This is a genomic window from Streptomyces saintjeani (assembly GCF_055409605.1).
Genome location: NZ_CP189624.1, coordinates 9,197,574 through 9,254,525 on the forward strand (window position 1 = coordinate 9,197,574; position 56,952 = coordinate 9,254,525).

General features: G+C 71.8%; 48 protein-coding genes (2 of these 48 running past the window's edge). 23 read left to right on the forward strand and 25 right to left on the reverse strand.

Annotated features, from left to right (window positions below):
- The 7 genes from ACQCO7_RS41250 to ACQCO7_RS41280 all read left to right on the forward strand — a co-directional run.
- Positions 1-1,131, forward strand: partial view of a beta-ketoacyl synthase N-terminal-like domain-containing protein gene (locus ACQCO7_RS41250; protein WP_464076638.1) — the 3' portion only. Its footprint begins 819 nt before the window's first position; 1,131 of the gene's 1,950 nt are visible here — the last part of the coding sequence; its start codon lies beyond the left edge, outside the window; the stop codon is at positions 1,129-1,131.
- Positions 1,128-2,645 (forward strand): amino acid adenylation domain-containing protein, encoded by a 1,518-nt coding sequence (locus ACQCO7_RS41255; RefSeq protein ID WP_464076639.1) that lies wholly within the window; start codon positions 1,128-1,130, stop codon positions 2,643-2,645. Before ACQCO7_RS41250 ends, ACQCO7_RS41255 begins: the two co-directional genes overlap by 4 nt.
- Before the next feature lie 72 nt (positions 2,646-2,717).
- Positions 2,718-3,902 carry an FAD-dependent oxidoreductase gene (locus ACQCO7_RS41260; protein WP_464076640.1) on the forward strand — a complete coding sequence of 395 codons (1,185 nt, stop codon included), beginning with the start codon at positions 2,718-2,720 and terminating at the stop codon, positions 3,900-3,902.
- Positions 3,903-4,130: 228 nt separating this feature from the next.
- Positions 4,131-6,476, forward strand: a complete 2,346-nt coding sequence (locus ACQCO7_RS41265) for a sensor histidine kinase (protein ID WP_464076641.1) — start codon at positions 4,131-4,133, stop codon at positions 6,474-6,476.
- A 30-nt stretch (positions 6,477-6,506) separates the two neighbouring features.
- Positions 6,507-6,938 (forward strand): roadblock/LC7 domain-containing protein, encoded by a 432-nt coding sequence (locus ACQCO7_RS41270; protein ID WP_010357337.1) that lies wholly within the window; start codon positions 6,507-6,509, stop codon positions 6,936-6,938.
- Positions 6,931-7,305 carry a DUF742 domain-containing protein gene (locus tag ACQCO7_RS41275; protein WP_464076642.1) on the forward strand — a complete coding sequence of 125 codons (375 nt, stop codon included), beginning with the start codon at positions 6,931-6,933 and terminating at the stop codon, positions 7,303-7,305. The genes ACQCO7_RS41270 and ACQCO7_RS41275 overlap by 8 nt, the downstream gene beginning before the upstream one ends.
- Complete coding sequence (locus tag ACQCO7_RS41280; protein WP_010357339.1) at positions 7,286-7,882, forward strand: GTP-binding protein; 597 nt, start codon at positions 7,286-7,288, stop codon at positions 7,880-7,882. The genes ACQCO7_RS41275 and ACQCO7_RS41280 overlap by 20 nt, the downstream gene beginning before the upstream one ends.
- Positions 7,883-7,967: 85 nt before the next feature.
- On the opposite strand, the gene ACQCO7_RS41285 is transcribed toward ACQCO7_RS41280, so the two are convergent.
- The 3 genes from ACQCO7_RS41285 to ACQCO7_RS41295 are packed head-to-tail and all read right to left on the reverse strand — an operon-like array spanning position 7,968 to position 9,793.
- On the reverse strand, positions 7,968-8,399 hold the full coding sequence (locus ACQCO7_RS41285; RefSeq protein WP_464076643.1) for a hypothetical protein: 432 nt from the start codon (positions 8,397-8,399) through the stop codon (positions 7,968-7,970).
- Between the two features lie 55 nt (positions 8,400-8,454).
- On the reverse strand, positions 8,455-9,201 hold the full coding sequence (locus ACQCO7_RS41290) for a class I SAM-dependent methyltransferase (RefSeq protein WP_464076644.1): 747 nt from the start codon (positions 9,199-9,201) through the stop codon (positions 8,455-8,457).
- A 10-nt stretch (positions 9,202-9,211) separates the two neighbouring features.
- The gene (locus tag ACQCO7_RS41295; protein ID WP_464076645.1) at positions 9,212-9,793 is read right to left on the reverse strand and encodes a CGNR zinc finger domain-containing protein; all 582 of its coding nucleotides are present in this window, start codon (positions 9,791-9,793) and stop codon (positions 9,212-9,214) included.
- Between the two features lie 56 nt (positions 9,794-9,849).
- Between ACQCO7_RS41295 and ACQCO7_RS41300 the strand changes: the two genes are divergently transcribed.
- Together ACQCO7_RS41300 and ACQCO7_RS41305 are read left to right on the forward strand one after the other, a co-directional pair.
- Positions 9,850-11,364, forward strand: coding sequence for an MFS transporter (locus ACQCO7_RS41300; protein WP_464076646.1), 1,515 nt, complete (start codon positions 9,850-9,852; stop codon positions 11,362-11,364).
- An 8-nt stretch (positions 11,365-11,372) separates the two neighbouring features.
- Positions 11,373-12,365, forward strand: a complete 993-nt coding sequence (locus ACQCO7_RS41305) for a helix-turn-helix domain-containing protein (RefSeq protein WP_464076647.1) — start codon at positions 11,373-11,375, stop codon at positions 12,363-12,365.
- Positions 12,366-12,590: 225 nt separating this feature from the next.
- Here ACQCO7_RS41305 and ACQCO7_RS41310 read toward each other — a convergent pair whose 3' ends face one another.
- The gene (locus ACQCO7_RS41310) at positions 12,591-17,687 is read right to left on the reverse strand and encodes a family 43 glycosylhydrolase (RefSeq protein WP_464076648.1); all 5,097 of its coding nucleotides are present in this window, start codon (positions 17,685-17,687) and stop codon (positions 12,591-12,593) included.
- A 331-nt stretch (positions 17,688-18,018) separates the two neighbouring features.
- Between ACQCO7_RS41310 and ACQCO7_RS41315 the strand changes: the two genes are divergently transcribed.
- On the forward strand, positions 18,019-18,828 hold the full coding sequence (locus ACQCO7_RS41315; RefSeq protein WP_464076649.1) for a PP2C family protein-serine/threonine phosphatase: 810 nt from the start codon (positions 18,019-18,021) through the stop codon (positions 18,826-18,828).
- A 38-nt stretch (positions 18,829-18,866) separates the two neighbouring features.
- Complete coding sequence (locus ACQCO7_RS41320; RefSeq protein WP_464076650.1) at positions 18,867-19,868, forward strand: MASE1 domain-containing protein; 1,002 nt, start codon at positions 18,867-18,869, stop codon at positions 19,866-19,868.
- On the opposite strand, the gene ACQCO7_RS41325 is transcribed toward ACQCO7_RS41320, so the two are convergent.
- A complete protein-coding gene (locus ACQCO7_RS41325) occupies positions 19,841-20,488 on the reverse strand; it encodes an HAD family hydrolase (protein ID WP_464076651.1) in 648 nt (215 codons plus the stop codon). The two genes, ACQCO7_RS41320 and ACQCO7_RS41325, sit on opposite strands and share 28 nt — an antisense overlap.
- A gap of 20 nt (positions 20,489-20,508) precedes the next feature.
- Complete coding sequence (locus ACQCO7_RS41330) at positions 20,509-22,131, reverse strand: serine/threonine-protein kinase (RefSeq protein ID WP_464076652.1); 1,623 nt, start codon at positions 22,129-22,131, stop codon at positions 20,509-20,511.
- A 140-nt stretch (positions 22,132-22,271) separates the two neighbouring features.
- Here ACQCO7_RS41330 and ACQCO7_RS41335 point away from each other — a divergent pair, with 140 nt between their 5' ends.
- Positions 22,272-25,646 carry a pyruvate carboxylase gene (locus ACQCO7_RS41335; RefSeq protein ID WP_464076653.1) on the forward strand — a complete coding sequence of 1,125 codons (3,375 nt, stop codon included), beginning with the start codon at positions 22,272-22,274 and terminating at the stop codon, positions 25,644-25,646.
- 3 nt (positions 25,647-25,649) lie between these two features.
- Here the strand turns inward: ACQCO7_RS41335 and ACQCO7_RS41340 are convergent, their stop codons facing one another.
- Complete coding sequence (locus ACQCO7_RS41340; protein ID WP_464076654.1) at positions 25,650-26,588, reverse strand: SDR family oxidoreductase; 939 nt, start codon at positions 26,586-26,588, stop codon at positions 25,650-25,652.
- 87 nt (positions 26,589-26,675) lie between these two features.
- Between ACQCO7_RS41340 and ACQCO7_RS41345 the strand changes: the two genes are divergently transcribed.
- The 5 genes from ACQCO7_RS41345 to ACQCO7_RS41365 all read left to right on the forward strand — a co-directional run bounded on the left by ACQCO7_RS41345 (position 26,676) and on the right by ACQCO7_RS41365 (position 31,240).
- Positions 26,676-27,242, forward strand: a complete 567-nt coding sequence (locus ACQCO7_RS41345; RefSeq protein ID WP_464076655.1) for a TetR family transcriptional regulator — start codon at positions 26,676-26,678, stop codon at positions 27,240-27,242.
- 90 nt (positions 27,243-27,332) lie between these two features.
- A complete protein-coding gene (gene pgm, locus ACQCO7_RS41350; RefSeq protein WP_464076656.1) occupies positions 27,333-28,973 on the forward strand; it encodes a phosphoglucomutase (alpha-D-glucose-1,6-bisphosphate-dependent) in 1,641 nt (546 codons plus the stop codon).
- Between the two features lie 178 nt (positions 28,974-29,151).
- Positions 29,152-30,393, forward strand: a complete 1,242-nt coding sequence (locus tag ACQCO7_RS41355) for a cation:proton antiporter (protein WP_464076657.1) — start codon at positions 29,152-29,154, stop codon at positions 30,391-30,393.
- A gap of 48 nt (positions 30,394-30,441) precedes the next feature.
- Entirely contained in the window at positions 30,442-30,720 is a 279-nt protein-coding gene (locus ACQCO7_RS41360; RefSeq protein WP_464076658.1) for a DUF3040 domain-containing protein, read from the forward strand.
- A 70-nt stretch (positions 30,721-30,790) separates the two neighbouring features.
- Entirely contained in the window at positions 30,791-31,240 is a 450-nt protein-coding gene (locus tag ACQCO7_RS41365) for a hypothetical protein (protein ID WP_464076659.1), read from the forward strand.
- 37 nt (positions 31,241-31,277) lie between these two features.
- On the opposite strand, the gene ACQCO7_RS41370 is transcribed toward ACQCO7_RS41365, so the two are convergent.
- From ACQCO7_RS41370 to ACQCO7_RS41390, 5 genes are all read right to left on the reverse strand, one after another.
- Positions 31,278-33,314, reverse strand: a complete 2,037-nt coding sequence (locus tag ACQCO7_RS41370; RefSeq protein ID WP_464076660.1) for a glycoside hydrolase — start codon at positions 33,312-33,314, stop codon at positions 31,278-31,280.
- Between the two features lie 122 nt (positions 33,315-33,436).
- Entirely contained in the window at positions 33,437-35,464 is a 2,028-nt protein-coding gene (locus ACQCO7_RS41375; RefSeq protein WP_464076661.1) for a beta-galactosidase, read from the reverse strand.
- Between the two features lie 86 nt (positions 35,465-35,550).
- Entirely contained in the window at positions 35,551-36,891 is a 1,341-nt protein-coding gene (locus ACQCO7_RS41380; protein WP_464076662.1) for an ABC transporter substrate-binding protein, read from the reverse strand.
- Between the two features lie 86 nt (positions 36,892-36,977).
- Positions 36,978-37,904: a carbohydrate ABC transporter permease gene (locus ACQCO7_RS41385; protein ID WP_464076663.1), complete on the reverse strand. Its 927-nt coding sequence runs from the start codon at positions 37,902-37,904 to the stop codon at positions 36,978-36,980.
- 6 nt (positions 37,905-37,910) lie between these two features.
- Entirely contained in the window at positions 37,911-38,837 is a 927-nt protein-coding gene (locus ACQCO7_RS41390) for a carbohydrate ABC transporter permease (protein ID WP_010358820.1), read from the reverse strand.
- 229 nt (positions 38,838-39,066) lie between these two features.
- Here ACQCO7_RS41390 and ACQCO7_RS41395 point away from each other — a divergent pair, with 229 nt between their 5' ends.
- From ACQCO7_RS41395 to ACQCO7_RS41405, 3 genes are all read left to right on the forward strand, one after another.
- A complete protein-coding gene (locus ACQCO7_RS41395) occupies positions 39,067-40,131 on the forward strand; it encodes a LacI family DNA-binding transcriptional regulator (RefSeq protein ID WP_464076664.1) in 1,065 nt (354 codons plus the stop codon).
- Between the two features lie 206 nt (positions 40,132-40,337).
- Entirely contained in the window at positions 40,338-41,147 is an 810-nt protein-coding gene (locus tag ACQCO7_RS41400) for an MHYT domain-containing protein (protein ID WP_464076665.1), read from the forward strand.
- A gap of 340 nt (positions 41,148-41,487) precedes the next feature.
- On the forward strand, positions 41,488-42,402 hold the full coding sequence (locus tag ACQCO7_RS41405; RefSeq protein WP_464076666.1) for a S1 family peptidase: 915 nt from the start codon (positions 41,488-41,490) through the stop codon (positions 42,400-42,402).
- A 7-nt stretch (positions 42,403-42,409) separates the two neighbouring features.
- Here ACQCO7_RS41405 and ACQCO7_RS41410 read toward each other — a convergent pair whose 3' ends face one another.
- Both ACQCO7_RS41410 and ACQCO7_RS41415 read right to left on the reverse strand, forming a co-directional pair.
- A complete protein-coding gene (locus ACQCO7_RS41410; protein ID WP_464076667.1) occupies positions 42,410-42,538 on the reverse strand; it encodes a hypothetical protein in 129 nt (42 codons plus the stop codon).
- A 381-nt stretch (positions 42,539-42,919) separates the two neighbouring features.
- The gene (locus ACQCO7_RS41415) at positions 42,920-43,498 is read right to left on the reverse strand and encodes a DUF6417 family protein (protein WP_464076668.1); all 579 of its coding nucleotides are present in this window, start codon (positions 43,496-43,498) and stop codon (positions 42,920-42,922) included.
- Positions 43,499-43,673: 175 nt separating this feature from the next.
- Between ACQCO7_RS41415 and ACQCO7_RS41420 the strand changes: the two genes are divergently transcribed.
- Positions 43,674-43,916: a hypothetical protein gene (locus tag ACQCO7_RS41420; RefSeq protein ID WP_464076669.1), complete on the forward strand. Its 243-nt coding sequence runs from the start codon at positions 43,674-43,676 to the stop codon at positions 43,914-43,916.
- Positions 43,917-44,018: 102 nt separating this feature from the next.
- Positions 44,019-44,387 (forward strand): hypothetical protein, encoded by a 369-nt coding sequence (locus ACQCO7_RS41425; RefSeq protein WP_464076670.1) that lies wholly within the window; start codon positions 44,019-44,021, stop codon positions 44,385-44,387.
- Between the two features lie 51 nt (positions 44,388-44,438).
- Here ACQCO7_RS41425 and ACQCO7_RS41430 read toward each other — a convergent pair whose 3' ends face one another.
- From ACQCO7_RS41430 to ACQCO7_RS41440, 3 genes are all read right to left on the reverse strand, one after another.
- Positions 44,439-45,863 (reverse strand): oxygenase MpaB family protein, encoded by a 1,425-nt coding sequence (locus ACQCO7_RS41430; RefSeq protein WP_464077424.1) that lies wholly within the window; start codon positions 45,861-45,863, stop codon positions 44,439-44,441.
- Complete coding sequence (uppS, locus tag ACQCO7_RS41435; RefSeq protein ID WP_464076671.1) at positions 45,851-46,618, reverse strand: polyprenyl diphosphate synthase; 768 nt, start codon at positions 46,616-46,618, stop codon at positions 45,851-45,853. The genes ACQCO7_RS41430 and uppS overlap by 13 nt, the downstream gene beginning before the upstream one ends.
- Before the next feature lie 139 nt (positions 46,619-46,757).
- A complete protein-coding gene (locus ACQCO7_RS41440; RefSeq protein WP_464076672.1) occupies positions 46,758-47,051 on the reverse strand; it encodes a putative quinol monooxygenase in 294 nt (97 codons plus the stop codon).
- Positions 47,052-47,077: 26 nt separating this feature from the next.
- Here ACQCO7_RS41440 and ACQCO7_RS41445 point away from each other — a divergent pair, with 26 nt between their 5' ends.
- On the forward strand, positions 47,078-47,659 hold the full coding sequence (locus tag ACQCO7_RS41445; protein WP_464076673.1) for a ribonuclease FAU-1 family protein: 582 nt from the start codon (positions 47,078-47,080) through the stop codon (positions 47,657-47,659).
- Here ACQCO7_RS41445 and ACQCO7_RS41450 read toward each other — a convergent pair.
- The 8 genes from ACQCO7_RS41450 to ACQCO7_RS41485 all read right to left on the reverse strand — a co-directional run.
- Positions 47,656-48,765, reverse strand: a complete 1,110-nt coding sequence (locus ACQCO7_RS41450; RefSeq protein ID WP_464076674.1) for an iron-containing alcohol dehydrogenase — start codon at positions 48,763-48,765, stop codon at positions 47,656-47,658. The two genes, ACQCO7_RS41445 and ACQCO7_RS41450, sit on opposite strands and share 4 nt — an antisense overlap.
- A gap of 3 nt (positions 48,766-48,768) precedes the next feature.
- Positions 48,769-49,950 carry a phosphoglycerate kinase gene (gene pgk / locus ACQCO7_RS41455; RefSeq protein ID WP_464076675.1) on the reverse strand — a complete coding sequence of 394 codons (1,182 nt, stop codon included), beginning with the start codon at positions 49,948-49,950 and terminating at the stop codon, positions 48,769-48,771.
- Positions 49,940-51,019, reverse strand: a complete 1,080-nt coding sequence (argC, locus tag ACQCO7_RS41460) for an N-acetyl-gamma-glutamyl-phosphate reductase (RefSeq protein WP_464076676.1) — start codon at positions 51,017-51,019, stop codon at positions 49,940-49,942. Before argC ends, pgk begins: the two co-directional genes overlap by 11 nt.
- Positions 51,016-51,990, reverse strand: coding sequence for an NAD(P)-dependent oxidoreductase (locus tag ACQCO7_RS41465; RefSeq protein WP_464076677.1), 975 nt, complete (start codon positions 51,988-51,990; stop codon positions 51,016-51,018). Before ACQCO7_RS41465 ends, argC begins: the two co-directional genes overlap by 4 nt.
- Positions 51,991-52,075: 85 nt before the next feature.
- Positions 52,076-54,268, reverse strand: a complete 2,193-nt coding sequence (locus ACQCO7_RS41470) for an FAD/NAD(P)-binding protein (RefSeq protein WP_464076678.1) — start codon at positions 54,266-54,268, stop codon at positions 52,076-52,078.
- Between the two features lie 108 nt (positions 54,269-54,376).
- Entirely contained in the window at positions 54,377-55,486 is a 1,110-nt protein-coding gene (locus tag ACQCO7_RS41475; RefSeq protein WP_464076679.1) for a pyridoxal-phosphate-dependent aminotransferase family protein, read from the reverse strand.
- Between the two features lie 112 nt (positions 55,487-55,598).
- The gene (locus tag ACQCO7_RS41480; RefSeq protein ID WP_464076680.1) at positions 55,599-56,888 is read right to left on the reverse strand and encodes an amino acid kinase family protein; all 1,290 of its coding nucleotides are present in this window, start codon (positions 56,886-56,888) and stop codon (positions 55,599-55,601) included.
- Positions 56,885-56,952 carry the 3' end of a dTMP kinase gene (locus tag ACQCO7_RS41485; RefSeq protein ID WP_464076681.1) on the reverse strand. The gene runs 580 nt beyond the window's last position, so 68 of the gene's 648 nt are visible here — the last part of the coding sequence; its start codon lies off the right edge, out of view — the gene reads right to left on this strand; it ends in the stop codon at positions 56,885-56,887. Before ACQCO7_RS41485 ends, ACQCO7_RS41480 begins: the two co-directional genes overlap by 4 nt.

Here is a 56,952-nt window from a genome sequence, read left to right on the forward strand (position 1 = left end):
AACGACGGCCGCACCAGCGACACCGTCCTCAACCCCTCCCTCCAGGGCCAGCTCGACGTCCTGCGCTGGGCCTACGAGGACGCCGGCGTGAACCCGGCCGACGTCGACTACGTCGAGGCCCACGGCTCCGGCTCCCCGTCCCTGGACCCCCTCGAACTCACCGCCCTCGGCGAGGTCCTGGGCGCCGGGCGCCGGGCCGACCGGCCGCTGCTCGTCGGCTCGGTGAAGACGAACGTCGGTCACGGCGAGGCCGCCGGCGGCATGGCCGGGATCATCAAGGCGGTGCTCTGCCTGGAGCACGGCCGCATACCCGCGAGCCTCCACCTCAGCACCCCGCGCCCCGACCTCGACTGGGACACCCTCCCCGTCCGCGTCCCCGGCGAAGCCCTCGACCTGCCCGAACGCGACGGCCGCCCCGCCTACGCCGGAGTCTCCGGCCAGGGTTCCGCCGCGCTCAACGCGCACGTCGTCCTCAGCGAGGCCGCCCCGCCCGCCCCCGCCGAGGACCCCGAGGGCAACGACACCCCCTACCTGCTGGCGCTCTCCGCGCGTAGCGCCGAGGCGCTCACCGACCTCGTCGCCGCCTACGTCCGCTACCTCGCCCCCGACGGCGCCGGAGCCGCGTACCCGGTCCGGGACATCTGCCACACCGCCGCCCTGCGCCGCGACCACCACGAAGGGCACCGGCTGGCCGTCGTCGGCACCGGCCACAAGGACCTGCGCGACGCGCTCATCAGCGGCGCGGCCCACGCCGAGGGCCCCCTCGCCGAACTCGCCGCGCGCTACACGGTCGGCGAGGACGTCGACTGGGAGACCGCCGTCGGCAAGGAGGGCCGGTACGTCCCCGTACCCGGCTATCCCTGGCAGACCAAGCGGTACTGGACCGGCGAGCGCGCCGGGTCCGAGGGCGACGACCTCGCCTCCTGGGTGCTGAGCGAGCACGCCCGCACCGGCTTCGGCGAGGACTCCACCCTCACCGACATCGGCATCGACTCCCTCGCCAAGCTCCGCATCGTCGTCGACCTCGCCAAACGCACCGGCCAGGACGTCGACCCCGAGGAACTCGGCCAGGTCCGCACCGTCGGCGAACTGCGCACGTGGACGCGGACCCTCCTGGCGGCCACCCGATGAGCCGACCGTACGACCTGTACGGCCGGTTCGCCGAGGCCGCCGAGAAGTACCCGGACGAAACGGCCCTGGAAGTCGCCGGGACCGAGCTGACGTACCGTCAGCTCCGTCGCGCCGCCGAAGAGCTGGCCGAAAAAATCGGCCAGGTGCAGCGGGTCGGCCTGCTCGCGTCGCGCACCCTCCCCGCGTACGTCGGCTGGCTCGCCGTCCTGCGGGCGGGCGCGGCCGTCGTCCCCCTCAACCCCGAGCACCCCGACGCCCGCATCGCGGAGATCGGCCGCTCGGCCGGGCTCGACCTGATCCTCGCCGACGCGGCCGAGGAGGGCATCGGCTCCGTCGGCGTCCCCGTCGTCACCGTCGCCGCCGAAGAGGCCGTCGCCTGGGCCGAGTCGGACACCCCCGCCCGGCCGTACGAACCGGCCGCCCCCGGCAGCCCCGCCTACCTGATCTTCACCTCCGGCTCCACCGGCCGCCCCAAGGGCGTGCCCGTCGCGCACCGCAACATCTGCGCCTACCTCGACGACCTCGCCGGCCGCTACGGCATCGGACCCGGCAGCCGGCTCTCCCAGTGCTTCGAGCTGACCTTCGACGGCTCGGTGCACGACCTGTTCGTCACCTGGGCCGCCGGCGGTACGCTCGTGGTGCCCCGCCGGGCCCAGCTCATGTCACCCGTCAGGACCGTCAACACCCTGCGGCTGACCCACTGGTTCTCCGTCCCCTCCCTCATCTCCTTCGCCTCCCGCCTCGGCACGCTCACCCCAGGGGCGATGCCGACGCTGGAGTGGAGCGTCTTCGGCGGCGAGCCCCTCCCCCTCCAGGCCGCGCGGGAATGGCGCGAGGCCGCACCACGCAGCCGGATCGACGTCCTGTACGGCCCCACCGAGGCGACCATCTCCTGCACCGGCCACCTCCTGCCCGACGACCCCGCGAACTGGCCCGACACCCCGAACGGCACCGCCCCCATCGGAACTCCCCACCCGGGCGTGGAAGCGGTACTGCTCGACGAGGACGGCGGCCCCGGCGACACCGGCGAACTGTGCGTGCGCGGCGCACTGCGCTTCTCCGGCTACCTCGACCCCGCCGAGAACACCGGACGCTTCCTCGACGAGGAGCTGCGCCCCGCCACCGGACCGCCCACCGACGGCCACTGGTACCGCACCGGGGACCGGGTCGCCCGTCAGGGCGGCATCCTCGTCCACCTCGGCCGCACCGACCACCAGGTCAAGATCCGCGGCCACCGCGTGGAACTGGGCGAGATCGAGGCCGCCCTGCGCCGCCGAGGCGGCGTGCGCGACGCCGCCGTGGTCGCCGCGACCGCCGCCGACGGCGAACCGGAGCTGCTGGCCGCCGTCAGCGGGACCGACCGCACCCCGGACGCCCTGTACGAGGCGATCGGCGGCGAACTGCCGCCGTACATGATGCCCCGGCGCATCGCCGTCCTCGGCGAACTGCCGCTCAACGCCAACGGGAAGATCGACCGGCGGGCCCTGCTCGCCTCACTGGGACAAGGCTTGTGACACCCGAGGAGCACACCGCTCCTCCCACCCCCCACACCTCATCCCCTAGTTGCCGACATGTAAGGCTCCGACATGTTCGACGCCATCGTGGTGGGGGCGCGCTGCGCCGGTGCACCCACCGCCATGCTGCTCTCCCGAGCCGGGTTCCGGGTCCTCATAGTGGACAAGGCGGCCTACGGCACGGACACGCTCTCCACCCATCTGCTGCATCAGCCGGGCGTCGCCGCCCTGGCACGCTGGGGCCTGCTGGACACCCTGCGTGAGACCGGCTGCCCGCCCATCGAGCGGGTCCGCTACGAGGTCGACGACATCAGGCTCGACGGCTGCGCCCGGGGCGTGGACGGCCAGCGCGCGGCGTACTCCCCGCGCCGCAACATCCTCGACCCGCTCATGATCGACGCGGCCGTGGAGGACGGCGTCGAATACCGCGAACGGTACGAAGTGAACGGGCTGCTGCACGACGACACGGGGCGTGTCGTGGGGGTACGGGGAAGATCCGGGGGAAAGACCTTCACCGAAACCGCCCGCCTCGTGATCGGCGCGGACGGTATGCGCTCCACCGTCGGCGCCCTCGTGGGAGCGCCGTACACCGTCGAGCACCCCCGTCTGACCTGCGCGTACTACGCGTACTACCCGAAGGTGACGGACGCCCTCGAACTCTACGAGAAACCCCGCAGCTGGGTGGCCGCCGTCCCCACCCACGGCGACGCGACCCTGGTCCTCGTCTACTTCCCGCAGGACCGCTACCAGGAGGTCCGCGCCGACGCCCAGGCCGCCTACCTGAAGCAGGTCGAGGACACCGCGCCCGAGCTGTACGGCCGGATCGAGGGCCTCGAACCGCTGGAGAAACTGCGCGGCACCGGCCGCCAGCAGAACTTCTTCCGCAAGGCCAACGGCCCCGGCTGGGTCCTCGTCGGGGACGCCGGACACCACAAGGACTCCATCACCGCGCGCGGCATCAGCGACGGCTACCAGCAGGTCGAACTCCTCACGGGACGCCTCGCGGACGCCCTCGGCGACGACCCCGCCGTCCTCGACACGGCCCTCAAGGACTTCAGCGAGGACCGCGACCAGGCCCTCATGGGCGGCTACGAGGCGACCCTCGGTGTCGCCCGCCTCGACCCCCACGAGCAGAGGCTCTCCCTGCTGAGAGCCGTCCAGCAGGACGAGGAACTCACCTCGATCTATTTCGACACAGTTGCCGGAATCGCCCCGGCGAGCGCGCTCTTCACACCGAAGCTCCTCGCCCTCCTGTGACCCCTTGCCCGAACCTGCCCGCCCTTCGACGGGCTTGTGCCGGTGTCAACTGTGCCGTGACGTGCGGAAGTTGCCTCAGGCGTATGCTGACGCTGCGCCATGATCCTGATACGGTGCAGCTCATCGCCGACATTCGAACACGCCGAGTAAACCGGCCGGACGGAAAGACCCCCCACAGGGACCGACCGTCCGCCGGCCCAGGTGTGTCGCTGCTGTACGAGGAATCAGATGCCAGGCATCCGCGACCGGCGGACCCGTGACCGCTCCGCCCCCCGCAGTCCGCGACTGCGCTCCTCGTTCGTCGTTCCCTTCGTGGTCCCCGCGGTCTGCCTCACCTGCCTGTGGGGTTCGACGGCGGCCCACGCGGCCGACGAGCAGGGCCACGCCGACCGTGTGACCACCCGTACGCTGCCGCACGACGCGTCCTCCCCCCTCGAAGGGCCGGACGCGCCCGCGGCCCTCCCCGGTTCCGCGACCGGCGGACTTTCCGGGCGCACCACCGCGCCCGAGGAGAGCGCGCTGATCGAGGAGTACCGGGCGATACGCGCGGACCTCGCGCAGGCGGCCGAGACATACTTCGTCCCCGCGACCTTCCGGCAGACCACCGGCTTGGCCGACGAGGGCCGAACGCCCGTCGTCCACACGGATCACACCGACCTCGCCGCCGTCATCGGCGTCCGCGCCGACGCCCTCCTGATCGGCGCGCTCACCGGCGCCGTCGCCGCCCTCGCCCCGGTCCTCGCCGCCTGGCTCGTCGCCCGGCGCCGCAAGCGGGCCTCCGCGAACGAACTGCGCGACCTGCACGCCTACGCCGAGGAACTCGCCGGCCGCCGCCTCCCCGAGGTCCTCGCCCGCGTCGAGAAGGGCGAGCGCGTCGACCCCGCCACCGCGCTCGGCCTCGGCACCCGCCGGCGCGGCTCCGAGGAGATCGCCCGCCTCGCCGCCGTCGTCGACCGCGTCGCCCTCGTCTCCGTCGACACCGCGATACGCCAGCACATGGGCCGCGAGGGCACCGAGAAGGTCGTCGCCCAGCTCATCCGGCGCACCCAGATCCTGCTGCACCGCCTCATCGCCCTCCTCGACGACCTGGAGCGCAAGCACGAGGACTCCGACCTCCTGCACGACATCTTCAAGGTCGACCACCTCGCCACCCGCGCCCGCCGGCACGCCGAGAACCTGATGATCCTCAGCGGCACGCCCACCGGCCGCCGCACCAACGCCGCCGTCCCCATCACGGACGTCATGCGCGCCTCCGTCGCCGAGACCGAGGCGTACACCCGGGTCAAGGTCAAGAACGCCCCCGCCGACCGCCGTACGGCCCTTGCCGCGCGCGCCGTCTCGGACGTCACGCACCTGCTCGCCGAGCTGATCGAGAACGGCACCAGCTTCTCCCCGCCCGAGACCCAGGTCGCCGTCAGCGCGATCCGCGTCGCCAAGGGCCTCGCCATCCACGTCGAGGACCACGGCCTCGGCATCCCGCCCGCCCAGCGCCACCAGGCCAACCAGCTCCTCGCGCACCCGCCGCGCCTGGACCTCACCGCCCTCGGAGAGGACCCCCGCCTCGGCCACTTCGTGGTCGCCAGGCTCGCCGAGCGCCACGGCATCAAGGTCGAACTGCGCGAGTCCGTCTACGGCGGCACGCTGAGCATCGTCCTCGTCCCCGTCGACCTCCTCGAAGAGGTCGGCTCCCCGGTCCTCGACCAGCTCCAGGCCGCCGCCGCGGCCACGATGGACGCCGCCCTCACCGCGCCGGAGCGCCAGGGCCTCGCCGCCGGCACCGAGCAGGTGCCGGCCGGCGCCGAACACCTCCTGGTCGGCGCGGGCGCGCACACCTCCACCGGCTTCGACCTGCCCACCCACACCCGGCTCGCCGACTACGACGGCTTCCCCGAGTACGCGGGCGCGGGCCTCCTCCCGCCGGTCGCCGGGCACCCCGAACCCCAGCCGTCGTACGACCACCAGCCGGCCGCGTACGACCCCCTGCCCGCCGAACCCGTCGCGTCGTACGGCACCGTGTCCTACGACAGCACGCCCTACGACAACGTGTCCTCCGCGGCCTACGACAACGTGTCCTCCGCGACCTACGGCAGCGGCCTCACCGCGCCCGAGGCCCCGGCGGAGTACGGGGCGTCCTACGAGCCGTACCCCCCGCAGGCCCCCGGGCCCTACGGCCCCGGGGGTACAGGGCTGTACGCGGAGCAAGCGGTTTCCCCCTCCTACCAGGAACCGCCGCAGAGCCCGCAGTACGGCTACGGCACCGCCGCGACCCCGGCAGCCGAGCAGTACCAGCGGCAGGACCGCCCCACGACACCCCAGGCGGCGGCACCCATGACGGGCAACTCCCCCCTGACCACCCCCGACGTACTGCCACGGCGCACCCGTGGGGCCGCCCTCGCGCAGCAACTGCGCAAGGAGGCCGCCCAGTTCGGCGAGGGCGGGGAGCCCGACGAGAGCGTCATCTCTCCCGACGTGTCGGCCCGCGCGCTGAGCGCCATCCAGAGGGGCCTGAAACGAGCGCAGTCGCCCGAGACGGACCCTCCGCCCCTCGGGCAGTACGACGACGAAGGGCCCTGATGCATACCCAAGGTGAAGGAACGTTACGGAATGAGTGAGCAGGTACACCCCGGTCCGCAGCTGGACTGGCTGCTGGACGACCTGGTGGACCGAATCCCCGAGATTCGTTGTGCTGTCGTGCTGTCGGGGGACGGCCTCCTCATCGGCAAGTCGAAGGACATCCGCCGCGACGACGCCGAGCACCTCTCGGCCGTCGGGTCCGGCGTGCACAGCCTCGCGCGGGGCGCCGCACGCCACTTCCACGGCGGACCCGTCCAGCAGACGGTCATCCAGATGGAGAAGGCGTACCTCTTCATCACGGCGGCCGGGCAGGGCGCGCGCCTCGCGGCGTTCGCCTCGGACACCGTGGACATCGGCATGATGGCCTACGAGATGGGCACCCTGGTCAAGCGCGTCGGCACCTATCTGAGCGCTCCGCCACGGATGCAGGGCCCTCCTGGCGGCCTGGGCCAGGATGTCTGAGCCCCGTTGGTCGGAGGCGTCCGGCGGGGGGCGTTACTTACGCCCCTACGCCATCACGGGCGGCAGGACCCGGCACTCCCAGCACGCCTTCACGCTGATCACCCAGATCGTCTCCCGGTCCGTGGCGGACACGGACCAGGAGGCGGTCGAGCCGGAGGCGGCCAAGATCCTGGAGCTGTGCCGGGACCGGGCGGTGGCGATCGCCGAGATCGCCGCCCTGATGGACCTGCCCGTGAGCGTCGTGAAGATCCTGTGCGGAGATCTCCTCAATACCTCGCTGATCCTAGTCCAGTCGCCGCCCGGCAAGGAAAGCCAGCCGGACGTCGAACTCATCGAAAGGGTGATGGATGCCATCCGTCAACTCTGAACCCGTCCTGCCGACCGCACTGAAGATCCTGGTGGCGGGCGGATTCGGCGTCGGGAAGACCACGATGGTGGGCTCGGTGAGCGAGGTGCCGCCGCTGGAGACCGAGGAGCGCATGACCGAGGTCAGTCGCGGCGTCGACGACCTCTCCGGCGTGGAGAACAAGGTGGCCACCACGGTCGCCATGGACTTCGGCCGGATCACCGTCGCCTCCGACCTCGTCGTGTACCTCTTCGGCACGCCCGGCCAGGACCGCTTCTGGTTCATGTGGGACGACCTCGCGAACGGGGCGCTCGGCGCGATCGTCCTCGCGGACACCCGCCGCCTCGACGCCTCCTTCGCCTCGATCGACTTCTTCGAGTCCCGGGAGATCCCCTTCGCGGTCGGCGTCAACTGCTTCCACGGACGCCGCGAAGCCTCCGTGGAACAGGTCCGCGCGGCCCTCGACCTCGACCCCGGCATACCGGTCGTCCTGTGCGACGTCCGGGACCGCAACTCCAGCCGCGAAGTGCTCCTCTCGGTGCTCCAGGTGGCCCGGATGCGGGCCGCTGCGCGGCTGAGCAGGCTGGGGCACGGCTGAGTTTCCGAGGGGGAGGGAACTGTCGCTGGTCAGGTGCGGCGCCGTCGTGGCCTATTGCGCCCACGCGGCGGAGCCGCAGATCGATTCAGCCCCGCGCCCCTGGTGGGGCTTCCGCTAGTCGGTACGTCGCGGTTCGTGGTGCTTTATCCGGCTTGTCCGCTGTGAACGTGAGCGTCACGCGGGTGTAGTGCCGGACCTTCCCTGTGCTCGGGGTGTCCAGGCGGACCCTCACCGGGTAGCTGTGGAACGTGCCCGCCGCGCAGTACGGGACGCAGTCGTTGACCGCGTTCAGGCCCCGGCCCTCCGCCTCGGCCGAGGTCCAGCGGGACCAGTGCAGCGCGGTCAGGCGGCTGTTGCCGTCGCCGCAGGCCAGGACGTAGTCGGCGGGGCGGGTCCGGGGCTCTCCCGCGCAGTCCAGGAGGACCGTGCGGGAGTGGTGGGTCGGGGTAGTGCCTGCCGCCGCCAGGGACGCCGCCGCGCACAGCGCCAGGGCGGTCCTCTTCATGTACCTGGGCATGTCCGCTCCCTGCACCGGTCGTCGTTCACTGTCGACGCTACGACCCTCGGCGGGGCTACACCACTTCTCGGGCGCGCTCTCGGGCTCGGGCGAAGAACACGAACTCCTTGCCGGGGCGGTCGGGGGCGTCTCTGACCTCCTCGACGGTGAAGCCGTGGGACGTCAGGGCGGCGGTGACCTCGTCGCGCTCGCGGAAGCGGAGGGTGGACAGGGAGCGGAGTTCCTCGCCGGTGGCCTTGAGGACGATCACGGTCCGGAAGGTCACGAGGGGCCAGGAGACGTCGGTGACCTCGTGCCAGGTCTCCACCTCGCCGGTGCCGGGTACGTGTACGAGGCGGCGGGACCGCCCGGGGTTCCACTCCTCCCATGCCCGCCGCGCCGGGTCCCGCGTCTCGAACACGAACCGGCCGCCGGGGCGGAGAGCCTCGCGCACACCGCGCAAGGTCCCTTCCCAGAGCCGTTCGTCCACGACGGCCTGCGCGGCGTTGCCGGTCATGACGGCCAGGTCCACGCCGAGGCCGGGCAGCCCGGTCGCGTCTCCGTGCAGCCAACGCACCTTGTCCGCACCGGACTTGGCGCGCGCGAGGTCCAGTGAGGCGCCCGCCGGGTCAACTCCCGTGACGTCGAAGCCCTGTTCGGCGAGCAGGAGCGCCAGGGTGCCGGTGCCGCAGCCGACGTCCAGAATCCGGCGTGCGCCCAACTCCCTTGCGATGCCCGCGTATACGTCGAGATCTGGGCGGTCGCTGTCGAGCGGGTCGTAGAAGGCGGCCAGCCTCGGATTCGTGTACGCCTCGTCCGTCATGCCGCTCAGGCTAGGGAGGACCGGAACCGTCCGCATCCGCATTCCGTGCCCTGCGGTGTGCCGCCACCCGTTCCCGCGTCGCGCAGCGGGCCGAGCAGTAGCGGCGGGTCGAGCCGCTCGTGCTCGTCACGAAGACGTTCTCGCAGGCCGATGCCGCGCACACGCCGCCCGGCGGGAGCTGGCGGTCCCACAGGAGGACGGCCAGCGTCATGCAGGACGACGCGAGGAACCACTCCGCCCAGGGGGCCTCGTCGTGCCGGTCCAGGTGGAGGTGCCAGGGGGTTCCGCCGCCGTGGGAGGTCAGGCGTACGGGGCCGCAGCCCTCGGCGAGGAGGCGGTTGAGGCGTCCGGCCGCGGTGTCGACGGACCCGGCGGCGAACACCTCGCGCAGGCGCAGGGCCGCTTCCCTCATGCCCTCGACGTCACCGGGGGACAGGTCCAGCGGTTCGGCCTCGCCGTACTCGCGCAGCACCTCGGCGACGGCGTCCGTACGGGGTTCGCCGGACGTGAGGACATTGACGAGGGCGACGGTGCGGTGGGCGGTGCGGGCGGGGGAGTGGCGGGTGAACCAGTCGTCGGGGGAGGGCTCCATGAGGGCGAGTGTAACGGCCTTGGCTGGATATGCGGTTACTTTGTAACGTCGAGTCCATGAGAAGACGTTACGGTCTGGTCCGCTATCTCCTCGGCGCGGGTGCCGCGCGCACGGGCGACGAGATGTCCGGCCCGGCCCTGCTCCTCGCCGGTACGGCGGTCACCGGTTCCGGCCCACCCCTGCTCGCCGCGCTCACGGCATCGGCAGCCCTCGGCGGCCCGGTCCTGGGCGCCCTCCTCGACCGCACGCCCCACCCCGGCCGCCTCCTTTGCGGAGCGCTGGCGGTGTACGCGGCGACCCTGCTGCTGGTCCGGTGGACCCTCGGCACTCTCCCGTTCCCCGCCGTCCTGTCCCTCGCCCTGACGGCCGGCCTCTTCGCACCCGCCCTGGCAGCGGGCTGGACCTCCCGGCTCCCCGCCGTCACCGAACGCCTCCCGCGCGCGGGAGCGCTGGACGCGGCGTCGTACGAGTTCGCGGCACTCGCGGGCCCCGCGCTGGCCGGAGGCGTGGCACTGGCGGCGGGCCCGGACGCGGCCCTGCTGACAGCCGTGGCGCTGATCGCGTGCGCGCTTCCGGCGGCGTGGAGCCTGCCGGGGAGAGGAGCGGGGGTCTCGGAGGAGGCGGCGCGGAGTCTCGGGCGGGGGGCGCGCGGGACCGGGGGTGAGGAGGTGGAGCCGGGCGGGGGCGCCGGCGGGCGGCAGCGGCCGGGGAAAGGGGCGGAGGGGAGACCGGCGGTCGGCGATGGAGTCCCACCGTGCGGTGGTGTGACTGGGGTGTCGGAGCCGGGCGGGGACGTGGCTGGGATGCCGGAGCCGGGCGGAGGCATGGTTGGAGTGTCGGAGTCGCGCGGGAGCATGGCCGGGGTGTCGGAGTCGCGCGGCGGTGTGACGTCCGTGTCGGGTGGGACCCCGGCGGCGGTGGCCGGCCGAGCCTCGATTCCCGGCCCGCGCGAAGCCCCGGCTCCAGCCGCCCGCACCGGCCTGCTCCCCGATCTCCGCGCCGGGTTCGGTGCCCTCCTCCGTATCCGCCCCCTCGCCCGAGCCACCCTCAGCTCGACCCTCTCCCACGCCGGGCTCGGCGCCTTCACGGCCGTCACGCCCTTCCTCGGCGTCCAAGCCTTCGGCGCCGAGAGCGCGGGCGCCTTCCTGCTCGCCGTCCTCGCGTTGGCGTCCCTCCTCGCGAGCCTCGCTCTGGCCCGCCGCCCCGGTGTGCTCAGCCCCGACGCCATGCTTCTCGCGAGCACCGTCCTTCTCGGAGGCGCCTTTCTCGTCGCGGCACTCACCCCCCTCGCCGCGTCCGTCCTCGCCGGACTCGGTGCCGGGCCCCAGCTCGTCGCCGTCTTCGCGATCCGGCACCGGGAAGCTCCCGAACGGCTGCGGGGGCAGGTCTTCAGCACCGGGGCGAGCCTGAAGATCAGCGGGTACGCGGTCGGCGCGGGGGTCGCGGCCGTCTGCCCGCCCGGAGAGGCGCTGGTGGCCGCCGCCGGGTTCCAGGCCCTCGCCGCAGCCGTTTTCCTCCTCCTCTCCCGTACCGGCGATCGGCTGAAATCGGCTGCCGGGACGTGTGGTTGACTACCCGGATGCTCCACGAATCGGTGCTGAGAACGAAGGAACTGCCTGCCGCCGACCGGTTCGAGGCATGGACGGAACGACTCGGCCGTACGCACGCTCCGATGCGGCTGTTCAGCGACTGTGCGGACGACTACCACGGGGTCCAGCGCCTCATCCCGCTCGGCGAGGTGACGATCTGGCCGGCCTCCTTCGACCACCTCGTCTTCCAGCGCACCCCGCGCCTGGTGCGGCAGTCGGACCCGGAGGTGTACCACCTGTCGTTGCTGCTGCGCGGGGAGGGCACGGCGGACTGGGGCGAGCGGCAGGCCGCGTACCGGGTGAAGGATCTGCACGTCAGCCACTCGTCGAGGGCGTTCGAGGTGTCGACGGGCCCCGACCCGGTGTCGATCGTCGGCGTGGAGATACCCCGCAGCGCGGTCGTCCTGCCGGGCCGCCGCGCGGAGGACCGGGTGATCGGCAGGGTCGACGGCCAGGCTGGGCTCGGCGCGCTGCTCACCCAGTTCCTGATCCAGCTCGCGGACGACACGACGCCGTACCGCCCGTCGGACGCGACGCGGCTCGGCACGGTCGTCGTCGACCTCGTGACCGCCCTGTTCGCACACCTCCTGGACGCCGAGCGGGCGATGTCCCCGGAGACGAGGGCGCGCGCACTGACGCTGCGGATCAAGGAGTTCGTACGCCGCAACCTGGCCGACCCGGACCTCAGCCCCGCCACGATCGCCGCCGCCCACCACGTCTCCCGCAGCTACCTGTACCGCCTCTTCCAGGCGGAGGGCCTCACGGTCGCGTCCTACCTGCGCGAGCAGCGCCTGAAGAACGCGCACCGCGACCTCACGGACCCGGCGCTGCACGACCTGCCCATCCACGCGGTCGCCGCCCGCTGGGGCTTCCCGCGCGCCGCCGAGTTCACGCGCGCGTTCCGCTCCGCGTACGGCGACACGCCGAGCGACGTGCGCGCACAGGCGGGACGCGGGGGATTGTCGCCGACCGGGACACCGTAGGCGGGGCAGTGGACGCAATGCGTCATGCCTGTGGACTGTGCGCCAACGACGTGCGCCCGGCCCATGCCCGATGCTGGTGATCGCCGCGCAGGGCACACACGTCCCGAGGTCGGTCCAGGATCACTGGGGAGTCCTGGCACGCACCCGGACGCCCTGCGAAAGAGGCGGGTCCGCACCCAAGGGGTGGAGCCCCCCGGGTACGGACCCGCCTCGCGCGCGCGGACTCTAGCGGCCCACGGTGATCACTCCTCCCGCCATGCTGCCGCCGTCGTACACGACCTTGCCCGTCGACTTCTGCCAGACCTTGATCCGGAAGGCGTCGGGGCCGTCCGTCGCGGTGATCCGGAAGGCGTACCCGGACGCCCTGTCGACGGTGCCGGTGCCCTGGTAGACGGCCTGCTTGCCGGTGACGACCAGCCAGTCCGAGCCGGTGCCGCGCAGCGACACGCCGGGGGCGGTGAACGTGACACGGCCGGTCGGGACGGTCGCCTTCTCGCCGTACGCGGCGGCGAAGGAGAACGCGGCTTGGCCCTTCGGGGACAGCAGCAGGCCCGCGCCCGACGCCTTGCCCGCCCGGTCGTACACGACCAGCTCGGGCAGGGTCGTCGTGGCGGTCCCGCCGCCGTCGTCGTCCTTGACCGTGACGACCGGGCGCCGGATGCCGGCCTTGGTGTAGCGGTGCTCCGCCTTGCAGACGGGGCCGGTGTACGGCTTGCTGCCGTCGGCCCAGTCGATCGTGCAGGTGTGCGTGTCACGGGCGCCCGCGTCGGTGAACGAGGCTGTCACGGACGCCGGTCGGCCGATGGACACCGGGGACGGGCCGGACGCCTTCGTGATGACCGGCGCCGCGTTCGCGACCTTCACCGTCACCGTGTCGCGGCTGCCGCCGCCCGCGATGGCGAGCTGGAACGTGCCGTTGTCCGCGCACGTCACCGTCGTGGCCGCCTTGGCCGGGTCGGCGACCTTGCACGGCGCGCCGCCCTCGACGGACCACTTCGCGCCCGGCGCGCCGGAGGCCGTACCGCTCAGCGCGATCGGCGAGCCCTCGGTGCCGGAGACGTCCGGGCCGGCGTGCACGACGGTCACCGGGTCGATGCTGGTCAGCGTCGGCACGACCTTCTTGATCAGGCCGTTCGCGTCGAACTCCATCTTGTCGATGGTGGTCTCGCGGTGAGTGCCGTCGCCGCCGGGGATCGCGAACCGGTGGTAGGCGATGTACCAGTCGTCGGAGTTCGGGACCTGGACGACCGAGTGGTGTCCCGGACCCTTGATGCCGAGCGAGAGGTCCTTCTCCAGGATCACGCCCCGCTTGGTCCACGGACCGGTCGGGGAGGGCCCGGTGGCGTACGCGACACGGTAGTCGACGTCCCGCGTGTCGTTCTCCGACCACATGAGGTAGTACGTGCCCTCGCGCTTCACGACGAACGTGCCCTCGTTGTAGCCGCTCGGGGTGATGTCCTTGAACGTCGACATGTCCAGCGACGTCATGTCCGCGTTGAGCTTCGCGACGTACGCGTGGCCGTTGCCCCAGTACAGGTACGTCGTCCCGTCGTCGTCCGTGAACGTCGCCGGGTCGATCATCTGGCCCGGCAACTGGCCCGCCTTCAGCAGGGGTTTGCCCAGAGCGTCCTTGAACGGGCCGGTCGGGGAGTCGGAGACGGCGACGCCGATGTTCGCGTCGGCGCAGAAGTAGAAGTAGTACTTGCCGTTCTTCTCCGCGATGGTCGGCGCCCACGCCCTGCTGTCGGCCCACGAGACGTCCGGACCGAGGTCCAGGATGACGCCGTGGTCCGTCCAGTGGACGAGGTCCTTCGACGAGTACGCCTTGAACTGCGTACCGCTCCAGCCCTCGAAGCCGTCCGTCGTCGGGTAGATGTAGAAGGTGTCGCCGAAGCGGACGATGTTCGGGTCGGCGTTGAGACCCGGCAGCACCGGGCTCTTCATCACGACCGCCGACACGGTCCAGGTGCGCTTCTTGCCGTCGCCGCCGGTCACTTGGTACGTCACCGGCTTGCTGAAGTCCCGCACGCTGCCCGAGGCGGGGCTGATCGCGGCGCCCTCGGCGATGGTGAACTCCGGTGCCAGACGCCTGAGATCGGTGCCCTCCTTGACCGGCAGGGTGACCTTGCCGTCGGAGACGATCGCGTCGACCTTCAGCTGCGGCAGGGTGACACGGGCGATCCCCGTCGTGTTGCCGCTGATCTCCATGACCTCGGCGGCCGTCAACGCCCGCCCGTAGATACGGAAGTCGTCGACCTCACCCGTGAACGCCGGGTCCGCCGCGTACAGGGACTTGCCGATGTAGCCCGAGTAGTCCTTGGCCGCGTCGTACAGCTCCGACGGCTTGACGGTGGTCGTCGTACGCGCCACCTCGACGCCGTCCGTGTACAGGACCATCGTGCCGGTGGCCCCGTCCAGGGTGACCGTGACGTGCTGCCACTGGCCCGCCGTGAGCGCCGAGTTGCCGGTCAGCTTCGACTCGGCCGACCAACTCGCCTTCGTGATCGCCGAGTAGAGCGTCGAACCGCCGTTGGAGGGGGTGGCGAACAGGTACTTGTCACTGTCCGGGCCGAGTCCGAACAGCCACTGGAAGTTGGCGCCGCCCTGCCACTTCGCGTACGTCGAGACGGTGACCGAACCCGCGTCCTTGAGAACGCCGCCCGGGATCTTCACGTACGTTCCGCCGGACAGCTTGGCCGAGCCGCCGTGCACGCCCGTGCCGAACTCCGGGGAGCCCACGTACGTGCCGTGGTTGCCGTGACCGCTGGAGTCGACGGCGATGTTCCCCTTCGTCTCGTCGAAGGCGTAGTGGACGAGCAGGTCGGCGGGTACGTCGGGGCCTTCGGCCGAGACGGTCACCGCCGCCTTGAGCGGAGTGCCGTCCACCAGCTTGCCGTTGACCTCGAAGGCGCCGGGCTGCTTGTACGCGTCCGCCGGGACCGCGTCCCACGTGACCGCGACCGGGCGGTCCACACCGTCGGCGTACCGGGCGATGACCGTCGCCGGGAGCACCGGGGCCTGACCGGTCCTCGTCTTCACGGTGACGTCCTGGACGCTCTCCACCACCTGGTCCGGCTGGTAGGCGCGCAGGAGACGGTCGTACTCCGCCTTCGTCACCGGCAGGACCGTGCCGTGGCGGGGGCGGGCCGGGAGTTCGTAGTTCGTGGACGGGGTCCACACGCCCTTGTCGAGGTCGGTCGTCTCGAAGGGGATGTAGCCACGGCCGCCGAACTCGTCGAGGAACGCGTACCACTTGTCCTCGGTGTTCGACTTGAACACCAGCGGGCCCTCGGCCGCGTTCATCGCGCCCTTGCCGATGCCCTCGGCGACCGGCGTCCACGAGGTGTCGAGCAGCGAGTCGCTCTTCTCCTCGAAGATGAACTTGCTGTTGGGCGTCGACGAGGTGTTGTTCCGCTCGTCCTTCGAGAGGCGGTAGTACGTGTCGTCGTGCTTGATTACCGTCGAGTCGATGACCGAGTAGCCCCGGTCCACCCACACCTTCGGCTCGCTGAACGTGTAGAAGTCACGCGTCGTCGCGTACATCATGCGGTTGTACGTGTCGCCGGAGTGCGCCTCGTTGTCGTACAGCTTCGACGCCCAGAACACGACGTACTCGCCGAGCTTCGAGTCGTAGTACGCCTCGGGCGCCCAGGTGTTGCCCGCGCTGTCCGGGGAGATCCGCACCAGGCGCTGGTTCGTCCAGTGGGTCAGGTCGGTGGACTCCCAGACCATGATGGACTTGCTGCCGGTGCGCTGCGATGCGTCCCAGTCGCCGTTGCCGTAGATCCTCAGGTCGGTGGCGATCTGGTAGAACTTGTCGCCCTCGGGGGAGCGGATGATGAACGGGTCGCGCAGGCCCTGTTCGCCGAGCGTCGACGTCAGCACCGGGCGGCCGTTGTTCAGCTCCCGCCAGTGCAGCGGGTCGTTGCCCTTGCTCAGGCCGAAGTAGAGCTGCTCGCCGTCCGAGGTGCCCTCGCCGGTGAAGTAGCTGAAGAGGTAGCCCTCGGGCTTCTGCGCGGCGGGGAGTTCGGGAACCTTCGCCGTCAGGACGCGCGTCGTGCTCTGCGAGCCCTTCGTGACCGTCGCCGTCAGGGCCGCGGTGGTCGCGCCCTCGCCGTGCGCCGGGCGGTGGACGATGCCGTCCGCCGAGACGGCCGCCGGGTTCGCCGACGTCCAGGTGACCGTCGTGCCGTACGCGCCGGTCGCGGGGAGGGCCAGGTTGCCGCGTACGTCGTCCAGGTTGTGGACGGTCAGGGTGTCGGCGGCCTGCCGGACCGCCGTCGCGTCGTCGAACGTGGGCAGGACTGTCACCTCGAAGGACTTCGTGTCGTTCACCGCGCCCTTGCGGAGCGTCGCCGTCAGGGTGGCGTGGCCGTTCGGCTCGCCGGCCGCCGGGCGGGTGACCTTGCCGGCCGCCGAGACGACGTCCGGGTTGTCGCTGGCCCACGTGATGTTCGAGCCGCCCGCCGTACCCGACTTCGGGAGCGTCAGGTCTGCCGTCACCGCGCTCGTGTCGCCCAGCGTCAGGGCCGCCTTGTCCGCCGCGACGCCCTCCGTCGCGACCGGCAGCGACAAGGTCTCCACCTCGGTGCCGGTCAGCGCGCGGTCGTACACGCGGAAGTCGCGGATCTTGCCCTGGAACAGCCTGTCGCCGGGGTACACCGACTTGCCGATGTAGTTCGCGGTCGTCGTGCCGCCGCCGATCGAACCCGGGGTCAGCGTCACCGAGGTGTTGCGGCCCACCTCCGCGCCGTCCTCGTACAGGATGCCCGTCGTGCCCGACTGGGTGTACGTCACGTGCTTCCAGACGTCCCTGGCCAGGTTGTGGCCGTCGTCCGCCCTCGTGTTCTGCTCCGTGGACCAGTTGCCCGACGCGATCGAGGTGCGCAGGGCGTTGCCCGTCGTGAACAGGTAGCCGTTGCCCGCGGTGCCGCTCGTGTTGCCGAAGCCGTACAGGAAGTACGGGGCCTGCTGGGCCGCGTCCATCTTCACGTCGAAGGAGACGCTGATCGCGTCCATGCCCTTCATGACGTCGTTCGGGAGCTTGACGTAGGTGTCCGAGCCGTTGAACGTCAGGCCGTCCGACCAGGTGCCCGTGCCGTTCAGGACGCCGTCGCGGCCGTGGCCCGAGGCGTCCGGGACGGTGGCTGTGCCCGGGGAGGCGTCGAGTTTGTACCAGAGGGCGAGGCCGTCGGTGAGGGTGTCGGCGGCGGCGTGCGCTGTGACGGCCGGAGCGAGGCCGATCACCAGGGCGGCGGCGGTGAGCCCGGCGAGCCGTCTCGCGCGGCTTGGGGTGCCGGGGGGTGCGTTGTGCTGCGGCATGTTCTTGATTCCCTGTCGGAGGACACGAGGGCACGAAGGGATGGGGGAGGGCGTGACACCGCCGCGCGGCCTTTCGTCTGGAAGGCCGCGCGGTTACAGCTGTGTGACGTCGTGTTGCGAGAGTGTCAGTCGGGGTGTGGAGCGGCGTCAAGGGGTCTCGAACAATGTCCGACGGGTCGAACGTGGTGGTGGGGGCGGTTTGTTGGGGTGGGAGAGGTGCGTGGCGGGGTGCGGGTCGTGGTGGGCTGGTCGCGCTCGCGCGGCGGTAGCCGCATACATGGCCGGGTGGCATCCAGGTGCGGGTGGTGGGTTCCTTCGGGAAAATTCAGGGGTGACTACCGACGACGGCGATGAGCTGCTTGTGCGGCTGCGGTCGCTGACCGCTCAGGCTCGGGAGCGGGCCGAGGTGCAGCGGTCTCAGGTGGAGTTGGCCATCGCCTTGCAGCGGGGGATGTTGCCTCGGGATCTGCCTTGTCCGCCGAGGGTGCGGCTCGCTGTGCGGTACGAGCCTGCTTGTTACGGGCTCAATGTCGGTGGGGACTGGTACGACGCCTTTGCCTTGCCGGGTGGGCGGCTTGCCTTGTCCATCGGGGATGTGCAGGGGCACAACATCGAGGCCGCGGCCTTCATGGGGCAGGTTCGAGTGGGGTTGCGGGCGCTCGCGTCCGTGACCAGTGATCCTGGCGAGCTGCTCGCCCGGACCAATGATCTGCTGTTCTCCCTCGGGAGTGACCTCTTCGCCACCTGTACGTTCCTGCGGCTCGACCCTGTCACCGGGGTGCTGGAGAGCGCCCGCGCGGGGCATACGCCGTTCGTCTGGGCCACCGCCGACGGGCGGTCCGGCGTCGCCGAGGACGAGCCCGGGCCGCCTCTCGGGATCCAGCCCGGTGCCGCGTACCCCGTCTCACGGCACCACCTGACCAGCGGAGGCGTCTTCGTGCTGCTGACGGACGGGGTCGTGGAGGGGCCCGCGATGCCGCTGGACGAGGGACTCTCCCAGGTCGTCCGGCTGGCCGGGATCGCGGCTGTCGCCGGGCTGAGCACGGAGTCCCTGGCGGCTGCGGTGATCGAGGGGGCCACGCGGGTGGGGCACGAGGACGACGCGGCGGTGCTGGTGGTGGGGCACGACGAGCCGGGATAGCCGCTCTCGTCTGGCCGACCCGGTGGTCACGGTGTCTGATGGATCATGTGGTGGACACCGACACCGACACCGGGAACCTGCGCCGAGCGGCGGCCTTCGTCGTGCGGACGCTTGCCGTGGCCGCCTGCTACTACGGCGCCGGGCGGCTCGGGCTGCTGCGCAGGCTCACCGTGGAGGGGACGGTGTTCACGCCCGTGTGGCCGCCGACCGGCGTCGCGCTGACCTGTCTGCTCGTCATCGGCCTGCGGGCCTGGGCCGGCATCGCGCTCGGGTGCCTGTTCGTGATCCTGCATCTCACCTCCGGCGAGATGCACCCCCCGATGCTCGCGAACCTCGCCGGAAACGTCGCCGCCCCCGTCTGCGCCTACCTCCTCCTGCGCCGCGTCGGCTTCCGCACCGACCTCACCCGGCTGCGCGACGGTGTCGCCCTCGTCTTCCTCGGGGCGCTCACCGCGATGCTGATCAGCTCCACGACCGGCGTCGGGATCGCGGTCCTCACCGGGGACCTCGGCACGGGCAGCTTCTGGCCGGTGTGGGTCGCGTGGTGGGTCGGCGACGCGATGGGCGTGCTGATCGTGACGCCGCTGCTGCTGATGGCGTACCGGGCGCGGGGCCTGCCGAGCCTCGCCCGCTGGAAGGAGGCGACCGCGCTGGCGGTGACCGCCTGCTGCGTCGTACCCGTCGCCACGCACGACCACGTCAACATGCTGTTCCTGACCTACCCGGTGCTGATCTGGGCGGCCCTGCGGTTCGAGCTGCCCGGCAGCATGCTGTGCGTCCTGCTCGCGTCCGTCCTCGCGACGGTCGCCGCGACCGACGGCGCCGGCCCCTTCGCGGGACTCACGCACGTCGAGGTCATGCTGAAACTCCAGGCGTTCAACGGGGCCACCGCCCTCACCGCGCTCCTGCTGTCCGCCGTGATCACCGAGCAGCGCAACACGCGCCGCTCGGTGGAACGCGCCTGCAAGGAACTCGCCGAGGTCCTGGAACACCTCACCGCCGCCGACCGCGTCTACCCGCCGGACCGCTCCAGCAGGTGACCGACGGCCTCGACGACGTCCGCGACGCTGTGATGCGGTACGTCGAGGCCGTCCGGCCAGGTCCGGCCCCGCACCCAGATCGCCCGCAGCCCCGCGCCCGCCGCCCCCGCGATGTCCTTGACCGGGTCGTCCCCCGTCATCCAGTCCCCGGCGGTCAGCTGCGTCCCGCACCGGGCCGCCGCCAGCTCGAACAGGCGTGGGTCGGGTTTGCGTACGTCGATGTCGCCGGACGCGGCGATGCCGTCCACGAGGTCCGCGAGGCCGGCGGAGCGGATCTTCGCGCGTTGGAGGTCGGACGAGCCGTTCGTCACGACGCCGACGCTCCAGCCGTGCTCCCGCAGCCGCCCGAGGCTCTCCAGCACGTCCGGGCGGCACACCACCGACGCCGCCATCCGGTCCACGTACACCCGCCACAGGTGCTCCGGCGACTCCGCGATGCCGAACGCGTCCGGCAGCCGGCCGAGGACGTCCCGGCCACCGTTCTCCGCCAGCTCGGCCAGCAGCCACTCCCCGACCGCCGGGTCGTACCCGTGGTCCCGGCACAGCCCGGCGACGGTGGCGGAGAGGGCGGCGGCACGGTCGACGAGAGTGCCGTCGAGATCGAAGAGGGCGAGACGCATGAAGTGACCTTAACCGCAGGTCAGTCCGCTGCGGGATAGACCTTGATGATCTTGCCCTGGGAGTCCGCCTTCAGGTATCCCGAGCCGCCGTACTCGTCGGTGAGGTACACGTTGAGGGTGGCCGGTGTCTCGAACACGACGTTCATGGGCGGATTCACCAGCAGATAGCGGGTCTTGGGGTGGGGGACGTTCAGCTTCTCGCGGGCCTCGGCGAGGAGCGCGGGGACCCTGTCCCACGCGAACCCGTCGACGGTGAAGGGCTTGGAACCCGGGAAGATGGTGCTCTTGATGATCCCCTCCTCGGCCCCCTCGCCCGGACGGTACGTGTACGACTCGTACTTGGTGTCGCTGCCGTCCACCATCACGTTCGCCGAGACGTAGTCCGCATACACCGACAGCGACCCGAACCGCTTGCGCCCCGTCTTCTTCTCGATCGCCGCGAGCGCCGTCCGGATGCCGTCCGGTGTCAGCATCCCCGTACCGCTCTCGACGGTCTTGTCGGTCTTGTCGGTCTTGTCGGTCTTGTCGGAGGATCCGCCTGCCGCGGTCGCCGAAGGCACCGAACTCCCCGACGAAGCAGGCGACGTGGACGGGCCCGCCGCCCCGCTCGCACCCCCGGGCAGGAAGTTCCAGCCCAGCACCCCCACCAGGGCGACCCCCACCCCCGGCAGCACCACGGCCGGCCACCTGCGCCGCCGCGCGGGGACGTCGGCGACGGTCGGCGGCGTCTGCGGCCGAGCCGAAGGCGAAGGTGCCGGTGCCTGCAACGGATACGACGTCGTGGCCCCCCGCCCCGCCGGACCCCCCTCCACCACCTCCGTCAGCAGCCGCTCCACCGTCTGCGCGCCGGGCCGCGCCGACGGGTCGCGGTCGAGGAGGCGGACCAGTACGTCCGTGAGGGGGCCCGCGTGGAGCGGCCGGGGTATGTCCTCGCTGAGGACGGCCGCCAGGGTGGCCAGCGTCGTGCCCTTGCGGAGCGGGTGGCGGCCCTCGACCGCCGTGTACAGCATCATGCCGAGGGACCACAGGTCGGAGGACGGGCCGCCGGACTGGCCGGAGACGCGCTCGGGGGCCATGTAGTCCGGCGTGCCGATGATCGAGCCCGTCGCGGTGAGGGCCGTCGCCTCGCGGATCGCGGCGATGCCGAAGTCGGTGAGGACGGGGCGGCCGTCGGGCCGCATCAGGACGTTCGCGGGTTTGACGTCCCGGTGCTGGATGCCGGCGTCGTGCGCGGCGCGCAGCGCGGACAGGACGCCGAGCCCGGTCCGCGCGGCCTCCACCGGGCCCATCGGCCCCTCCGCGAGCCGGTCCGCGAACGAGCCGCCGGGCACCAGCTCCATGACGATCCACGGGTAGGTGCCGTCACCCTCGTCCACGATGTGGTGGATCGTGACGACGCCGGGATGGTCGAGCCGGGCCAGCGCCCGTGCCTCGCGCAGCACCCGCTGCCGCAGCTGGTGGGCGGCCGGCGGGTCGTACTCGGCGAGGTCGGGGTCCGGCGGGCGGACCTCCTTCACGGCCACACTGCGGTGCAGCACGAGGTCCGTGGCCCGCCACACCCTGCCCATCCCGCCCCCGCCGAGCCGCGCCTCCAACTGGAAGCGCCCGTCGACGATGCGTCTGGGGCTGTCCGCGTCGTTCATGCGCGGGAGCATAGTTCCCGCCACGGACACCGCCGATCGTGTGCTCGTTCCCCGGACGGGCGAGGTGGTGGCCCGGGTCACATGGACCTGCGGCGTCCACGCCGACACGATGGGTGCCGACTCCGGCGAAGGGATTCGGGATGTTCCGCAAGGTGCTGGTCGCCAACCGAGGCGAGATCGCGATCAGGGCGTTCCGCGCCGGGTACGAGCTGGGGGCCCGCACGGTCGCGGTGTTCCCGCACGAGGACCGCAACTCGCTGCACCGCCTCAAGGCCGACGAGGCGTACGAGATCGGCGAGCCCGGTCACCCGGTGCGCGCGTACCTCTCGGTCGAGGAGATCGTCGCAGCCGCCCGGCGCGCGGGAGCCGACGCGGTGTACCCGGGGTACGGCTTCCTCTCCGAGAACCCCGAACTGGCCCGCGCCTGCGAGGAGGCCGGGATCACCTTCGTCGGCCCGGACGCCCGCACGCTGGAGCTGACCGGCAACAAGGCGAGCGCGGTCGCGGCGGCCCGTGCGGCCGGGGTCCCGGTGCTGGGCTCGTCCGCACCCTCCGACGACGTCGACGAACTGGTCGCCGCCGCCGAGGAGATCGGTTTCCCGGTGTTTGTGAAGGCCGTCGCGGGCGGCGGCGGACGCGGTATGCGGCGCGTCGAGGACCCGGCCGTCCTGCGCGAGTCCATCGAGGCGGCCTCCCGCGAGGCGGTGTCCGCGTTCGGCGACCCGACCGTCTTCCTGGAGAAGGCGGTCGTCGACCCGCGTCACATCGAGGTGCAGATCCTCGCGGACGGCGACGGGAACGTCATCCACCTCTACGAGCGCGACTGTTCGGTCCAGCGCCGTCACCAGAAGGTCATCGAGCTGGCCCCCGCGCCCAACCTGGACCCGGCGCTGCGGGACCGGATCTGCGCGGACGCCGTCCGGTTCGCCCGCGAGATCGGCTACCGCAACGCCGGCACCGTCGAGTTCCTCCTCGACCGGGACGGCAACCACGTCTTCATCGAGATGAACCCGCGCATCCAGGTCGAGCACACGGTCACCGAGGAGGTCACCGACGTCGACCTCGTCCAGGCCCAACTCCGCATCGCCTCGGGGGAGTCGCTCGCCGACCTCGGCCTCTCCCAGGAGACGGTGAAGCTGCACGGCGCGGCCCTCCAGTGCCGGATCACCACCGAGGACCCGGCCAACGGCTTCCGCCCCGACACCGGCCGCATCAGCGCGTACCGTTCACCGGGTGGTTCAGGCATCCGGCTGGACGGCGGAACGACCCACGCCGGTACGGAGATCAGCGCGCACTTCGACTCCATGCTGGTCAAACTCACCTGCCGGGGACGGGACTTCAAGTCCGCGATCGGCCGCGCCCGGCGCGCGGTCGCCGAGTTCCGCATCCGGGGCGTCGCGACCAACATCCCGTTCCTGCAAGCCGTGCTGGACGACGCCGACTTCCAGGCGGGCCGCGTCACCACCTCGTTCATCGAGCAGCGCCCCCACCTGCTGACGGCACGCACCTCGGCCGACCGGGGCACGAAGCTCCTCACGTACCTCGCCGACGTCACCGTCAACAAGCCGCACGGCGAACGCCCGGACCTCATCGACCCGTTGGCGAAGCTGCCGCGCACGCCCGCCGGGGAACCCCCGGCCGGTTCCCGTCAGCGCCTGATCGAGCTGGGCCCCGAGGGGTTCGCCCGCTGGATGCGCGAGAGCCCGCAACTCGGCGTCACCGACACGACGTTCAGGGACGCGCACCAGTCCCTGCTGGCAACGCGCGTCCGTACCAAGGACCTTCTCGCCTCCGCCCCGCTCGTCGCCCGTACCCTCCCGGACCTGCTCTCCCTGGAGTGCTGGGGCGGCGCGACCTACGACGTGGCCCTGAGGTTCCTCGCCGAGGACCCGTGGGAGCGGCTCGCCGCGCTGCGCGAAGCCGTACCGAACATCTGCCTCCAGATGCTGCTGCGCGGGCGCAACACCGTGGGGTACACGCCCTATCCGACCGAGGTGACCGACGCGTTCGTGCAGGAGGCGGCGGCCACCGGGATCGACATCTTCCGGATCTTCGACGCGCTCAACGACGTCGGCCAGATGCGGCCCGCGATCGACGCGGTACGGCAGACCGGTACGGCGGTCGCCGAGGTCGCGCTCTGCTACACCGCCGACCTGTCGGACCCGGGGGAGCGGCTCTACACGCTCGACTACTACCTGCGGCTCGCGGAGAAGATCGTCGCGGCCGGGGCGCACGTGCTCGCCGTCAAGGACATGGCGGGGCTGCTGCGGGCGCCGGCCGCCGCGACCCTCGTCTCCGCGCTGCGCCGGGAGTTCGGGCTGCCGGTGCACCTGCACACGCACGACACGGCGGGCGGTCAGCTCGCGACGTACCTCGCGGCGATCGGCGCCGGGGTCGACGCGGTCGACGGGGCCGTGGCGTCCATGGCGGGGACGACCTCGCAGCCGTCGCTGTCCGCGATCGTCGCCGCCACCGACCACTCGGAGCGGACGACCGGGCTCGACCTCCAGGCAGTCGGGGACCTGGAGCCGTACTGGGAGAGCGTGCGGCGGGTGTACGCGCCCTTCGAGGCGGGGCTCGCGTCGCCCACCGGGCGGGTCTACCACCACGAGATCCCGGGCGGCCAGCTCTCCAACCTCCGTACCCAGGCGGTCGCGCTGGGGCTCGGGGACCGGTTCGAGGACATCGAGTCCATGTACGCCGCCGCCGACCGGATCCTCGGACGGCTGGTGAAGGTGACGCCCTCGTCGAAGGTCGTCGGGGACCTCGCCCTGCACCTCGTCGGGGCCGGGGTCGCGCCCGGGCACTTCGAGGAGACCCCGGACCGGTTCGACATCCCGGACTCGGTGATCGGGTTCCTGCGCGGGGAGCTGGGCACGCCGCCCGGGGGCTGGCCGGAGCCGTTCCGCACCCGTGCCCTCCAGGGGCGGCCCGCCGCGAAGCCCGTGCGGGAGCTGACGACCGAGGACCGCGAGGGCCTGGAGAAGCACCGCCGGACCACCCTCAACCGGCTCCTCTTCCCCGGCCCGACCCGCGACTTCGAGACCCACCGGCAGGCGTACGGCGACACGAGCGTCCTCGACAGCAAGGACTTCTTCTACGGGCTGCGCCCGGGCCAGGAGTACGCCGTCGACCTGGAGCCCGGCGTACGGCTGCTGATCGAGTTGCAGGCGATCGGGGAGGCCGACGAGCGCGGGATGCGGACGGTGATGGCCGGCCTGAACGGGCAGCTGAGGCCGATCCAGGTCCGCGACCGGGCCGCCGCCTCCGACATCCCGGCCACCGAGAAGGCCGACCGGTCCGACCCCGGGCACGTCGCGGCGCCGTTCGCCGGTGTGGTCACCCTCGCCGTCGCCGAGGGGGACGAGGTGGCCGCCGGGGCGACCGTCGCGACCATCGAGGCGATGAAGATGGAGGCGACGATCACCGCGCCGGGCGCGGGCCGGGTGACACGGCTGGCCATCAACCGCATCCAGCAGGTGGAGGGCGGCGACCTGCTGGTCGAGGTGCGCTGAGCCTCAGCCCACCAGGAACGATCCCGTGCGGCCCTCGGTGAAGTAGTGCCCCGCGTCGAGGTCCGCGATCAGGCCGGGCCCCTCGGGCGTCCACCCCAGCAGCTCCTGGGTGCGGGCGCTCGACGCGGGGGAGTCGAGGCCGAAGAACGGGCCGAGCCAGCCGAAGTACTCCTCCGCCTCCGCCGCCGGGACCGGGGCGGCCGGTACCCCGAGCCCGCGTCCGATCGCCCCGGCGACCTCGCGCAGCTCCACCCCGGTCTCGGCGTTGCCGTGCAGCACCGAACCGGCCGGGGCCTTCTCCAGTGCCAGCCGGAACAGCCGCGCCACGTCGGAGCGGTGGGCGGCGGGCCAGCGGACGGCGCCGTCGCTCACGTACCCGGCCGTCCCGCGCTTGCGGGCGATGTCGACCAGCGTCGCCATGAACCCCGGGTCCCCGTCCCCGTGCACGGTCGGCGGCAGCCGTACCACCGACGAACGCACCCCGCGCCCGGCCAGAGCGACCGTCGCCACCGCGTTGTCGTGCCGGACGCGCGGACCCGTCGCCGGACCGTCGACGGCCTCGTCCGCCTCCGTCGCCATCCGGCCCGGCGTGACCAGCATCAGCCCCGACGCCAGCACGAACGGCCGGTCGGAGCCCGCCAGCGCGTCGCCGAACGCCTCGATGGTCCGCCGGTCCATCCCGGCCGCCTGCTCGAAACCGCCGCTGAACGCGATGTCGTGCGCGAACGCGAGATGCACCACCCCGTCGGCCCCGCCGGCCGCGTCCCGCAGGACGTCGAGGTCGTCCAGCGAACCCCGGACCACCTCGGCCCCGGCCGCCTTGAGAGCCGCCGCCGAGGACTCCGAGCGCGCGAGGCCGACCACCTCGTGTCCGGCGCCCAGGAGTTCGGGCACGAGAGCCGAACCGATCCAACCGGACGCACCTGTCACGAAAACACGCATGGGAAACCCCTCGAACGACTCGATGTCAGTCACTGTCATCGACCGTACACCTGATGTCAGTCACTGTCATAGAGCTAAGATCCCGCCATGAGCCGATGGCAGCCCGACGCGCGAGGGCGACTCGCGAAGGCGGCGCTCGATCTCTACGACGAGCGCGGCTTCGAGCGCACCACGGTCGCCGAGATCGCCCAGCGGGCCGGACTCACCGAGCGCACCTTCTTCCGGCACTACGCCGACAAGCGCGAGGTCCTCTTCGGCGGCACCGTCGACCTGCTGGGCCGGATCACGGCCACCGCCGCGAGCATCCCCGCGGACGCGCTCACCCTCGACGTCGTCGTCGCCGTCCTGGACGGGACCGCCGAGGACTTCCCCGACGTCCGCCGCTCCTACGCGCGCCGCCGCCAGGCCGTCATCGACGCCCACCCCGAACTGCGGGAACGCGAACTGATCAAGCTCGCCGACTTCTCGGCCACCCTCTGCGCCGTCCTGCGCGAGCGCGGCGTGGGGGGATACGAGGCGGCCCTCGCGGCCGAGGCGGGGACCGCCGTCTTCAAGGTCGCCTTCGCGCGCTGGATCGAGGAGGACGACGGCCCGGGGCTCGGCCCGCTGATGCACGAGACCATGGCCGCCCTCAGAGCGGTGACAGGATGCTGACAGTCCCCACCCCAGGTTCCCTGCCACCTTCCTGACAAGGGAAGATGGCCCTCAGAGCCTGTGAACGAACCGATGCGGAGGAACCCACCCATGCGGCACGAGCGAGCGGGCAAGCCGGCCTCAGCCGAGGACCTTGTCGACGTGGCCCGGCTGGTCACCGCGTACTACGCGCTGCACCCGGACCCGGCGGAGATCGGCCAGCGCGTCGCCTTCGGCACCTCGGGCCACCGCGGCTCCGCGCTGAACACGGCCTTCAACGAGGACCACATCGCCGCCACCAGCCAGGCGATCTGCGAGTACCGCGCCGCGCAGGGCACCGACGGACCGCTGTTCCTCGGCGCCGACACCCACGCCCTCTCCGAACCCGCCCGGGTCACCGCCCTGGAGGTGTTCGCCGCGAACGGCGTCACCACCCTCATCGACAGCGCCGACGGCTACACCCCGACCCCGGCCGTCTCGCACGCGATCCTCGCGTACAACAAGGGCCGCACCACGGGCCTCGCGGACGGCGTCGTCGTCACCCCCTCGCACAACCCGCCCGCCGACGGCGGCTTCAAGTACAACCCCCCGTCCGGCGGCCCCGCGGCCTCCGACGCCACCTCCTGGATCCAGGACCGCGCCAACCAGATCATCACGGCCGGGATGAAGGACGTCCGCCGCCTCCCGTACACCCGGGCGCTGTCCGCCGGTACGACCGGACGGTACGACTTCCTCGGCACGTACGTCGCCGACCTGCCGAACGTCCTCGACCTGGACGCGATCCGCTCGGCCGGCGTGCGCATCGGCGCCGACCCGCTCGGCGGTGCCTCCGTCGCCTACTGGGGACGCATCGCCGAGGAGCACCGCCTCGATCTGACGGTCGTCAACCCGCACACCGACCCCACCTGGCGGTTCATGACGCTGGACTGGGACGGCCAGATCCGCATGGACTGCTCCTCCCCGGACGCGATGGCCTCGCTCATCGCGCAGCGCGACCGCTTCGACATCTCCACCGGCAACGACGCGGACTCCGACCGGCACGGCATCGTCACCCCCGACGCGGGTCTGATGAACCCCAACCACTACCTCGCCGTCGCCATCGACTACCTCTACCGGCACCGCGCGAACTGGCCCGCCGACGCCGGGATCGGCAAGACCCTCGTCTCCTCCTCGATGATCGACCGCGTCGCCGCCGACCTCGGCCGCACGCTCGTCGAAGTCCCCGTCGGCTTCAAGTGGTTCGTGGACGGGCTGGTCGGCGGGGACCTCGGCTTCGGCGGCGAGGAGTCGGCGGGCGCGTCCTTCCTGCGCCGGGACGGCTCGGTGTGGACCACCGACAAGGACGGCATCATCCTGGCGCTGCTCGCCTCCGAGATCACCGCCGTCACCGGGAAGACGCCCTCGCAGCTGTACGCCGGGCTCACCGAGAGGTTCGGCGCCCCCGCGTACGCCCGCATCGACGCGCCCGCCTCCCGCGAGGAGAAGGCGCTCCTCGCGAAGCTGTCCCCGGCCCAGGTGACCGCGCGGACCCTCGCCGGGGAGGACGTCACGGGCGTGCTCACCGAGGCGCCCGGGAACGGGGCCTCGCTCGGCGGGATCAAGGTGACGACCGCGAACTCCTGGTTCGCCGCCCGGCCTTCGGGCACCGAGGACGTGTACAAGATCTACGCCGAGTCCTTCAACGGACCCGAGCACCTCGCCCGGGTGCAGGAGGAGGCCCGGACCGTCGTGCTGGACGCGCTGGGCGGCTGACTCGCCATATGGGTGTCGTCCCCGATACCGGGGACTGCCTCCGGAATGACAGGGTGGACGAAGGCCCGGGGAGACCGGACCCCGGGTCGTCCACTCCTGTCGTTCCTGGAGGACAGCCCTATCCACTCCCCACGCGCAGTACGACCCCGCCCCGACGCCCGCCGGCGGGAGGTGACCCATGGGACACGCTGACTCGCTGCTGGCCCTCGGCGGAGCCTTCCTCGCCGCCGCCGTCCTCGCCCGGCTCGGCAACAAGTTCGGGCTCCCCACCATCCCCCTGTTCACCCTCGCCGGAATCCTGCTCGGCCCCCACACGCCGGGGCTCGTACTGGTGCGGGACCCGCACGACTTCGAGATGCTCTCCGCGCTCGGCCTCGTGCTGCTGCTCTTCTACCTCGGCCTCGAATTCCACGTCGACGACCTCAAGAACGGCGGCAGGCGCCTCCTCCTCGCGGGCGGCAGCTACCTCGTCCTGAACGTCGGCGCCGGGCTCGCCTTCGGGTTCGGCCTGGGCTGGGGCGCGCGGGAGGCGCTGGTCCTCGCGGGGGTGCTCGGCATCTCGTCGTCCGCGATCGTCACGAAGATCCTCATCGACCTCGGCCGCATCGGCCGCCCCGGCACGAAGATCGTCCTCGGGGTCATCGTCGTCGAGGACATCTTCCTCGCGCTGTACCTCGCCGTCCTGCAACCCGTCATCAGCGGCGCCGAGGGCGGTCTGGAGATCGCCTGGCAGGTCGCCAAGGCGTTCGGGTTCCTGCTGCTGCTCGCCACCGCCGCGCGCTACGGGACCCGGCTCGTCGCCCGGCTCATCCACGTCCGTGACGACGAACTCCTCGTCATCAGCTTCCTCGGCGCCGCCGTCTTCGTCGCGGGCGTCTCCGAGTACCTCGGGGTCGCCGACGCGATCGGCGCGTTCATGGTCGGCCTCCTCTTCGGCGGCACCCCGTCCGGGCCGCGCATCCGCAGGCTCGTGCACCCGCTGCGGGACGCCTTCGCCGCGATCTTCTTCTTCGCGTTCGGACTCGCCATCGACCCGGGGGACTTCGCGGCCGTCGCCGTACCCGTCGTCATCGCGGTCGTGCTGACGCTCGCGATGAACATCGCCGCCGGGCTCGTCGTGGCACGGCTGTACGGGTACGGGGCGCGCGAGGCGATGCTCATCGCGACGACGCTGCTGGCACGCGGCGAGTTCGCGCTGATCCTCGCCGCGATGGCAGCGAATGCCGGGCTCGACGGCCGGCTCGCGCCGTTCATCGCCGGGTACGTCCTCGTCCTCGCCGTACTCGGGCCGCTCGCGGCGGGGCGCGTGCACGCGGCGGGCGATCGTGCGGAGAAGGCCGCGGCGACGACTGAGAACCCCGCGGAAGCGGAAGAACTCACACGAGAGGCGAGGGACCCCGTCACCACCCCCGACCGGTAACGGACCCTCGGAAGGAAGGGCCCCGCACGGGCCCGGACAGGAGGACCCGTGTCCCACGGCCACGACGACCGCCTGGAAGCCCTGGCGTCCGCCACCGAACGCGACGACGCCCGCTTCGCCCGAGCCCTCGCCGAGGGCCACCCGGAACGGCCCCGCGAGTACCGCAGAGGCCGCGCCTGGTGGGCCCTCGGGGCGGCGGGTGCGCTTCTGTTCGTCGGCATCGCGCTGCCCCACGGCCTGGCGCTGGCGACGGGGCTGGTGGTGGCGGGGATGGCGGCGACCCTCTTCGACCCGCACCGGCGGCATCCGGGGAGCGGACGGCGCTGAACGGGCGTACCCGTCCGTCCGTACCAGGGGGCGTCCACACCCCGCCCGACGTTCACCCGGAGCCATCGCCGTGCCCCACACCGCCCGAGGCGTCGCCGCTGTCGCCCTGCTGTTCCTGCTGACCGCCTGCGGAGGAGGGAACGGAGGGGACGGGAAGCCGGCGGCGAAGGCGTCGGAGTCCACCGAACCGGCCGCCGCCGCGCAGGTCGTCGCGCCCGCGAAGGTCGAGATCATCGCGGGGATGACGGGGTGCACGGCCGTCATCCGCATCGAGGCCGACGAACTGCGCCAGGGCAGTTGCCGGACCGGAGCGGGCGACTACATCATCGCCACGTTCCCGAAGGAAAGCCTCAAGGACACCTGGCTGGACGCGGCGGCCATCTACGGCGGGACCTACATCGTCGGCCCGCAGTGGGCCGTCGGCGGGAAGGCCGACGTGCTGAAGAAGCTCCAGCCGGAGATCGGCGGGCAGATCGTGCAGCTCACCGGGAGCGGGCCCAGCCCGGTGCCCACCGCATGAGAAACGGGGCCCCTCTCGCGAGGAGCCCCGTACCGGGTCAGTTCACGCGGGCGATCCGCCAGCGCTGGTTGGAACCGGAGTTGCCGTACCACGTGGTGACCGCGGCGCCCTCGTTGGTCGCCTGGCCGCCGACCTCCAGGAGGCGGCCGGTCGCCGCGTTCACCAGGGTCCACGTGCCGTCGCCCGTGGTGGACAGGATCCACTCGGTCGCCGCGTCACGCGTACCCGTGTTGGGCTCGGCCACCGGCACGTCGTTGCGTACCGCGAGCCGCTTGCCCTCCGCCGGGTTCGCGAAGACGTACCGCAGCCGGTTGCCCGTCGTGCCGTACACCTGCTCCAGACGCCACTGCTGGGCGACCCCACCGTTCGCCGAGTTGATGGTCAGGCTGGTGCCGTTCGCGCCGAGGGTGGCGGTCTTGTTCGACTGCACACCGGTCAGCGTGTACGCCTTGCCCTTGCTGAAGAGGCTCGCGTCCTGGGCGACACCCGAGACGCCCTTGACGGCGAACGAGGTCACCGACTGCGCGGGGACGGTGAACGACGCCTTGCCGTCGACGACCTTGACCGCGGCCTGCTTCACGAGCTTGCCGTCGGCGTCCGTGACGGTCGGGGTGACCGTGGCCTTGCGGTCGATCTTCCCGAAGCGGGAGAGGTCGAGGACGACCGTGCGCGGCGCGGTGGTCGAGTTGACGTGGACCAGGGACGCGCCCTTGCCGTCCTTCGTGACCGCGGCGGCGCTGGACGTGTCGTCCACCTTGATCAGGCTGTCGCCGGGCTTGATGAAGTGCGTGAAGTTACGGGCCGTGTCGAACTTGGTGTTCGTGAAGATCGGGCACGACTTCAGCGTGTCCTTGGAGGTGCAGCTGAACGGGAGCTGGATGGAACCCCAGTTGCCGCCCTTGGCGGACTCGCCGCCCGGCTTCATGTTGTCGTAGTCCTCGACCGGCTGCCAGAACACCCAGGCCTTGGGCTCCAGTTCGCGCAGGTCGTTCACCATCTGCTGGGCGAGGCCGAGACCCGGACGCATGTCCGTGAAGCTCTGCCCGTCGCCCCAGTCGCCCTCGACCTCGCTCATCCACAGCGGCTTGTCGGCCGCCTTGGCGAGGTCGCGCACGGTGGTGCGCTGGCCGGTGCCGTAGGTGTGGACGTTCAGCTGGCCGACGAGGTCCTTGGACGCCTGCGAGTAGGAGTTCCAGTTCGTCGCGAACAGACCGGGGTTGGTCTCGTCCATCGCCGAGATCTCCGCGCCGACCTTGGCCTTCTTCAGCGCGGGGGCGAGCGCCGCGAGGACCTTCTCCTGCATGGCGGGCCCGATGTGCGCGCCCTCCTGACGCCCGCCGACCGGCTGGCCGTTCGCGTCCAGGCGGGTGCCCCAGTAGCCGGTGTTGGGCTCGTTGAACGGGTCGACGGTGTCGACCTTGATACCGGAGGACTTCTCCAGCCGCTTCGTCGCCCCCGCGAGGTAGGCGGCGAAGTCGTTGACGGAACTCTCCTTCAACTGCTCGTCGTTGGCGTTGAACCCGCCGGAGACGTAGCCGCTGACGGTCATGAACCACGGCGGGGAGTTGGAGAACGTCTCCCAGTGCGTGATGTCCTTCTTGATGCGGTCGACCCACCAGCGCTGGGTCGCGTCGGCCTTCGGGTTCCAGTCGGCCGGGTCGTCCGCGTTCCACCAGTCCGTGTCGGTGCGGGTGGTGCCCGCCGGGGCCTTCCACCAGCCCTCGACGGCGCCGCCGGCCCGCAAGTAGTCCGGCACATCAGGGGCGTTGCCGCCGCCGATGTTGTACCGCGCGATGTTCAGCGCGAGCCCGTCGTCCCCGAACAGGAGCTTCGCGAGCTTCTCGCGGACCTCCTTCGGGTAGTCGCCGGTCGCGTTGGCGAACCAGACCAGGCTGGTGCCCCAGCCCTCGAACTTGTCCTGCTTGTACGACGGATCCGGCTGGACGGTCACCGACGGGGTGGTGGTATCGGCCTGCGCGAGCGGCGCGGGGACGGTCAGCAGAGCCGCCCCGGTCGCCAGCGCGGTCATCGAGGCCGCCCCGAGGAACCGTCTGTTGCGGGTGAGTCGTGCCATCGTGGTGCTCCCAGCTCTCATAGGTGGAAACGCTGCGGTGGCCCCTCCCGCCGCGCGGGCAGGAGGGGGTGGCCCCGGGCGGACGGACACACGTCGCCCGGGGAGTCGGGAAGGTGGGGGGATCAGGCCAACGGGCGGCGTACGACGGTCACTTCACGCGGTCCGAGGACCAGGGACCCGTACAGCACGTCACCGGCGAAGCCGCTCAGGTCGACCTCGTCGTCCGTGCGGTTGACGAGGAACAGGAACCGCTCCTCGGCGCCCTTGCGCACGGTCAGCTCCACGCGCCCGCGCGCCCCGGCGGGCAGCTCGCTCTCCACGCCGGCCGGCTGAAGGAGCTTCGGCAGCAGCGCCGTGAGCCCCTCGACGCCCAGGCGCGTCGACACGTACGACGCCGAACCCCCGCCCGTCGTACGGCGCGTGACGGCCGCGCGCCCGGCCTGGTTGCCGGACTCGTAGCGGGCGAGGACCTCGGTCGCGTCGTCGGCCAGGGTGATGCGGTCGGTCCACAGGGTGCCCGTGGTGCCGTCGTCCAGCGCGACCGACTCGCCCTGAAGGAGCGGGCCGAACTCCTCGACACGGATGCCGAGCAGGTCGCGCAGGGCGCCGGGGTAGCCGCCGAGCCAGATGTGGTCGTTCTCGTCGACGACCGCCGAGAAGTACGTGGCGATCAGGTGGCCGCCCTGCTCGGCGTACCGGGTCAGGTCCTTGGCCAGCTCGGCCGGCATGACGTGCAGGACCGGCGTGATCAGCACGTCGTAGCGGGAGAAGTCGGTGCGCTTGGTGATCAGGTCGGCGCGCACGCCCAGCGCGAGGAGCGCCGAGTACCAGTCCAGGCCCTCCTGGCGGTACTTGAGGAGCGCGGTGGGGTGCGAGTCCTGCTCGCTCGCCCACCAGGAGTCCCAGTCGAAGACGATGCCGACGCGCGCTGTCTCGCGGTCCGAACCGGCCACCGGGGCAAGGGTCTTGAGGGTCGCGCCGAGCGCGGCGACCGCGCGGAAGACCTCGCTGTCCTCACCGGCGTGCGGGACCATCGCCGAGTGGTACTTCTCGGCGCCCGCCGCCGACTGCCGCCACTGGAAGTAGCAGACGGCGTCCGCGCCGTGCGCCACGTGCAGCAGCGCGTCGCGCGCCATCTCGCCGGGGCGCTTGGCGACGTTCACCGGCTGCCAGTTCACGGCGCTGGTGGAGTGCTCCATCAGGAACCACGGCTTGCCGCCCGCGATGCCGCTGGTCAGGTTCGCGGAGAACGCCAGCTCGTCGCGCGACTGCGGGCCGGGCAGGACGTAGTGGTCGTTGGAGACGAAGTCGACCTCCGCGGCCCAGTCCGCGTAGTCCATGCCCTTCGTCTCGCCCATCACCATGAAGTTGGTGGTGACCGGGACGTCCGGGGTGATCTCCTTCAGGATGTCGCGCTCGGCGCGCAGGTAGTCCTTCAGGACGTCGGAGGAGAACCGCTTGAAGTCGAGCTGCTGCGTCGGGTTCGGGTGCGAGGCCGCGAGCCGGGGCGGCAGGAGCTGCTCCCAGTCGGTGTAGCGCTGCGACCAGAACGCCGTGCCCCAGGCGTGGTTGAGGGCTTCGAGCGTGCCGTAGCGCTCGCGCAGCCAGATCCGGAAGGCGCGCGCGGCGTCGTCCGAGAAGTCGTAGATGTTGTGGCAGCCCAGCTCGTTGGAGACGTGCCAGGCGATCAGCGCGGGGTGGTCCTTGTAGCGGTCCGCCATCGTGCGCACCAGGCGCAGGGCGTGCTCGCGGAAGACCGGGGAGGTGGGCCGCCAGTGCTGGCGGGCGCCCGGCCACAGGGTCTCGCCGGTCTGCGTGACCGGGAGGATCTCCGGGTGGGCCGTCGTCAGCCACGGCGGCGGCGAGGCCGTCGCGGTGGCGAGGTCGACGCCTATGCCGCCCGCGTGCAGCAGGTCCATGACCTCGTCGAGCCAGCCGAAGTCCCAGCTGTCGGGGCCGGGCTGGAGACGCGCCCAGGAGAAGATCGCCAACGAGACGACGTTGACGCCCGCCGCCCGCATCAGGCGGATGTCCTCCTCCCACACCTCCCGGGGCCACTGCTCGGGGTTGTAGTCGGCGCCGTAGGAGAAGCGCGGGGCGAGGTCACCGTCCGTCCCGCGCGCGGCGCGGGCGTGGAGGGTGGAGATCATGGCGGTCCTTCCCGAGGGGGGTGCACGGGGGCGGCGCGGCACAGGGCCGCGCCGCCCGGTCGTTCTGAACTGCTGGCGGAGAAGACCTACTTCTCCATCGTGAAGCCCTGCTCGTTGCCGTACTTCACGGAGGCGTCCTGCCATGCCTTCAGACCCTGCGCGAGGGTGGTGGAGGAGACGTACGCCTTGCCGACGGTGTCGTTGAAGATCGAGTTCGCGTACGGCTGGAAGGGAAGGTACTTCCAGTCGCTCGCGACCATCGCCGCGGACTCGGCGAAGATCTTGTTGGCCTCCTGGCCGCCGAAGTAGTCGAACTTCTTGGCCTGGAACGCCGGGGACTCCAGCTCCGCCTTGGTGGCGGGGAAGGCGCCCTCGGAGACGCGGGTGGCGACACCGGCGCCGGAGTTCGCGTACTCGGTGAACGCGTACGCCAGCTCCTTGTTCTTGGCCAGCGCCGGGACGGTCAGCGAGCTGCCGCCGTTCTCCGCGCTCGCCTTCTCGCCCTTGGCCCACTGCGGCATGGCCGCGGCACGCCACTTGCCGGCGCCTGCGGCGACACCGGTGACGAAGTTCGCCGGCATCCAGGCGCCGGTCGCGAGGGTCGCGATGGTGCCGTCGCCCAGGCCCTTGTACCAGTCGTCGGTCCAGCCGGTGACCGGGGCGAGGAGCTTCTCGCTGATCAGCGTCTGCCAGACCTTCTCGAACTTCTTCGCGCCCGCGTCGTCGAAGTTGATGCCGACCTTGGTGCCGTCGACCTTGTACGGGCGCGAGCCGGCCTGCCACAGCATGGAGGTCGTGAAGCCCGCGTCACCGGTGTCGTTGGCGATGTACGCCTTCGGGTCGGCCTTGTGGAGCTTGCGGGCCGCGTCCAGGTACTCGTCCCACGTGGTGGGGACGGCGATCTTGTACTTGTCGAAGAGCTGCTTGTTGTAGAACATCGCCATCGGGCCGGAGTCCATCGGCAGACCCCAGACCTTGGAGCCGTCGCTGACGGCGTTCCACGGGCCCGGCGTGTACTTCGAGGCGAGCTTGTCGGCACCGAACTTCGACAGGTCGGTGAGGCCCTTGGTGAGCGAGTACTGGCCGACGGCGAAGTACTCGACCTGGGCGACGTCCGGGACGCCCTTGCCGGCCGAGATCGCGTTCGACAGCGCCGTGTAGTGCTTGTCGCCCGAGCGCTCGCCGACCAGGTTGACCTTGACCTTCGGGTACTTCTTCTGGAAGTCGGCGGCCACGGTCTTCAGCGTGGGCTCCCAGGCCCAGACCGTGATGTCGCCGCCCTTGTCCAGAGCGGCCTGGAGGTCCCCGGCCGAGACGGCCTTCTGCGAGGAGTCGTCGTCGTCCGAGCTGCCGCAGGCGGTGGCGCCGACGGCGAGGACGGAGACGAGGGCGACGCCGCGGAGGACACGGCTCGTTGTTCTGCGCATGGTGCTTCCACTTCTTCGTGGGTGGATCGGGTGAGGGTGGGGGTGCTGCGTTTTGTGCGCAATTGTGGGGCTTGGGGGCGTCGGAGTCACTCCTTGACGCTTCCGGCCGACAGACCGGACTGCCAGTACTTCTGGAGCAGCAGGAACACGGCGATCAGCGGCAGGATCGTGAGCAGCGAGCCGGTGATCACCAGGTTGAAGATCACGTCACCGCCGATCGTCTGCGCCTGCGCGCTCCAGGAACTGAGACCCAGGGTGAGCGGGTACCAGTCCGGGTCCTTCAGCATGATCAGGGGGAGGAAGTAGTTGTTCCAGGTGGCGACCGTCGTGAACAGCAGGACGGTGACGATGCCCGGCGCCAGCAGCGGGAGCGCGACCTGGAAGAAGGTCCGCACCTCCCCGGCGCCGTCCATCCGGGCCGCCTCCAGCAGCTCCGTCGGGATGGCCTCGGCCGCGAAGACCCACATCAGGTAGAGGCCGAACGGGGACACCAGCGACGGGATGATGACCGCCCACGGGGTGTCGGTCAGGCCCATCTTGCTGAACATGAGGAACGTCGGCACCGCCAGCGCCGTACCCGGCACCGCGACCGCGCCGATGACGACGGCGAAGATGGCCTTCTTGCCGACGAAGTCGAACTTCGCCAGCGCGTACCCGCCGAGCACCGCGAGCAGCGTCGCGCCGCCCGCGCCGAGGACGACGTACAGCAGGGTGTTCAGCAGCCAGCGGCCGAAGATGCCGTCGTGGTAGGTGAACGTGTCGTGGATGTTCGACCACAGGGCGAAGTGCTTCGCGAACCACAGGCCGTTCGAGTCGGCCAGGCCCTCCTGGGTCTTGGTGGCGCTGATGATCAGCCACACCAGGGGGGCGATCGTGTAGACGGCCATCAGGGCCATCAGGCCGGTCAGCAGCTTGCTGCGGCGCGGCTTGCCCGCGCTGTACGCCTTGGTCCTGCGCGGGGTGCGCAGCTTCGGCGAGCTCTTCGCGGGAGCGGTGGTGACAGAGGTGGTCATCGTTCGTCACGCTCCCTTGCGCATGCCGCGGAGCTGCACCACGTAGGCGACGATCATCGTGATCACGCCCATGATGATCGCGACGGTCGCGGAGTAGTTGTGCTGCTGGCCGTTGAAGGACAGCGAGTACGTGTAGAAGTTCGGCGTGTAGTCGGTGGTGATCGCGTTCTTCGCGAGCGGCTGGAGGATGCTCGGCTCGTTGAAGAGCTGGAAGCTGCCGATGACCGAGAAGATCGTCGCGATCACGAGCGAACCCCGGATCGCCGGGATCTTGATCGAGCGGATGATCCGCCACTGTCCGGCGCCGTCGATCTCCGCCGCCTCGTACAGCGAGGTCGGTACGACCCGCAGTGCCGAGTAGAAGATCAGCATGTTGTAGCCGACGAACTCCCAGGTCACGATGTTGCCGATGGAGGCGAGCACCCAGCTGGGGTCGAGCAGGTTCGGCAGCGTGACACCGAACGCGTCGTTGATGTCACGGACCAGGCCGTACTTCGTGCCGTACATGAAGCCCCACATCAGGGTGGCGACCACCGCGGGGACGGCGTACGGCAGGAAGATCGTGATCCGGAAGAAGCTCTTGCCGTACAGCCGGCCGCTGTCCAGCGCGAGCGCGACCAGCAGGGCGATGCCGAGCATGATCGGCACCTGGATCAGCAGGAAGATCCCGACCCGGGCCAGGGAGTCCCAGAACTGGGAGTCCTGGAGCGCCTGGGTGTAGTTGTCGAGGCCGACGAAGTGGTTCCCGCCGATGAGCTGGTCACGGAAGAGGCTCAGGTAGATCGAGTACGCGATCGGTGCCAGGAAGACGAGGGCGAACACGGCCACGAAGGGGCCGATGAACCCCCAGCCGGTCCAGGAACGGCGGTCCTTCTTCGCCGGAGGCGGTGCCGGCCGCGGCTCGGCGGCGGCCGGCGGTTGCAGCGTCTTCATGATCGATCCTCGCTCGTCCACTCATGGAACCCGCAGCGCCTCACGGTTCCCAGTGCGACGCCGCCCCGATGTTTACGTAAACATCAGCCAGCAAAAAAAGAGACCTGAGCTGTTATGTTTACGTAAACATCTGATGGCGGCATGTCTACACTCCTCCGATGACGCAGGTCAAGGGTCTCCGGGGGAGAGTGTGGCCGAGGTGACGAGAGGAAGAGGCCGGGGGTTGAAAATGGACACGACACACAGCATCCCGGCGCAGGGGTCCGCACCCGCCGAGACCAGGGGCAGACGCGCGAGCGTGTCGATGGCCGACGTCGCCCGGGTCGCCGGCGTGTCCTCCCAGACCGTCTCGCGCGTGTCGAATGGTTATGCGGGCGTGACCGAGGAGACACGTCGCCAAGTGCTCGACGCGATGCGTGAGTTGGGCTACCGGCCCAACAGCGCCGCCCGTGCCCTCAAGCGCGGCGAGTTCCGTACGCTCGGCGTCATCACGTTCTCGCTCTCCTCCACCGGGAACGTCCGCACCCTGGAGGCGATCGCCAACTCGGCCGCCGCCGAGGGGTACGCGGTGACCCTGCTCCCGGTGGCCGTCCCCACCCAGGACGAGGTGCGCGGCGCCTTCACGCGGCTCGAAGAACTCGCCGTCGACGCCGTGATCGTCATCATGGAGGTGCACCTCCTCGACGCGGCCACGATCAATCTGCCGCCGTACGTCCAAGTGGTGGTCGCGGACTCCGACGCGGGCGAGCGGTACACGGTCGTTGACACCGACCAGGCCGGGGGGACCCGGACCGCCGTCCAGCATCTTCTCGGGCTCGGGCACCGGACGGTCTGGCACCTGTCGGGGCCCGAGGACTCCTTCGCCGCGCAGCGCCGTACGGACGCGTGGCGGGAGACGCTCGTGCAGGCCGGGCGGCTCGTGCCGCCGCCGGTCAGCGGGGACTGGTCGGCCGAGTCGGGGTACCGGGCGGGGCTCGACCTCGCGGCGCGGGAGGACTGCACGGCGGTCTTCGCGGCCAACGACCAGATGGCGCTCGGGCTGCTGCGGGCGCTGCACGAGAGCGGGCGGCGGGTGCCGGAGGACGTCAGCGTCATCGGGTTCGACGACATCCCGGAGGCGTCCTCGTTCCTGCCGCCGCTGACCACGCTGCACCAGGACTTCGCCGAGGTGGGGCGGCTGTGCGTGCGGGCGGTGCTGCGGAAGATGCGGCACGACGGGCCCGCGCACGGGACGACGCTGGTGCCTACGCGGCTCGTGGTGCGGGAGAGTACGGCTCCGCCGCCTGCGCGGTGAGCGTCCGGAAGGGCTGAATCGGCCACCGCACTCGGGTGCGGGGGCTGTTTTGGCATGTCTGGGGGCGACTGGGGTGGGCTGGGACGGGCTTGGGAGGTAGGAGTATGAGGTGGTGGTGTGATGATCACGTAAGCAAGTCGTGGTTGAATGGTGAAGGAATCAGCCAAGTGGCTTGTTCTGGACCCGTGTAGAGAGGCATCGGCACCGTGAGCGCCACCCTGTCGGAGTTCCACTACGGTCTCGTCACCCCCGTCGCCGCCTTCGTCATGGCGTGCGTCGGCTCGATCCTGGCCCTGCGCTGCACCACCCGCTCCCTGCGGCGCGCCGGCGGTGAACGCCGCTGGGGCTGGCTCGCCCTCGGTGCGGTGTCGCTCGGCTGCGGCATCTGGACCATGCACTTCATCGCGATGATCGGCTTCACCGTCGACGGCGAGCTCATGGAGTACGACGCCGCCCTCACGATCCTCAGCCTCCTCGTCGCGATCGCCGTCGTCGCCGTCGGCGTCTTCCTCGTCGGCTACCGGGGTTCGGGGCCCGTCACGCTGGGCGTCGCCGGCACGATCACCGGGCTCGGTGTCGCCGTGATGCACTACATGGGCATGGGCGCGCTCAAGGTCAACGGGCTCCGGTACGACAACGGGGTCGTCCTCCTCTCCGTCGTGATCGCCGTGGTCGCCGCGACCGCCGCGCTGTGGGCCGCCGTCTCCATCAGTGCGGTGTGGGCGACGCTGGGTGCGAGCCTCGTCATGGGGGCCGCCGTGTCCGTCATGCACTACACGGGGATGGCGGCGGTCAGCGTCCACGCCGCGCACGGCACCGTCAGCGGGCAGTCCTCCGCCAGCCTGCTCTCCTTCATGCTGGTGATGCTCGCCGGGCCGCTGATCCTGCTGCTGATCGCCGGGGTCATCGTGATGTTCGACCCGGAGGTCGTGATGGGGCGTACGGAGTGGGACGCGGCGCAGGCGCCCGAGGTGCCGGAACAGGCGCAGGGCGCGGGAGTGTTCGACTGGCGGTGAGTGCGGCTCTCTCGCGTGCGGCCTTCTCATGGCGGGCCGGAGATCGCCAGGGCGCGAATCGGCCGACGGGGCGTGGGTGACGTATGGGGTGTGAACGTGCGTAAGTGAACGAGGCGCGCCTTCGATGGAGGCGCGTTTCGTGGTGGGGGGACTGGGGTCGGTGGGGTTCGCGGGGTGGGTGTGAGGGTGCGTCCGGAAATTGACCTTGTTCCTCCTCCGGGGCGGAGTTGAGGATTTCTGTGTCAAATCTTGACGCGCTCATGACCGAAACAAGGTCCGGCGTGTGCACCTCGCGGGCCCGCCACCCCAACGGGCCCGGAACCCCACTTCGGAGGTCGCAGTGAGAGTTGTCCGCACCCTGTCCAAGAGAGCCCGTCTCGTCGCGGTGGCGTCGGCGTTCGTCGCCGCGGCGGCGGTGACCGTGCCCGCGGCGGCGGTGACCGTGCCCGCGGCGGCGGCCGATGCGGCGCCCGCGAAACTGAGCGGCGCCCAGCTCGCGCGGGTCGCCGACGCCGTCGAGACCGCCGACGTCGTCGGCACGGCCTGGTACACCGACCCGGCGAGCGGCAAGGTCGTCGTCACCGCCGACGCGACCGTCAGCGCGGCGGAGATCGCCGGGATCAAGGCCGCCGCCGGTGACCGGGCGGGCGGGCTCCAGATCAACCGGACGCCCGGCACGTTCAGCAAGCTCATCGCCGGCGGCGACGCGATCTACTCCGGCGGGCGGTGCTCCCTCGGGTTCAACGTCCGCAGCGGGAACACGTACTACGCCCTGACCGCCGGGCACTGCACGGCCATCGGCTCCACCTGGTACACCAACTCCGGCCAGAGCACGACCCTCGGGACACGGACCGGGTCCAGCTTCCCCGGCAACGACTACGGGATCATCCGGCACGCCAACGCCTCGGCCGCCGACGGGCGGGTCTACCTCTACAACGGCAGCTACCGCGACGTCACCGCCGCCGGGAACGCGACCGTCGGGCAGTCCGTGCAGCGCAGCGGCTCCACGACGGGGCTGCGCGGCGGGAGCGTCACCGGCCTCAACGCCACGGTGAACTACGCCGAGGGCACGGTGAGCGGGCTCATCCAGACCAACGTCTGCGCCGAGCCCGGCGACAGCGGCGGCTCCCTGTTCTCCGGCACCACCGCCCTCGGCCTCACGTCGGGCGGGAGCGGCAACTGCACGAGCGGCGGGGTGACGTTCTTCCAGCCGGTGACGGAGGCGCTCAACGCGTACGGCGTGAGCGTCTTCTGACGGTTCGTCATATCGGCGCCCCGGGGTTTCCTGGGGCGCCGTCCGCGTGTCGGCCGGGCAGGACGCCGAGGCCGGTGACCTGGCGGTTGTGGAAGCGGTCGTCCTCGACCAGCGTCGTGATGCTCCCGGCGGGCACCGGTGCGGCGGGGGGATCGGATCAGCCCCGGCGAGCGGGGCGCCACGGCCTCCGTCGGGCGGGCGCGCGGAGAGCCGGACGGAGGCGGCGGCGCCGTCGTACCCGGCGTCGCCCACGCCTCGGGGCCGACGGCCTCTGGATCCGACGGTGGTCGACACGCGCAGCACCTCCCACACCCACGGCGGACCCGCCCACGGAGTGGGCCCGCCTCGGTTGTGGTCCCAGACCCGTCGCGGCCGACCGGCGCCGTCACCACCCACCCGAGTAGAGCCGTCGGCGGTCCGCACGCGGGGAACCTACTCGATCAGGTGGTTTGAAGGATGTCCGCGCAGGTCGCAGGCAGCGCGGGCCGAAGCCGGCCGTGCCCGCACCCCGGAGGGTTCAGCCCCGCCCGCGCCGCGCCCACACCCCGTACTCACGCCTGAAGCGGTTCTCCTCCGCGCACGAGAACACGGTCGTCCGCAGGGACATCGCGTACGCCGCCGACTCCATCTGCTCCGGGGTCAGGCACAGGTACCAGCGCTTCTCGGCGGCGCTGAACGCCGCCGCCGCGACCCGCTCCGCGAGCCCCGTGACCGGCGGCCGGGTCAGCCGGTGGCCGACGCCGACGAAGACCCGCAGCGTCTCCATCTGGGCGGGCAGCAGCTTCACCAGCCGCTCGCCGGGCGCCGGTTCACGCGGGGACGGCTCGACGGCCGTACGGCTGTGCGCGTACACCAGGACGTCCCGGCCGAAGTCGGTGATGCGCAGGGCGCGCGGGACCGGGCGGCCCACCAGGGCGGCGAGGTGGGTGCGCGCCTGCCGGTCCGCCTGCTCGACGATGCCCTCCTGGATCGCGGCCTTCACCGCGTTCCACACCGCGTCCGACAGCTCGTCGTCCAGCACCCAGCCCCGCCGGGCCGCCCGCCAGCCCGCGCGGAGCTCCTCCAGGAGCGTGATCCGCTTCTCCGAGTGCCTCATGCACCACCTCGCCCACCGAGCGTAGTGCGCCGGGCAGCACAACGTGAGCGGTTGTGGAAAACCGGCTCGCGGGGGTGTAGCGGGCTACACCCCAGGTCCGGGAGCGGCCTCCCTCGTGGCGGCGGGCGCGCGCCGGGATCGTTGGGGACAGAGATCGCACTACGAAGGAAACCCCATGAACAAGTCCCCGTACGCCGCCCCGGAGCGGACCACCGAGAAGAAGTCCAGGATCAAGGCGTTCCTGTCGACACGGCCCGTCCTGTGGTTCCTGTTCCTCTTCAACGGCGTCGTCGCCGTCGTCTCCGGCCTCACGATGGACGGCGCCATGGGCATCGCCACCGCCGCCGGCATGGGCCTGGTCGCCCTCGGCGCGGGCGGCGGCCTCGTCGCCGGACGCCGAGGGCCCGTCCGCGTCTAGGAACGCTCCCGCCGCTGTCTCTTGACGCCCCGCCCCACCCGCACCACCATCGAGGACGACCGAACGCATGGTCAAAGCCGGCAGAAGGAGACGACCAGACCCATGCGAACGAGACTCATCGCGAGCGGCTTGGCGGCGGGCGCGGCACTCGGCGCGGTCCTCATGCCCACGACCGCCTCGGCCGCCCCCGCAGTCCAGGTGGTCTGCGTCCCGGAGGCCCGGGTGTGCGCGGGCGTCGACGGCAACGCGGCCCAGGGCTACGTGTACACGTTCTCGATCAGGCAGCCGCCGACGCTCCTCGGCCTGTCGTTCACCGTCAACGGCCTCCCGGCGAGGGGCAGCACGACGATCCTCACCCAGCCGAACCTCGTGCAGGGCACGTTCAGGCCGTCCCCCGCCCTCGTCCAGGGCGACCGGGTCTGCATGACGGTCTCCTCCATCCCCGGCACCTACTGCGGCACAGCGAGCTGACCACCCGTCAGGGGCGGCCCCCGCACGGGGAACCGCCCCTGACGCCTGCCGTCACGCCTCCGCGAGCAGCGGATCGAACGGCGTCGTACGGTGCCGTCCCGCCATGAACGACAGGAAGTCCCGCACGAAGTCGCCCCGCGCGTACACCTCCCCGAGCTCCGGCAGCTCGCGGCGGAACGCCCTGCGGAACAGCCGCCGGTACTCCTCCGCGTCGATGCGCTGGTCCCCGTCGGTGTCGGTGGCGTCGAAGAGGACCTCGGCGACCCGGATCAGCGCGGGCCCGGCGAGGGACGGTACGGCCGCCGCGTACTCCGCGCGGCTCACCCGGCCGTCGCCGTCGGTGTCCAGCGCCGACTGGAGCTCGCGCCACCAGTCGGCGTACGCGGTGTACAGGCGGGTCTCCAGCGGCTCGTCCAGGTCGAGGCGGGTCGACAGCTCGCGGGCCATCGCGGCGAGGTCCGGCCACATGACGTACCCGTCGCCGGTCTGGTCGAGGACCGCGTCGAAGAACTCCTCGGCGTCACCCGACCGTTGACGCGGGACCACAAGAGGCTCGGCGGGCAGGGGCGTGACCAGCCGCACGAACGCACCGGCCTTGCGCACCGTGTCCCGCACCGCCCTGATCCGGGGATCGTCGCTGTCCGGCGACGCCGACAGCAGGCCGACGACCTTGTCCGCCTCGACCCACCCCTCCGGCAGGAACCGCGCGAGCCCGGCCGTGAAGTACGCGCTCCGCAACAGCGCCCCCGCCCCCGGGACCTCGGCCAGCCCCGCCCGGCGCCGGAACGCCTCCGGCAGCGACGCCACCGTGACCGCCCCGATCACCGGCCCCGCCACCGCCCGCCCCGCCGCCCACAGCGTCGGCACACCGTGCAGCAGCGGCGGCGCCGGAACGTGGTCGAACAGCCGGTACAGGATGATCCGCACCGCCTCCGTGTTCTCCAGCTCCTCCGCGACGACCCGGTCGTAGTACGGCCAGAACTCCCGCACCGTCCCCGGCAGCCGGTTCTCCTCGCCGTCCAGCGCGCCCAGGACCGCCCGGTACTCGGCGTACACCCGGTCCATCTCCGCCGGGTCCAGCGGCTGGCCGCTCAGCCGGCACATCGTGACCGTGCTCTCGAACAGCGTCGCCACGACCCACGCCCTGACCTCGGGGTCCGTCGCGTCGTACTCGCCGGCGCTCCTGAGGCGCGCGTGCAGCCGGTTCAGGCGGCCCGCCTCCCGCGCACGTACGTCGTCGTCCGTGCCGAACATGCGGCGCAGGCTGCGGTACGTGTTCCACAGGCGGCGCCACGGGTGCGTCATGAACGTCGAGTTGTCCAGCAGGGCCGCGCCGACCTGCGGATGCGCCGCCTCCAGGACGAGCGCCCGCACCAGGGCCAGCGCCCAGCGCGGGTCGTTGACGAACGTGTCGAACTGCGAGCCCGGGCCGAACAAGGGGGTGTCGGTGGCGCTGGTGTCGGTCACGGGCGGGATTCTCCGATCCGCTGGGGCGGGGGTACGACGCCGCCGTACCGGCGGTCGCGCTGCTGGTAGGCGTGCAGGCACTCCAGGAAGTGCGGCGCCCGGAAGTCGGGCCACAGCACGGGCGGGAACGTCCACTCCGCGTAGGCGACCTGCCAGAGCATGAAGTTGGAGATGCGCTGCTCACCCGACGTACGGATGACGAGGTCCACGTCCGGCGTGTCGGGGAACGGCAGGTGCGCGGCGAAACTCTCCTCGTCGACGGCGTCCGCCGGCACGCCCGCGCGGATCAGCGACCGCGCCGCCTCCACGATGTCCCGCCGGCCGCCGTGGTCGAACGCGACGGTCAGCGTCATCCCCCGGTTCCCCTCCGTCAGCGTCATCAGGTCGGCGAAGTCCCGCGCCAGGCCCGCCGGGATACGCGGATCGCTCACCCCGAGGAACCGGCACCGGATGCCCCGCGCGTGCAGCAGCGGCGCGTGCTTGCGCACCACCCGGCGCACCAGCCGCATCAGGAAGTCGACCTCGCTGCCGGGCCGCCGCCAGTTCTCCGTCGAGAACGCGTACAGGCTCAGCCACCGCACGCCCGCCCCGCGCGCGGCCTCGATCACGTCGATCACCGTCGCCTCGGCGGCGCGATGCCCCGACGTCCGGGGCAGCGACCTGCTCGCCGCCCACCTGCCGTTGCCGTCCATCACACAGGCCACGTGCCGGGGCACCGCCCCTCGCGCGGGCGCCTGAACCGCCGCCGCCTGTATCCCCGCCATCCCCACCGGCCCCTCCCGCCTCGACACGTCCAGCGTGCCTGCCCCCTCGGCCGAACAGGCTAATTCCGTCCCCGATTCACTCGAAAGAGATCATCGCGCGTCCGGTTCAGGACGCTTCACGACTGTTTCTGGCGCCGTGTCACGCCGTGAGCGGCACGTACATGTCCCGCTCCCGCAGCACCAGATGCGGCAGTAACAGGTCGTTGAGCATCCGCTGGTAGTCCGCGCCCGCCAGGTGCCGTTCGAACGCGGCGTGGTCGGTGTAGCGCTCGACGAGCACGAACGAGCGGGAGTCGGACGTGGAGCGGACGGCCTTGAAGGAGAGACAGCCCGGGGTGGCGAGGGCGGTGGCCGCGAAGTCCGGGAGGAGCGCGGCGATGTGCTCCTGGGAATCCGTGGTGGTACGCCAACGGGCCACGACGACAAGGGACATGGGACGGCTCCCGATAGGGTCGATGTATGGTGAACAAGTTCTTCGCGCCGGGGCGGACCATCGTCCGGCGCGAGATGCTCGACGGGCGCGAATGGCTTCTCTACCCGGTACGGGTGGTGGCGCACGACGCCGACGGACTCGCCGTCTTCACGGCTCAGGGAACCCCCCTCACCTTCGGACAGGGCGAGTTCAGCCGGGGCCCGCACCCCTGGCTGGGCATCGGCGACACCTGGCGCTCGCCGGGCGTCCTCCAACTGGTGCGCCCCGGCGACGGCTACTCGGTGTGGAGCCGGCCCACGGGCGGCTGGTACGTCAACTTCCAGCGCCCCATGCGCCTCACGCCCGACGGCTTCGACACCCTCGACCAGGAACTCGACCTCCTGATCCCGCCCACCCCCGGGACCCCGCCGTACACGTGGAAGGACGAGGACGAGTTCGCCCACCGCGCCGCCACCGGCGGATTCGCCCCCGGCGAGGCGGAGTCGGTGCGCGAGACGGCGGACCGGGTCGCCGCCCTGGTCGAGAGCGGCGACCGCTGGTGGGACAAGTGGCGCGACTGGCGGGCGCCGGAGCACTGGACGGCTCCTGAGCGGGTCCCGCTGTCCTAGTACGACTCCTCGTACAGCACCCGCAGATACTCGGCGTCCACGTCGGGGCGCGGGTCGTTGTCGAGGTTGCCGGTCACCCCGTCGAGCAGTGCGCCGAGGTCCGTACGGGACACCCCGTGGTCCCGCAGCCGCGACGCGAGCGAGGTGCGCTCCAGGAACGCGCCGACCGCCTCGCCCACGCTGGACGTGCCCAGCGCCCGCGCGAGGCGGCCGAAGTCGTCCGGCGCGTGGTGCTCGGTGTGGCGCAGCCAGGCCGGGTAGACGACGGCCAGGCCCCGGCCGTGGGAGATGCCGAGGTCGGGCAGCGCGCCCATGGCCTGCTGGAGCCGGTGCGGCAGACAGGTGCTGGCGCGGGCGACGTTGATGCCGCCGAGGAGCGCCGCCAGCGAGAGGGCTTCGCGGCCGGCGCGGGAGTCGTCGCCCCGGACCAGAACGTCGGTGTGCTCGGTGATCAGCTCCAGCGCCTGGACGGCCAGCGCCTGGCTGAGCGGGTCGGAGCGGCGGGCCACGAACCCCTCGACGGCATGCGCGAACGCGTCGAACGCGGTCTCCGTGCGCACGTGCCGCGGAACCGTCGCCGTCAGCTCCGGGTCGATCACGGCGATCCGGGGCGTCAGCGCGTCGCCCCGGATCCCGGAGCGGAAGCGCCGCACGGTGTCGGTGACGATCGCGCCCTTCGTCACCTCGGAACCGCTCCCGGCGGTCGTCGGCACCGCCACGATCGGTACGACGGGGTCGGCCGGGGACAGCGTGGACCCGATCAGCTCGGTCGCCGGACGCCCGGTGCCCAGGACGGCGGCGACGGCCTTGGCGGCGTCCAGCGGACTGCCCCCGCCGAGCCCCACGACCACGTCGCACCCGTGCCTGCGCGCCACCTCGGCGGCCTGCTCCACCTCCGCACAGGTCGGGTTCGACGACACGCCGTCGAAGTGGACGGCGCCGCCCAGGGAGGCCAACGCCCGCTCCAGATAACCGTACTTGCGGCCCGCCGACCGCCCGGTCACCAGCAGGGGACGTTCACCCAGCTCCCCGGTGAGGGGACCGAGGCGGTCCAGGGTTCCCGCGCCGAACACGATCCGGGTCGGGATGGCGAGGTCGAAGTGCATGCTTCACGTCCTTCGTGGATTCCGCAGGGCCCGCAGCACCGCGCAGTCCCCTTCGGCGAGCAGGGTGAGCGCGGAGCCGCCGCCGGTGGACGTGCGGCCCCGCCAGGGGAGTTCGGCGACCGTGTCGCCGCCCAGCAGCAGGGTGTCCGTGCCGGCCAGCACCGGCAGGACCGCGTCCGCCGCCCGCGTGTGGCCGTACACGTACTGGCAGGGCGTGCCCGCCACCACCGCCCGCTCGGCGTAGGTGAGTTCGGCGGCGGCCCACGGCTGGAGGTCGAAGTCGACGACCGCGTGACCGTCGGGCACGTCGGCGGGCAGGGCGAGGGGGCGGGCCGGTCCGGTCGGGTTGCCGGAGGCGTCGGCCGGGGCGACGTACACCGTCGACGGGATGTGGATCAGCGCCTTGCGCGGGCCCTCCAGGACCTCGCGGGCCACCCGGACGCAGCGCTCCGGGTCGGTCCCGAGCCAGGACGCGCCCGTGCGGTGGCCGAGGGCGGCGAGGACGGTGTTGAGGACGACGCCGCCCGGCACGATCACGTCGTAGTAGGCGGCGAGGCCCGCGAGACCGGCGAGGACCTTCTCCGGTTTGCGCCCGCCGAGCACCGCCACCGACCGCCTGCCGTCGCGCACCGCCCACGGCGCCAGCGCCTCCACGTCCCGCACCAGACTCCGCGCCGCCACCCCGGGCAGCAGCTCCAGGAGCCCGGTGGTGGAGGCGTGCGCGCGGTGCGCCTTGGAGAAGCCGCCCACCGCGACCCGGTCCCCGAGCCGCGCGAACGCCCGCGCCAGATCAGGGTCGTCGCTCTCCTCGCCCGCGTACTCCCGGGTGTTGCCGAACAGCACGATCTGCCCCGGCGACATCGCCGCCGCGACCTTCGGCGCCTGTTCGTCCGCGCTGTGCGGGTGGTAGGCCACCACCCGGCCCAACTCCCGCGCCAGATAGGCCGCGACGTGGGACAGGCCGCGCGCGGTGCCGTCGCGGTGACTGCCCTGGTGGGACAGGACCGCGACCCGCGCACCGGCGTCCGCGAGCGCCGCGATGTCCGCCAGCTCGCAGTCGATACGGGCGGTTTCGGCGAGCTTCACGCCGGTGTTGAAACCGGCCGACAGGATCCACCGCTCCCCGGGCACCACCGGCCGGCCGGCGAGCCGGGGGACCCCGGCCAGCGGCGTGTCAGAAGCCATACGTCCGCAACCCCGCCGTCTCGTCCAGGCCCAGCATCAGGTTCATGTTCTGGATCGCCGAACCGGCCGCCCCCTTCACGAGGTTGTCCGTCACGGCCACCACCTTCACCGCGCCCCGGTGCGCGTCGTAGTCGAGCCCGATGTGGCAGAAGTTCGACCCGGTCACCCCGGCCAGCGTCGGATACCGCCGGTAGTCCTTGTCGGTGAGCCCGCCGTGTGCCGGCCGCGCGTTCACCCGCACGAAGAACTCGCCCTTGTACCGCGCCTGGTACAGATCGAGGAGCGCCTCCCGGCTCAACTCCCCGCGCACGTCGGCCCGTACGGGCACGGTCGCCTGGATGTGGATGCCCCGCGCGAAGTTGCCGTGCGCGGTCGACAGGTCCACCACCACACCCCGGCCGATCTGATCCTCCAACTCGTACGCGTGCCGGTGCCCTTGGAGGCTGTAGGGCAGCAGCGCCGCGAACGCGTTGGGGTGCATCACCTCCGCGCGCGGTTTGTTCCCGGCCCCCGACGTCCCGTTGATCCCCACCAGGTTGAGCGGCGAGGTGGGGTCCGCGATGCCGCTGTCGTAGAGCGGGACGACGCCCAGGAGTGCGGTGATGACATAGCAGCCGGGGTTCGCGATCAGGCGGGCCCTGGCGATGCGCTCCCGGTTGAACTCGCTGACCCCGTACACCGCTTCGGCGAGCGCGTCCGTCGCCGTGTGCTCGGCGCCGTACGCCCGCGCATAGGTCCCGGGGTCGGCGAAGCGGAAGTCGGCGCTCAGGTCGACCACCCGGGTGCCGGCCGCGAGGAGGCCACCGGCGCGGCGCATGGCCTCGCCGCTCGGCGTGCACAGGAACACCACGTCGAACTCGCCCGCGCGGGCCGTCACCTCGTCCGGTGTGGTGAACTCCAGGTCGCTGCCGAGGAGTTGGGGGTGGACGGACTCCAGCGGCTCGTCCTGCGAGCGGGCCGCCGCCGCGATCCGGGTGACGTCCGGATGGTTCAGCAGCAGCCGCAGCATCTCGCCGCCGGTGAACCCGGAGGCGCCGATCACGGCGGCACGGACACGGGACGCGCTCACTGGACGGCCTCCGGGGCCAGGGGGCGCGCCAGGACGCCGGCGGCGGAGAGCTCCTCGCGCAGCCGGGACACCAGCAGGGCGCCGATGCGGTGCTGCGCGTCGTGCGTGGTCGCCCCGATGTGCGGGGTGAGGACGACGTTGTCCAGCTCGGCGAGCGCCGAGACACCGCCCTCGACGGCGTGCACGTCCAGCGCAGCGCCCGCGATCACGCCGGTCGACAGGGCCTCGTACAGGGCCTGTTCGTCGACGACACCGCCCCGGGCGACGTTGACGAGGTACGTGTCCGGGCCCATCGCGGCCAGCTCCGGGCCCGAAATGAGGTGTCTGGTCGCGTCGTTGAGGGGCAGCGCGAGGCAGACGACGTCCGACTCCCGCAACAGCCGCTCCAGCGGGACGAGTTCGATGTCCTCGGCGGCGAGTTCCTCCGCGCGCTCGGGAGTCGGCGAGGCCACCGACGCGAGGACCCGCATCCGCAGCGGGCGGGCCAGCTCCGCGAGCCGGGAGCCGATCGGGCCGAGGCCGACCACGCCCAGGGTGTGGCCGCCGAGTTCGGGACCGGCCAGCTCCGGCTTGCGCCACAGGCCGGCGCGGATCTGCCGGTCCGCCAGCGCGAGGTTCCGGGTCACCGACAGGGCCAGGCCCAGGGCGAGTTCGGCGACCGCGTTCGCGGAGACGCCGTGCAGGGTGAAGACGCGGATGCCCAGCTCGCGGGCGACGTCGACGTCGATGTTGTCGGTGCCGCTGCCGGCCCGGCCGATCACCCGCAGCCGCGGCGCGGACCGGATCACCTCCTCGGTCAGCCGTACCCCGCTGCGGACCACGACGGCGTCCGGGTCCACCTCCTTGACCAGGGTGGCGAGTTCGTCCTGCGGCGGCTTCAGCCGCACCACGACCTCCAGATCCCGGCCGAGTTCGGCGAGAGCCTCGGGATCGACGGGGTCCAGGACCAGCAGACGCTGCGTTCGGGCCACGGCGTGACCTCCTTCATGTGGGGGGGGGACAGGGGAAAAGGGGCCCGTGACGGGTGTGGGGGAACCCGTCACGGGCGAGGCGGCGTCAGGCGCTCGCGGGGACCGGCGCGTCCTGCACGCGGGGCCAGAACTCCCGCACCCAGCGCAGCACGTCCTGCATCACATGGTGGTTGCGGTTCGGACGCAGCGCGCCGAGCTGGAAGAACATCACGCCCTCGCTCGGCGGACCGAGGAACGTCAGCCGGGCGTCCGCCGTACCGTCCCCGCGCACCGGGTGGAAGTCCGCCGTCAGCTCAAGCCCGCCCGGACCGAAGTCCGGCGCCCCGCCCTGGCCCGGGTTCACCCACTTGTGGACCAGACCGTGCCGCAGCAGCGCCGGATACACCGGCCGTACGTCGTTCTCCGCGTCGAACGGGTGCACCCGCGAGTCCACCAGCACGTCCAGCTCCACGTCCGCGCCGGTCGTCGGACCCTGCACCCGGAACCGGCCGGTCGCCGCGTCCGTCGTGAGGTCGGCGCCGGGGCCCACCGACACGTCGACCAGGCCCGCGCGGATCGCCGCCCGCACCTTCTCCATGACCTCCAGGGCCGCACCGTTGCACAGCCGGTTGTGGTGGCGCATGTACACGTCCAGGAAGTTCTGGTGCGAGGCCGCCGTCAGACCGCCGAAGTCCACCGCGTACGCCAGCGTGTCGCGCAGGTCGCGCCAGACGCCGTCGGCCGCCGCCTTCGCCGGGTTCGTCAGGTTGTCCTGCGCCGCCCAGCGGTGGTCCACGTCCAGGAAGTCGAGGAGCGCCGCCCGGTACCCCTCGCCGTCCAGGTGCCCGTCGCGCGGGATCGGCCACAGGGTCCGCTCCCACGAGAACCGGTTGTCCGCCGCGTACGTGCCGTGCCGGTACGGCGACGGCGTCACCGCCACCGCCCGCGCGAACCGGGCCCGGTCGGTGAGACCCGCGAGCCGCGCGCCCGAGTCCGGGCCGAACACGACCTCCAGGTAGCGCGCCAGCAGGCCCTTCGGCAACTCGGCCTCCCCGCCGCGCAGTACGGCGTCCAGCGCCTTCGCCACCGGGTCGACGTACCGCTCGACCGCGCCCGACAGCCGGGCCACCGCGTCGGCGGACGACGCACCCGCGCCCGCGTCCGCGAGGAACGCCTCGTACTCGGGGCGCACCGCCGCCTCCAGCGCGGCCCCGAACTCCGGCCCGAACAGCGTCCGGTAGTACAGCGCCGCCATCTCCAGCACCACGACCGGCAGCACCTGCCGCTCGAAGTCCAGCTGCACGCGCGCCAGTCCGCCGATCGTCACCGGCGTCCCGCCCTGCGACACCCGCAGCGCGTCCACCGCCGCCTCCGTCAGGAACACACCCCGGTGCTCCAGCGCGTCCAGGTCGCGTTCCTTCGCGTTGTACGGCCGCGCGAACGTGAACAGGCCCGAGCGGCTGAACACCGCGATCGACGCCGGCTCGTCGCCCGACGGGACGTACAGCAGCTGGCCGTCACCCCGGTCGACGTACTTCCCGCCCCGGCCCTCCGTCAGGTGCAGGATGATGTCGATGCTGGTCAGGCCCATGCCGAGGCAGCCGACCACCGAACCCGGGCCGGTCGACGCCTCCGGGATGTGCAGCTCCATCGGGTACGCGGACGGCACGAACACCGCGCCGTGCTTCTTCGCGAACGCGTTCCACTTCGCCTGCTTCGGGTAGCGGTCCGGGTCGTTCCACGAGTGGCCGGTGACCATCAGGACGCTGTCCACGTCGTACGAGGCGTCCGCCGCGTTCGTGACGACGGTGAGCCGGTCGCCGCCCTCGGCGGACTCGTGGATGTCGACGACCTCCGCGTGGTGCAGGTCGACCTTCACGCCCGCCGAGCGCAGCAGCCTGAGGTACGTCTCGAACTGGTCCTGGAGCGCCTGGCCGTGGACGTAGCGCTTCGGCCAGTCCTCCGCGCTCACGTCGTACAGCGGGTCGCCGGTCGCCCGGAAGCGTTCGTGGCACCACTCCAGGAGCGTGGGGCGCAGTTCGGCCGGGAGCAGCGGGCCGGCCTCCTCGACCGTCTCGTCCGCCGCGAACGACACCTGGCCGACGATGCGGTTCAGGAAGCTCGTCGCCGGCTGCTCGGGGCTGTGCACCTGGCCGGCTCCGAACTGGCCCGACGCGTCGAAGATGTGGATGGCCAGCGGGATCTGGCCGTCGGCCGCCTGGGCGAGGGCGGCGAGGCGTTCCAGGGCGTAGGTGCAGCTGGGGCCCGCGCCGACGATGGCTAGGGAGACGAAGGGCATGGTGAACCTCCGGGTGGGGGGAATGGGGGAGTGGGGGTGGCCGTGCGGGTGGGGGACGGCGGCCAGGGTCAGGAGCAGGGACTGAACGGGGTCAGGGCTTGAGCGGGGTCAGGGCTTGAGCTTTTCGACCGCGCGGTCGAACGCCGCCAGGAAGCCCGTCACGTCCGACTCCGTGAGCTGGCCCATGTTCGCCACCCGGAACACGCCCGGGAGCTGCTCCTGGGTGGCGTAGATGACGTAGCCCTCCGCTTTGATCGTGTCGTGCAGGTCCGCGTACGCGATGCCGTGCGGGATGTACACGTTCGTGCAGGAGTTCGCGCGGTGCTCCGGGGGGAGCAGGAACTCGCAGCCCCGCTCCGTCAGGCCCGCGCGGATCAGCTCCGCGAGGTGCAGGTACCGCTTGCCCCGCTCCACCGTGCCCTCCTCGATCGAGCGGTCCAGGGCCACCTCGAACGCGGTCAGCACCTGGACCGCCGGGGTGAACGCCGGGACTCCCTTGCCCTCCTGCGACGACCAGTTGCTGTACAGGTCCAGGTAGAAGCCCCGTGCGGGTACGTCCTTCAGCTCCTCGAAACGGTCCCTGCGGCCCGCGACGAAGCTCACGCCGGGCAGGCCCTCCAGGCACTTGTTCGCCGTCGCCACGACCCAGTCGACGTGGTCCTCCACCAGGTCGAAGCGTTCCGAACCCAGGCTGCTGATCGCGTCCACCGCGAGCCGGCGGCCGTGCCTCGCCACGATCTCGCCGATCTCCCGCACGGGGTTCAGCTGCCCCGTGCTCGTCTCGTGCTGCACGAGTCCGACGTGCGTGAGGCTCGGGTCCTGCGCGAGCGTGCGGTCCAGGGTCTCCAGGTCGATCGGGTTCGTCCAGCCGAACTCCAGGCGCTGGTGCGGGACGCCGTTCGCGCTGACGATCCGCCACAGGCGCTCGCCGTAGTGGCCGTTGTCCAGGATCAGGATGCGGCCGGTGGGCGGGACGATCGAGGCGAACGCGGCTTCCAGGGCGGCTGTGCCGGAGCCGGTGACGATGGCGGCGGTGTGCTCTTCGGGGGTCCCGCCGGAGATCCGCACGGCCTTGCGCCGGGCACGGGCCAGCAGGGCGAGGGGTTCGGACTCGCGGTGGCACTGGTCGGGGGCGGTCATGCCGGCGCGGACGTCGGGGTGGACGTTGACGGGGCCGGGGTTGAGGAGGGTGAGTTGGGGGAGGGTGGTGGTGGACATGGGGGTGCCTTTCTGGGGGGAAGCGGGGGAGGGATGCTCGTCGGGCGGGCGTGGGGCGAGCCCGGGGAGCGGGGGCGGGCGCCGGCTTTGGCCTGTGCACCCGCCCGGAGGTCTACGTGCTCGCGTCTGCCGGGGTGCGGCGGGCGATCAGGGTGTGGGGGAGCGTCGAAGGCCAGGCGGCGATCGGTTCGAAAAGGTGCGTGAGCGTCGGCGCGTCCGGGTCGCCCCGCATGATCAGGCACTCGCCGCCCCGCCGGGCGTGGCTCGTGAGGGCGCGGAGTTTGCCGTGCATGGCGTCGCTGGTGTCCCAGCTCGCGGACTCCCACACCAGGTCGTGCGCGGTGCCGGGGGCGTCGGGGTCGACGAAGGGGACCACCTCCGTGCCGGCGGGACCGTCCGCCAGGACCCCGGAGACGTTCGTCAGCGTGACGATCCTGACCCGGCCGAAACCGGCGTCCAGGAGGAGCCCGGGGACGTGGTCGCTGCCGAGGATGCGCAGGCGTCCGTCCGCCGCGAGGACACAGTCCCCGGAGAGTACGGGTACGGCGTCGGCGTCCAGCAGCTTGCGCAGGACCGTCCGGTCCGCCTCGACCTCCTCACCCGTACCGGCGCCGACGGTCCGGGGGTCGGCGTCACCGACCCGCCCCGCCGGCCGCCGGTCCCAGGCGAGCGCGGCCACCTGCAACGGCATCGCGGTGACCCCGGCGTCCCGCAGGGCACTCACCCAGGCCCACTTCACCGCGAAGGTCGCCCGGGTCAGCTCCAGCGCGGTGAACGGGTCATCGGCCCGCAGCTCCCGCACGGCCCCGTGCCCGAACGCCCCGCCCCCGGCCACGAACACCACCCGCCCGGGACGCTCCCGCACCAGGCCGGCGATCTGCCGCGCGTACCCGGCAAGAGCGACCGTGTCGATCCCGTCGTCGGCCCGCTTGTCGGAGACGAGACTCCCCCCGACCTTGAGGACGAGGAGATCGGGCCCGGCGGAATCGGACGGGGCGGTGTGGAGCGCCTCGGCTCGGGAGGGCCGGGCCGCACCGGGCGCTTCGGCCGGGCCCGGCCGGGTGGCGGCGGGGGCGGGCCGGGGCGCACCGGGCTTCTCGTCTCCGCCGGGGTGGGCCGAGCCGGGGGCGGGGCGGAACCTATCAGACACCCCGGGCGGGCCCGATCGGGCGCGGGGCGCCTCGGCCGAGGCGGGGCGAGGCGTGCCGAGGGCCGCGGGCGAGCTTCGTCGGGACGCGCCGGGCGCCTCGGCCGAGCCGGAGGTGTCGAACCCGCCGTCCGCGCGGGAGTCGGACGTGTCGTGCCGGCCGTCAGTACCGGAGCCGAACGTGCCGAGCCGGCCGTCCGTGCCGGAGGCGCTCGCGTACGGCGCCCCCTCGCCCCCCGCCCGTACCCCGCTCACCGCGTCACCTCGGCGGGAGACGCCGCCAGTCCCGCCGTCTCGCGGACGATCTCCGCGACCTCCT

Bases quoted from the DNA above. Each gene is read 5' to 3' on its own strand.
- ACQCO7_RS41320 (WP_464076650.1), top strand. From the start codon at position 18,867: ATGGATCATGTGGTGGACACCGACACCGACACCGGGAACCTGCGCCGA.
- ACQCO7_RS41450 (WP_464076674.1), bottom strand. From the start codon at position 48,765: ATGCACTTCGACCTCGCCATCCCGACCCGGATCGTGTTCGGCGCGGGA.
- ACQCO7_RS41415 (WP_464076668.1), bottom strand. From the start codon at position 43,498: ATGAGGCACTCGGAGAAGCGGATCACGCTCCTGGAGGAGCTCCGCGCG.
- ACQCO7_RS41270 (WP_010357337.1), top strand. From the start codon at position 6,507: ATGAGTGAGCAGGTACACCCCGGTCCGCAGCTGGACTGGCTGCTGGAC.
- ACQCO7_RS41445 (WP_464076673.1), top strand. From the start codon at position 47,078: ATGGTGAACAAGTTCTTCGCGCCGGGGCGGACCATCGTCCGGCGCGAG.
- ACQCO7_RS41295 (WP_464076645.1), bottom strand. From the start codon at position 9,793: ATGGAGCCCTCCCCCGACGACTGGTTCACCCGCCACTCCCCCGCCCGC.
- ACQCO7_RS41260 (WP_464076640.1), top strand. From the start codon at position 2,718: ATGTTCGACGCCATCGTGGTGGGGGCGCGCTGCGCCGGTGCACCCACC.
- ACQCO7_RS41275 (WP_464076642.1), top strand. From the start codon at position 6,931: ATGTCTGAGCCCCGTTGGTCGGAGGCGTCCGGCGGGGGGCGTTACTTA.
- ACQCO7_RS41375 (WP_464076661.1), bottom strand. From the start codon at position 35,464: ATGATCTCCACCCTCCACGCCCGCGCCGCGCGCGGGACGGACGGTGAC.
- ACQCO7_RS41420 (WP_464076669.1), top strand. From the start codon at position 43,674: ATGAACAAGTCCCCGTACGCCGCCCCGGAGCGGACCACCGAGAAGAAG.
- ACQCO7_RS41385 (WP_464076663.1), bottom strand. From the start codon at position 37,904: ATGACCACCTCTGTCACCACCGCTCCCGCGAAGAGCTCGCCGAAGCTG.
- ACQCO7_RS41265 (WP_464076641.1), top strand. From the start codon at position 4,131: ATGCCAGGCATCCGCGACCGGCGGACCCGTGACCGCTCCGCCCCCCGC.
- ACQCO7_RS41300 (WP_464076646.1), top strand. From the start codon at position 9,850: ATGAGAAGACGTTACGGTCTGGTCCGCTATCTCCTCGGCGCGGGTGCC.
- pgk (WP_464076675.1), bottom strand. From the start codon at position 49,950: ATGGCTTCTGACACGCCGCTGGCCGGGGTCCCCCGGCTCGCCGGCCGG.
- ACQCO7_RS41345 (WP_464076655.1), top strand. From the start codon at position 26,676: ATGAGCCGATGGCAGCCCGACGCGCGAGGGCGACTCGCGAAGGCGGCG.
- ACQCO7_RS41335 (WP_464076653.1), top strand. From the start codon at position 22,272: ATGTTCCGCAAGGTGCTGGTCGCCAACCGAGGCGAGATCGCGATCAGG.
- ACQCO7_RS41255 (WP_464076639.1), top strand. From the start codon at position 1,128: ATGAGCCGACCGTACGACCTGTACGGCCGGTTCGCCGAGGCCGCCGAG.
- ACQCO7_RS41470 (WP_464076678.1), bottom strand. From the start codon at position 54,268: ATGCCCTTCGTCTCCCTAGCCATCGTCGGCGCGGGCCCCAGCTGCACC.
- ACQCO7_RS41425 (WP_464076670.1), top strand. From the start codon at position 44,019: ATGCGAACGAGACTCATCGCGAGCGGCTTGGCGGCGGGCGCGGCACTC.
- uppS (WP_464076671.1), bottom strand. From the start codon at position 46,618: ATGGCGGGGATACAGGCGGCGGCGGTTCAGGCGCCCGCGCGAGGGGCG.
- ACQCO7_RS41440 (WP_464076672.1), bottom strand. From the start codon at position 47,051: ATGTCCCTTGTCGTCGTGGCCCGTTGGCGTACCACCACGGATTCCCAG.
- ACQCO7_RS41390 (WP_010358820.1), bottom strand. From the start codon at position 38,837: ATGAAGACGCTGCAACCGCCGGCCGCCGCCGAGCCGCGGCCGGCACCG.
- ACQCO7_RS41380 (WP_464076662.1), bottom strand. From the start codon at position 36,891: ATGCGCAGAACAACGAGCCGTGTCCTCCGCGGCGTCGCCCTCGTCTCC.
- ACQCO7_RS41395 (WP_464076664.1), top strand. From the start codon at position 39,067: ATGGACACGACACACAGCATCCCGGCGCAGGGGTCCGCACCCGCCGAG.
- pgm (WP_464076656.1), top strand. From the start codon at position 27,333: ATGCGGCACGAGCGAGCGGGCAAGCCGGCCTCAGCCGAGGACCTTGTC.
- ACQCO7_RS41310 (WP_464076648.1), bottom strand. From the start codon at position 17,687: ATGCCGCAGCACAACGCACCCCCCGGCACCCCAAGCCGCGCGAGACGG.
- ACQCO7_RS41325 (WP_464076651.1), bottom strand. From the start codon at position 20,488: ATGCGTCTCGCCCTCTTCGATCTCGACGGCACTCTCGTCGACCGTGCC.
- ACQCO7_RS41355 (WP_464076657.1), top strand. From the start codon at position 29,152: ATGGGACACGCTGACTCGCTGCTGGCCCTCGGCGGAGCCTTCCTCGCC.
- ACQCO7_RS41280 (WP_010357339.1), top strand. From the start codon at position 7,286: ATGCCATCCGTCAACTCTGAACCCGTCCTGCCGACCGCACTGAAGATC.
- ACQCO7_RS41340 (WP_464076654.1), bottom strand. From the start codon at position 26,588: ATGCGTGTTTTCGTGACAGGTGCGTCCGGTTGGATCGGTTCGGCTCTC.
- ACQCO7_RS41370 (WP_464076660.1), bottom strand. From the start codon at position 33,314: ATGGCACGACTCACCCGCAACAGACGGTTCCTCGGGGCGGCCTCGATG.
- ACQCO7_RS41290 (WP_464076644.1), bottom strand. From the start codon at position 9,201: ATGACGGACGAGGCGTACACGAATCCGAGGCTGGCCGCCTTCTACGAC.
- ACQCO7_RS41285 (WP_464076643.1), bottom strand. From the start codon at position 8,399: ATGCCCAGGTACATGAAGAGGACCGCCCTGGCGCTGTGCGCGGCGGCG.
- ACQCO7_RS41305 (WP_464076647.1), top strand. From the start codon at position 11,373: ATGCTCCACGAATCGGTGCTGAGAACGAAGGAACTGCCTGCCGCCGAC.
- ACQCO7_RS41330 (WP_464076652.1), bottom strand. From the start codon at position 22,131: ATGAACGACGCGGACAGCCCCAGACGCATCGTCGACGGGCGCTTCCAG.
- ACQCO7_RS41475 (WP_464076679.1), bottom strand. From the start codon at position 55,486: ATGTCCACCACCACCCTCCCCCAACTCACCCTCCTCAACCCCGGCCCC.